Annotated in this window: 44 protein-coding genes, 6 tRNA genes and 1 pseudogene (1 of these 51 running past the window's edge); 31 read left to right on the forward strand and 20 right to left on the reverse strand. The window is 49.6% G+C overall.

The window, feature by feature from the left end; all coding sequences use genetic code 11:
• Window positions 1-159: 159 nt before the first annotated feature.
• Complete coding sequence (locus EII14_RS03495; RefSeq protein WP_233569357.1) at window positions 160-2268, reverse strand: hypothetical protein; 2109 nt, start codon at window positions 2266-2268, stop codon at window positions 160-162.
• Between the two features lie 535 nt (window positions 2269-2803).
• Window positions 2804-3598: a GLPGLI family protein gene (locus EII14_RS03500; RefSeq protein ID WP_124931185.1), complete on the reverse strand. Its 795-nt coding sequence runs from the start codon at window positions 3596-3598 to the stop codon at window positions 2804-2806.
• A gap of 102 nt (window positions 3599-3700) precedes the next feature.
• Here EII14_RS03500 and EII14_RS03505 point away from each other — a divergent pair, with 102 nt between their 5' ends.
• A complete protein-coding gene (locus tag EII14_RS03505) occupies window positions 3701-4750 on the forward strand; it encodes a hypothetical protein (RefSeq protein WP_124931186.1) in 1050 nt (349 codons plus the stop codon).
• A gap of 59 nt (window positions 4751-4809) precedes the next feature.
• Here the strand turns inward: EII14_RS03505 and EII14_RS03510 are convergent.
• Both EII14_RS03510 and EII14_RS09440 read right to left on the reverse strand, forming a co-directional pair.
• A tRNA-Ser gene (locus EII14_RS03510) sits at window positions 4810-4894 on the reverse strand.
• 130 nt (window positions 4895-5024) lie between these two features.
• Window positions 5025-5413 (reverse strand): annotated as a pseudogene (locus EII14_RS09440) (IS30 family transposase); the annotation flags it as partial.
• Window positions 5414-6230: 817 nt separating this feature from the next.
• Here EII14_RS09440 and EII14_RS09280 point away from each other — a divergent pair.
• The 11 genes from EII14_RS09280 (at window position 6231) to EII14_RS03565 (ending at window position 20486) form a co-directional block, all read left to right on the forward strand.
• On the forward strand, window positions 6231-6380 hold the full coding sequence (locus EII14_RS09280; RefSeq protein ID WP_158608308.1) for a hypothetical protein: 150 nt from the start codon (window positions 6231-6233) through the stop codon (window positions 6378-6380).
• A 296-nt stretch (window positions 6381-6676) separates the two neighbouring features.
• Window positions 6677-8905, forward strand: coding sequence for a TonB-dependent receptor domain-containing protein (locus EII14_RS03520; RefSeq protein ID WP_124931238.1), 2229 nt, complete (start codon window positions 6677-6679; stop codon window positions 8903-8905).
• Between the two features lie 35 nt (window positions 8906-8940).
• The gene (locus EII14_RS03525) at window positions 8941-12309 is read left to right on the forward strand and encodes a SusC/RagA family TonB-linked outer membrane protein (RefSeq protein WP_124931187.1); all 3369 of its coding nucleotides are present in this window, start codon (window positions 8941-8943) and stop codon (window positions 12307-12309) included.
• Window positions 12310-12319: 10 nt separating this feature from the next.
• Window positions 12320-13849: a RagB/SusD family nutrient uptake outer membrane protein gene (locus tag EII14_RS03530; protein WP_124931188.1), complete on the forward strand. Its 1530-nt coding sequence runs from the start codon at window positions 12320-12322 to the stop codon at window positions 13847-13849.
• A 126-nt stretch (window positions 13850-13975) separates the two neighbouring features.
• Window positions 13976-14944, forward strand: a complete 969-nt coding sequence (locus EII14_RS03535) for a putative zinc-binding metallopeptidase (RefSeq protein ID WP_124931189.1) — start codon at window positions 13976-13978, stop codon at window positions 14942-14944.
• A gap of 2 nt (window positions 14945-14946) precedes the next feature.
• Window positions 14947-15951 carry a DUF4302 domain-containing protein gene (locus EII14_RS03540; protein WP_124931190.1) on the forward strand — a complete coding sequence of 335 codons (1005 nt, stop codon included), beginning with the start codon at window positions 14947-14949 and terminating at the stop codon, window positions 15949-15951.
• A 28-nt stretch (window positions 15952-15979) separates the two neighbouring features.
• Complete coding sequence (locus EII14_RS03545) at window positions 15980-16624, forward strand: hypothetical protein (RefSeq protein WP_124931191.1); 645 nt, start codon at window positions 15980-15982, stop codon at window positions 16622-16624.
• Between the two features lie 11 nt (window positions 16625-16635).
• On the forward strand, window positions 16636-17817 hold the full coding sequence (locus tag EII14_RS03550; RefSeq protein ID WP_158608309.1) for a DUF4856 domain-containing protein: 1182 nt from the start codon (window positions 16636-16638) through the stop codon (window positions 17815-17817).
• Between the two features lie 12 nt (window positions 17818-17829).
• Window positions 17830-18420 (forward strand): hypothetical protein, encoded by a 591-nt coding sequence (locus EII14_RS03555; RefSeq protein ID WP_124931193.1) that lies wholly within the window; start codon window positions 17830-17832, stop codon window positions 18418-18420.
• A 13-nt stretch (window positions 18421-18433) separates the two neighbouring features.
• Window positions 18434-19363 (forward strand): hypothetical protein, encoded by a 930-nt coding sequence (locus EII14_RS03560; RefSeq protein ID WP_124931194.1) that lies wholly within the window; start codon window positions 18434-18436, stop codon window positions 19361-19363.
• 43 nt (window positions 19364-19406) lie between these two features.
• A complete protein-coding gene (locus EII14_RS03565; RefSeq protein WP_124931195.1) occupies window positions 19407-20486 on the forward strand; it encodes a leucine-rich repeat domain-containing protein in 1080 nt (359 codons plus the stop codon).
• Window positions 20487-20761: 275 nt separating this feature from the next.
• Here the strand turns inward: EII14_RS03565 and EII14_RS03570 are convergent.
• The 5 genes from EII14_RS03570 to EII14_RS03590 form a co-directional block, all read right to left on the reverse strand.
• Window positions 20762-20846 (reverse strand) — tRNA-Leu (locus EII14_RS03570).
• A 51-nt stretch (window positions 20847-20897) separates the two neighbouring features.
• A complete protein-coding gene (locus EII14_RS03575) occupies window positions 20898-21452 on the reverse strand; it encodes a hypothetical protein (RefSeq protein WP_124931196.1) in 555 nt (184 codons plus the stop codon).
• Between the two features lie 31 nt (window positions 21453-21483).
• The gene (locus EII14_RS03580) at window positions 21484-21972 is read right to left on the reverse strand and encodes a hypothetical protein (protein WP_124931197.1); all 489 of its coding nucleotides are present in this window, start codon (window positions 21970-21972) and stop codon (window positions 21484-21486) included.
• Window positions 21973-22025: 53 nt separating this feature from the next.
• On the reverse strand, window positions 22026-22658 hold the full coding sequence (gene pyrE / locus EII14_RS03585; protein WP_124931198.1) for an orotate phosphoribosyltransferase: 633 nt from the start codon (window positions 22656-22658) through the stop codon (window positions 22026-22028).
• 148 nt (window positions 22659-22806) lie between these two features.
• Window positions 22807-24651 carry an HAD-IC family P-type ATPase gene (locus tag EII14_RS03590; protein ID WP_158608310.1) on the reverse strand — a complete coding sequence of 615 codons (1845 nt, stop codon included), beginning with the start codon at window positions 24649-24651 and terminating at the stop codon, window positions 22807-22809.
• 1489 nt (window positions 24652-26140) lie between these two features.
• Here EII14_RS03590 and EII14_RS03595 point away from each other — a divergent pair.
• The 14 genes from EII14_RS03595 to EII14_RS03660 all read left to right on the forward strand — a co-directional run bounded on the left by EII14_RS03595 (window position 26141) and on the right by EII14_RS03660 (window position 40306).
• A tRNA-Tyr gene (locus tag EII14_RS03595) sits at window positions 26141-26223 on the forward strand.
• A gap of 19 nt (window positions 26224-26242) precedes the next feature.
• A tRNA-Gly gene (locus EII14_RS03600) sits at window positions 26243-26315 on the forward strand.
• A gap of 13 nt (window positions 26316-26328) precedes the next feature.
• Window positions 26329-26400 (forward strand) — tRNA-Thr (locus EII14_RS03605).
• Between the two features lie 163 nt (window positions 26401-26563).
• Window positions 26564-27745 (forward strand): elongation factor Tu, encoded by a 1182-nt coding sequence (tuf, locus tag EII14_RS03610; protein WP_124931200.1) that lies wholly within the window; start codon window positions 26564-26566, stop codon window positions 27743-27745.
• Between the two features lie 80 nt (window positions 27746-27825).
• Window positions 27826-27898, forward strand: a tRNA-Trp gene (locus EII14_RS03615).
• A gap of 16 nt (window positions 27899-27914) precedes the next feature.
• Entirely contained in the window at window positions 27915-28103 is a 189-nt protein-coding gene (gene secE, locus EII14_RS09660; protein ID WP_124931201.1) for a preprotein translocase subunit SecE, read from the forward strand.
• A gap of 13 nt (window positions 28104-28116) precedes the next feature.
• On the forward strand, window positions 28117-28659 hold the full coding sequence (gene nusG / locus EII14_RS03625) for a transcription termination/antitermination protein NusG (protein WP_124931202.1): 543 nt from the start codon (window positions 28117-28119) through the stop codon (window positions 28657-28659).
• 70 nt (window positions 28660-28729) lie between these two features.
• A complete protein-coding gene (gene rplK / locus EII14_RS03630) occupies window positions 28730-29167 on the forward strand; it encodes a 50S ribosomal protein L11 (protein ID WP_124931203.1) in 438 nt (145 codons plus the stop codon).
• A gap of 25 nt (window positions 29168-29192) precedes the next feature.
• The gene (gene rplA / locus EII14_RS03635) at window positions 29193-29891 is read left to right on the forward strand and encodes a 50S ribosomal protein L1 (protein WP_124931204.1); all 699 of its coding nucleotides are present in this window, start codon (window positions 29193-29195) and stop codon (window positions 29889-29891) included.
• A 14-nt stretch (window positions 29892-29905) separates the two neighbouring features.
• On the forward strand, window positions 29906-30427 hold the full coding sequence (rplJ, locus tag EII14_RS03640) for a 50S ribosomal protein L10 (RefSeq protein ID WP_124931205.1): 522 nt from the start codon (window positions 29906-29908) through the stop codon (window positions 30425-30427).
• A gap of 171 nt (window positions 30428-30598) precedes the next feature.
• On the forward strand, window positions 30599-30973 hold the full coding sequence (rplL, locus tag EII14_RS03645) for a 50S ribosomal protein L7/L12 (RefSeq protein WP_124931206.1): 375 nt from the start codon (window positions 30599-30601) through the stop codon (window positions 30971-30973).
• 227 nt (window positions 30974-31200) lie between these two features.
• On the forward strand, window positions 31201-35046 hold the full coding sequence (gene rpoB / locus EII14_RS03650) for a DNA-directed RNA polymerase subunit beta (RefSeq protein WP_124931207.1): 3846 nt from the start codon (window positions 31201-31203) through the stop codon (window positions 35044-35046).
• A gap of 171 nt (window positions 35047-35217) precedes the next feature.
• Window positions 35218-39492 carry a DNA-directed RNA polymerase subunit beta' gene (gene rpoC, locus EII14_RS03655; protein ID WP_124931208.1) on the forward strand — a complete coding sequence of 1425 codons (4275 nt, stop codon included), beginning with the start codon at window positions 35218-35220 and terminating at the stop codon, window positions 39490-39492.
• Window positions 39493-39583: 91 nt separating this feature from the next.
• Complete coding sequence (locus tag EII14_RS03660) at window positions 39584-40306, forward strand: bifunctional 2-polyprenyl-6-hydroxyphenol methylase/3-demethylubiquinol 3-O-methyltransferase UbiG (RefSeq protein ID WP_233569359.1); 723 nt, start codon at window positions 39584-39586, stop codon at window positions 40304-40306.
• Window positions 40307-40716: 410 nt separating this feature from the next.
• On the opposite strand, the gene EII14_RS03665 is transcribed toward EII14_RS03660, so the two are convergent.
• The 3 genes from EII14_RS03665 to EII14_RS09400 form a co-directional block, all read right to left on the reverse strand.
• A complete protein-coding gene (locus tag EII14_RS03665; RefSeq protein ID WP_124931209.1) occupies window positions 40717-41037 on the reverse strand; it encodes an HPF/RaiA family ribosome-associated protein in 321 nt (106 codons plus the stop codon).
• Window positions 41038-41276: 239 nt separating this feature from the next.
• Window positions 41277-41501 (reverse strand): hypothetical protein, encoded by a 225-nt coding sequence (locus EII14_RS03670; protein WP_124931210.1) that lies wholly within the window; start codon window positions 41499-41501, stop codon window positions 41277-41279.
• Window positions 41502-42223: 722 nt separating this feature from the next.
• The gene (locus tag EII14_RS09400; RefSeq protein ID WP_199733865.1) at window positions 42224-42397 is read right to left on the reverse strand and encodes a hypothetical protein; all 174 of its coding nucleotides are present in this window, start codon (window positions 42395-42397) and stop codon (window positions 42224-42226) included.
• A 308-nt stretch (window positions 42398-42705) separates the two neighbouring features.
• Here EII14_RS09400 and mtaB point away from each other — a divergent pair, with 308 nt between their 5' ends.
• The 5 genes from mtaB to groL all read left to right on the forward strand — a co-directional run bounded on the left by mtaB (window position 42706) and on the right by groL (window position 48354).
• Window positions 42706-44073, forward strand: coding sequence for a tRNA (N(6)-L-threonylcarbamoyladenosine(37)-C(2))-methylthiotransferase MtaB (mtaB, locus tag EII14_RS03675; RefSeq protein WP_124931211.1), 1368 nt, complete (start codon window positions 42706-42708; stop codon window positions 44071-44073).
• Window positions 44070-45125, forward strand: coding sequence for a glycosyltransferase family 2 protein (locus EII14_RS03680; protein WP_124931212.1), 1056 nt, complete (start codon window positions 44070-44072; stop codon window positions 45123-45125). Before mtaB ends, EII14_RS03680 begins: the two co-directional genes overlap by 4 nt.
• 7 nt (window positions 45126-45132) lie before the next feature.
• Window positions 45133-45834, forward strand: a complete 702-nt coding sequence (locus EII14_RS03685; RefSeq protein ID WP_124931213.1) for an SAM-dependent methyltransferase — start codon at window positions 45133-45135, stop codon at window positions 45832-45834.
• A 530-nt stretch (window positions 45835-46364) separates the two neighbouring features.
• Window positions 46365-46637 (forward strand): co-chaperone GroES, encoded by a 273-nt coding sequence (locus tag EII14_RS03690; protein WP_124931214.1) that lies wholly within the window; start codon window positions 46365-46367, stop codon window positions 46635-46637.
• Window positions 46638-46716: 79 nt separating this feature from the next.
• Window positions 46717-48354, forward strand: a complete 1638-nt coding sequence (gene groL, locus EII14_RS03695; RefSeq protein ID WP_124931215.1) for a chaperonin GroEL — start codon at window positions 46717-46719, stop codon at window positions 48352-48354.
• 129 nt (window positions 48355-48483) lie between these two features.
• Here the strand turns inward: groL and EII14_RS03700 are convergent, their stop codons facing one another.
• The 8 genes from EII14_RS03700 to EII14_RS03735 all read right to left on the reverse strand — a co-directional run.
• Window positions 48484-49386, reverse strand: a complete 903-nt coding sequence (locus EII14_RS03700) for a tyrosine-type recombinase/integrase (protein WP_124931216.1) — start codon at window positions 49384-49386, stop codon at window positions 48484-48486.
• A gap of 214 nt (window positions 49387-49600) precedes the next feature.
• Window positions 49601-49792, reverse strand: coding sequence for a 30S ribosomal protein S21 (rpsU, locus tag EII14_RS03705; RefSeq protein ID WP_124931217.1), 192 nt, complete (start codon window positions 49790-49792; stop codon window positions 49601-49603).
• Window positions 49793-50101: 309 nt separating this feature from the next.
• Window positions 50102-50767 (reverse strand): C40 family peptidase, encoded by a 666-nt coding sequence (locus EII14_RS03710; protein ID WP_233569360.1) that lies wholly within the window; start codon window positions 50765-50767, stop codon window positions 50102-50104.
• Window positions 50768-50899: 132 nt separating this feature from the next.
• Window positions 50900-52429: a sulfatase gene (locus EII14_RS03715; protein ID WP_124931218.1), complete on the reverse strand. Its 1530-nt coding sequence runs from the start codon at window positions 52427-52429 to the stop codon at window positions 50900-50902.
• A gap of 91 nt (window positions 52430-52520) precedes the next feature.
• Window positions 52521-53915, reverse strand: a complete 1395-nt coding sequence (glmM, locus tag EII14_RS03720; protein WP_124931219.1) for a phosphoglucosamine mutase — start codon at window positions 53913-53915, stop codon at window positions 52521-52523.
• 782 nt (window positions 53916-54697) lie between these two features.
• Window positions 54698-56221 carry a glycosyltransferase gene (locus EII14_RS03725; protein ID WP_124931220.1) on the reverse strand — a complete coding sequence of 508 codons (1524 nt, stop codon included), beginning with the start codon at window positions 56219-56221 and terminating at the stop codon, window positions 54698-54700.
• Complete coding sequence (locus EII14_RS03730) at window positions 56218-56934, reverse strand: glycosyltransferase family 2 protein (protein ID WP_124931221.1); 717 nt, start codon at window positions 56932-56934, stop codon at window positions 56218-56220. The genes EII14_RS03725 and EII14_RS03730 overlap by 4 nt, the downstream gene beginning before the upstream one ends.
• Before the next feature lie 22 nt (window positions 56935-56956).
• On the reverse strand, window positions 56957-57671 hold the 3' portion of the coding sequence (locus EII14_RS03735) for a metallophosphoesterase family protein (protein WP_124931222.1). It continues 641 nt past the right edge of the window; only the last 715 of its 1356 coding nucleotides appear in the window; the start codon falls outside the window, past its right edge — the gene reads right to left on this strand; the stop codon is at window positions 56957-56959.

Here is a 57671-nt window from a genome sequence, read left to right on the forward strand (position 1 = left end):
TTGATTGATTTGAGAAAAGAATACATCTTTTACTTTGCGATCGGAAACGATTTGGTCGGCAAAACTAAGTTGGGAGCAGGGGGAGATCTTTATAGGGTGAAGATGCAAAAAAAAGAAAGAATTGACAAAATAAAAAAGAAAATAGTTTTGCAGAGGTCTCTATATATGTGCTGTTAGGGTAATGGATAATGGGCGAAGATAATACTCTGAATAGAAGTTCTCCATATCTCCAATGGAGCGAGAACTGTAACTGCGGATATTCGTGAGATTATCACCGTTGAGGTTGAACTCCACCTTCTTTGATAGTTTAAATTGCAGGCTACTACCAATGAACAGATAATCTTTACGTTCTGAGGTCAAACTGTTGTTATGTGTATGGCTGGCGTGGAGATTCAAGAATAGACGCGAAGGCCACAAGCGGAGGCTCAATTCTGCACGCTGATTTAGTTCGTCGTGGGTGAATGTATGTTGAGGAGCCGTCGAACGTTGTCGCTGCCATGTAGATCTATAATCCAAGCGATATCCACTCACTATATCGAATGACAGTGTGCCTCGTAGGGCATAGCCTGTGGTCCGATAAGTGGTGAGTACCGATTGGCGCAACATTTCACTCTTCCCCCATGAGCGGGTAGCCGAGAGTTCTATTTGTAGTGTATGCCAATCAATGTCCTTGCGCCCATAAGCCGTCAATATGTAACGATTACTATGATTGGGCATATATGTCGCCTCGACAATCGTATGCGCCTGCGCATCAAGGGTAGTGCCGTAGGCGATGTCACTCCACGAACGCTGCCAACTGCCCTCCAAATGGGCAAACATACTCGTGAAGATGTCTTTGAACGCCACTTTGAAATGAGTGCCTGCACCGTAACTATTGTCGAGTGTCGCACGATAGCGCGAAAGGCTGCGATAGTTTTGCATCACGTTGGCTGTGAGAAGCATTCTCCAAGGAGTCTCGCTAGCTGAATAGTGAGCATTGGCGTTGAACGTAAGGTAATCAGTGGCTTTCCATTGTAAAGAAAACGAAGGTTGCAAGTATAAGCGCAGGCGGTGAGCATCCGTTTCCTCGCCCTCAACAACAGCGTTGTTGAGGGCGGTATAGGTCAAAGCAATGGGTACACTGAGCTTGGATTGGAAAGCACCACTGGTGTATTGTGCCACAGGTCCCAAATCTACACTGCTACGCAAGTGATTCATATCTCCATGAGGAGCCACAGGTATATTGGGATGAGCGAGTGCAGAAGTGAGTATAGTATAGCTGGTATTCAAATTTCCCGAGGTGGAAAGTGTCCATTTGCGAGTACGAAGGTTGCGCAACAAACTAAAACCATTGATCGTGGAAATGGATGTGATCTCTATGTCTTGATGAGCTCTCCTCTCGCCACCAATGATAAGAGTTTGTGGAGTCGTTGAAACTCGATTGGTAGATGTCCACTCAAAACCTCCTCCCTTTGCTGTGCGGTGCACCCAATGGGTGCGATTGCTCATTCCCAGCGAACGATAGTGCAAAGCTTGTGAAATGGAGGACTCTCCGCCGGTTCCGTTCAACATAGAGAGTTGGTTCTGATGAGCCGAACGAATATCTCCTCGCCCCTCATTCCACCGTCCCCAGAGCGAGAGCGCATTCTTGAGATAGCGATGCTGAAGGTTCTTTTCATAGATGAGTTGTACATTCGCCGAATGAGTGTGCGTGCGATCGGCTATATCTTCCATGAGCAACTGCTTCTCACCATTCGGCAAGAGGTAAGTGATTTGTGAGAAAGAGTGCCCACTCGCTAAGTTGTGGCTGTAATTGAAATTATAGTTTATCGTAATGCTGTCGGAGAGTTTTGCTAAATTGTTGAGATTGATGCTATGGCGATAGCCAAACAGACCATTGCCTATTGGCGGTGAGGAGTGTTCCACAAGTGAAACCATACGTGAGTTTCCCTCTGAGGAGAAACCATAATGGTCAGTACCCATCTCTTGGGAACGTCCCAGGTTGTCACCACTATAACGCAACATGTGCTGCTTGCTCTTACCGAAGTACATGGCTTGGAGCATAGCCTCCCACAATGATTCATCGAAATTGTGTCCAGCCCCTAAATTAGCCGATTTGCTCCATATCCCCTTGACTTTATCTTTGAGTTTTAGGTTGATGGCTGCACGCTCGGAGGGAGTTTGATCCTGTCGCGAACGAATGTGTTCGTGATTTTCTAATACCTGCACCGTGGCGACATCTTCGGCCTTGATACCCTGTGTGGCGAGATTGTAACGTCCCTGCAACATATCAAGGTTTTCAATGTAGAAATGGTTGATAGGGGTGCCTTGATATTTAATCACTCCATTGTTCTCAATGGTGATGCCAGGCAGTTTCTGCAGCACATCACCTATGGAACGGTCTTTTCCACGAGTGTAGGCCGAAACAAAATAGTTGAGCGTATCGCGATTCCCCCACAGTTTTTGCGACTTGATCACGACTTCACGCAATGTCTTGTTCTCTTCCTCGACATGGAAGTCAAATGTTTGCGAATGCGCTTTGATACGAGTCGTTTTCCGTTTGATATTAAATCCTGATATGCTAAGGAGTACTTCACTGAGTTGAATCGTAGCCTTTAGTGTGTAGAGACCTTGTTTGTCAGTTGTCGCATAGGCCACAATGCTGGAATCAGTCGGTTGAAGCATAGTAACAAGAGCCCCTACGACCTTTTCTGTACCGCAACGAGCCTGTCCACTCACGCTTATTATCTGTGTCTGAGCATTAACAGCACGGAGGGGGGCAACTAAGAGAAGTAAAATGAACCAAAAACGAGTCATTTAATGATCAGAAATCTAAGGGTTGAAATTTTGCAGGTTTCATATCAATAGGTGTCCCTCCTAATACCACCATTCCCTTTATCACTGCCATACTTTCTATTTCTGCAGGCTTGATGTAATACGATGGATTAGAAACGTAGTTCGGATTCCCAAAGATACGATTGCGTAACTTCACAAATTTGGCACGTGCAGACTTTACAATGCCTTCTGGCACAGTGTAAGTGATGGCCTCTTTTGTGGGTTCTACCTTACTACATTCAAAACGATGGATACTATCGGCTGACACCGCACGGACAATCAGACCAGGCAGGCCTCCCAATCGCCATGGACCAAAACGAGTGGGCAGTTTTTCGGTAAACCATGCCGTCCACGCTCTTCCACCATACGTTCCGGTTGCTTTTTGGCAAGGTAGTCCGCAAATGGTATCGCGTTCGATTAGTAACGTCCATTTTATCTCGGCCATCTTTTCTGTGGTCAAATAGCGATAAGGTGGGATGGTCTCGACTGAGGTTATCTTTCCCTCAGGATGGTTCTGCCAAGTAGTGGGAACATAGAGTAGTTGCTCATTCTTGTCATTTTCTCCATTGTGGCGCTTCTGCCCCATGGTGCACGCCATATCTTGAGCTACTTGCAGGGTGAGCCCATAGTTCACTATATGATTTTCTCCCTTATTGTCAGAAGTCCGGCAAGTATAATCATAATGGGCAACTAAAAAAGTAGAGGCGATACTATCTTTGACTTGTCCATAGAACATTACAGAGAAACTCCAAGATATTAAACAGAATGTAATTTTACGAAACATTATCAGGGTTGTTGTTGAGGTTAGACTTATTGTTGCACCATACTTATATATGTAGATGAGTATCAGGATTGCACATTAGACCGGCATAAAATCATCATGTTAATGTCTGAGGAGCTACCCGCCCATCTACTAGGAGACCCTTTACAAGGCATATTTGATTTTGCTCAACCCATTGTAGATTTTGAGAAAGACCTACTATCATTTAACCGCTATGATTTTCTTCAAACACCTTGGAGATGGAAGAGGCTTGGAAACGGCAAACTTGGTCAACTCATTCTTGGGATGAGGGAATCTTTACTTAATGAAAGAAGTATCAGTCTTGTTACAGACAAGGAGGCTGGTTGTTTCATACATAACACACAGGCACAACAGCGACAAGAGTTTTTCTTACAGAAGTTAGGTCCTTTTCTTAGAACTCTAAGCCAAAGAAGTGATAGTATACTCGTTATATTTCCTAGCTATATAGATAACAAGAGAATCCCTCGAGGAACAATCTCTGATCGATGTACTGCGAAATCTCAAATTGATATTAGAAATGATTTTGTCCTTATCGAGGCAATAGATGATTCTTCATACTATAAGTGCGCAAGAACGTTAGACGACTTTATAGAGAAGCTGCCTAGATCACGAAAGCCTTATAAGAAACTTTTAGATATACTGGATGATTTGTCTTTCAAGAAGTCTGATATCTCTGATTGGATTTCTGAGGATGGTGTCAAGAAAAAGCGTGATAGCACAAAGAAAGTTAAATCTGAAGCGCTATCGAATACCGTATGTTCGGTTATTAAATCTCCATCCTATAGCATTTTGTTAAGGTTATTCACTACGATAAAGTCTGATTTGAGATGGAGACCTAAGCGCCCCGATGTCTTCTCATCAGTATCTACATGCCTCAAATTAGCAAATGAGAATGCTACATCTGTTCTAGAAGAGATGAAGAAGCACAAGAATCGCATAAGACAGGTGGGAAGAAGAATAGAAGGCCAATGCATAGGGACAACCTTGCTAACAAAGGGCTTGGAGTTTGACACTGTCGTCTTAATTGAAGCTGACAAGATGAAATCATCAAAGGATTTTTATGTCGCTATATCTAGAGCGTGCAAGGATGTTCATATTTTTACCTCAAATACAACTCTACATTTTGAGAAGTAAGTTTTTGGGTGTAGAAAAGGGTGTAAATCGCTTAACTCGCTGATTTACACCCTCGTCTGCGGAGAGAGAGGGATTCGAACCCCCGGTGCCTCTCGGCACGGCAGTTTTCAAGACTGCTGTAATCGACCACTCTACCATCTCTCCAAGACCGATTGTTAGTTGAATTGACTGCAAAAGTAAAACTTTTTTCTGAAACAAACAAATTTATAATTCATTTTTTTACTTTGTACGTACGTAGAGTCAACCCGCGTAGAGTCAACCAGCAAGTGCAAAATTATGATATTCTTTTGTAGAACTCAGTTTTGGGTGTTTCAAAATTGAGTTTTTGTCTTGGTCTTCTGTTTATTTTCTTCTGTATTTGAGCAATTCTTTTATCAGTATAGTCATCAAAGTTTGCATACTTGGGTATATATTGCCTGATGAGTTTGTTTGTATTCTCAATAGCTCCTTTCTGCCATGATGAGTAGGGGCGGCACAGTAGACGACAGCTCCTAAGTATTTCGTTATCTGCTTATGCGCTGCAAATTCAGACCCATTATCTGCCGTTATGGTCTTGATGTGCTTCTTGTAGGGCAAGAGTAATCTGCATACCTCTTTGGCCAGTGGCTCAGACTTCTCATGACGTAGTTTAGTCATAAAAAGCATATTGGAAACCTCTGCAACATCCCCTTATAAACGTGCCAAAAAAAACTTGAAGGGGGTATTGTAGATGACAACCTCACATTCATCGTGCCTATAAATCGTTTAGGACAACATTGTATTCTTCTCTAAAATCAGCAAAAAAACAATATATCTTTCACTTTCAGGCCGAATATCATGTTTTGGGAGCTTCAATCACGAAACGCCCCATTTGTTCCGGATTCGTTTTTTCACTCCCCACTTCCCCTCCCGATCTCTCGCACGCTTCCGTCATTCCTTTTGCGGAAGTCCTACAAAGGAGTTAGATTTTTCTACAATGGAGTTACGAATTTCTACGCCTTAGGCCGTGCGCCCCATCGCCCAACCCCGCCAAACGGCAACAGCGAAAGGCGAAATGACCGGCGGCTTACGCGTACGCGCGCGCATCCCTCTGTTATCACATTTTGCCTCCGCTGCCTTTGCAAAACGAGATAACCGGCTGAAAGACAATATTATATTTGCGAAGGCAAGTGAAGGCAAAACGCATCGATCCGGCACAAGTTGCTGTTTGTCAATATTTTGAGAGCGATTTTTGCCTTCACAAACATCTCGAAAGGGTATTTTCGCGGCACAACAGCGGAAGCAAGTGAAGGCAAAGCCCCCTTTTGCCTTCACCGTATCCCCGCTGATTATCAATCTCTTGAAAAATCCTTTAAGGGGTTTGCCTTCACTTGCCTTCGCACATAACCATTTGATTTACAGTTGTTCGTGCGTTTTAGCGGAGGAAAAAACGGAAAAACAAAAAAACAGGGGTAAAAACGCCCTTTCGAGCGTTCGTTCAAACCGATTTGAAGGGCTCAACATGACTTTCGACATATTCCGCCCCACCGACGCAGAGAAATCCCTGCTTCCTCCCGCTCGAAAGTTTCACGCTCCGCTCCTCCTCCCTCTCCAAGCAAGGCGAGAGGGAGGAGAGAGCATGCCGCGCTCCAAAAATCACCAAAAGTGGTGATTGCCCGTTTTTCCTTTTTATCGTACTTTTGCACCGCAAAAACTATACGCACCTCATCGGAGCACCCCTCCTTCGACGCCTTTGCACCTTGGAACTCGCAGGCTTCCAAGGTTAAATTTTTGTCTTTACCTCTTTTCCCGCACAAAGACGACACGGGTCGTTTTGTCGGGCGCGCCCCTTCGTTTTTCAACGGAAGGACAGACGAGAGCGTGCAAAGGCGAAAGGAGGAAATTGGAGATGCCGATGAAAAAGACTTATTCGGCTCAGGAAACAGCCACAGCAAACCCAAGGATTTCATGCACAAATTCCACTTTTTTTCGCTCCTCGTGTTGCTGGGATATGCCCATGCTCATGCCCAAAAACCGGAAGGAGAGCTCGACAGCACGCTCAATTTGCAAGAGGCCGTCGTGTCTTCCCGCTACATTTTGGGCAGTAAGTTCAAAGCCCGAAACCGCACGGGGTCGGCCTACTACGTTTCGCCCGAAGAAATCAAGAAATACGGTTATTCCGACATCAACCGCATGCTGAAAGCCGTTCCCGGCGTGAACCTCTACGAAGAAGACGGTTTCGGCTTGCGCCCCAACATCAGTTTGCGCGGCACCAAAGCCGAACGCAGCGAGCGCATCACGCTGATGGAAGACGGCATTTTGGCGGCTCCGGCACCCTATGCGGCTCCGGCGGCTTACTATTTTCCCAACGCCGCACGCATGTATGCCATAGAGGTGCTGAAAGGCAGCAGCCAAGTGCAATACGGCCCGTTTACGACGGGAGGTGCAATCAACCTTGTGTCTACTCCCGTGCCTCGAAAATTCACCGGCAATGCCAAAGTGTCTTTCGGCAGCTACAACACGCTGAAAACCCACGCTATGGTGGGCGACATGAAGCGCAACTATGGCTATCTGGTGGAGTTTTTGCGCTATCAGTCGGACGGTTTCAAGAAGTATGACGACCGAAAGGGCGACGGCTTCTTGCGCCACGACGTGATCACCAAGTTTTTGGTCAAGACCGACAAGGCGGAGGGCGTCAATCACTCCTTGGAACTGAAATACGGCTTTGCCCACGAAAATTCCGACGAATCTTATTTGGGGCTGACGGAAAAGGATTTTGCCCAAACGCCTTATTTGCGTTATGCCGGTTCGCAAATGGACCACATACGCACTTTTCATCACCAATTTGCGAGCACCTATCTGCTGACGTTCAACCCTTACTTCAAAGTGACGACGAACGCCTACCACAATTACTTTTATCGAAATTGGTATAAGCTCAACGACGTGAAAGCCGGACACACCAAAGCCGAAAAGAGAAGTATCGGCCAAGTGTTGAACGATCCCGAAACCAACCGCGCCTACTATGACATCGTGACGGGCAAGACCGACTATGCGGGCGAAGCCTTGATTTTGCGCGCCAACCGCCGCTCTTATCGTTCGCGCGGCATTCAGAGCAAGGCGGAATACCGTTTGTGGGGCGATGGTTTCTTTTGGGATTTCGAACTCGGCCTGCGCTACCACGCCGACGAAGAAGATCGCTTTCAATGGGAAGATGCTTACAGTATGATCGACCGGCAGATGCACTTGTTTCACGCCGGCGTTCACGGTTCGCAGTCCAACCGCATCACATCGGCCACGGCCTTTGCGAGCTATCTGCTGGCCAAGCTGCGCTATCGGAACTGGACGTTCACGTCGGGGGTGCGCTATGAAGACGTGGAACTCTTGAAAAAAGACTACGGCAAGCAAGACCCCACACGGACGGGGAAAAGACGCATCGAAACGCCCAACCACGCACGCGCCCTCATTCCGGGGATAGGGGTGAACTATCAGATTGCGCCCTCGGCTTCGGTGTTTTTCGGCATTCACAAAGGATTTGCACCGCCGAGTGCCGAACTCTATCAAAAGGCGGAAAGCAGCGTAAACATGGAGTTGGGCACAAGGCTCCGCAAGGGCGGCCTGACCATGGAGCTGATCGGCTTCCACAACCGATATGACAACATGCTCGGCAGCGACCTGGCCGCGGCGGGAGGTTTGGGCACTTTGGAACAGTTCAACGTCGGAGAGGCCTTGGTGCAAGGCGCGGAGTTTCTGATGCAATACCGGCCGCTGCCCCGCCATTGGCAGGTGCAGCTTCCGCTGCAACTCTCTTACACTTACACGGACACGCAGATGCGCAACTCCTTCGAGAGCAACGCGTGGGGCGTGGTGCGAAAAGGCGACGAGATACCCTACATCTACAAACACGCGCTCAACGCACAAATCGGTCTGAGCTACAAAAGGTTTGAGGCCAATGTCGGCATGCGCTACAACGGCGACATGCGCACCATTCCCGGACAAGAGCGCATGGCGGAGAGAGAGAAAATTCCTTCGACCGTGATTTGGGACGCTTCGGTGAAAATGGACATCAACAAGAAAGTGTCCGTTGCGCTGAATGCCATCAACCTCACCAACAAGAAGTATCTCGCCTCGCGTCACCCCTCGGGCATGCGTGCCGGACACCCCTTCGGCATCTATGGGGCTGTCCATGTGCAGTTTTGATTGTAAACGAACAGATTAACCGGATATACAGACCCATGACCATATCATCATTGACAAAAACGACGCTCACGGCATTGCTCCTCTTTGTGGTGCAGATCGCTTGGTCGCAATCTCCGATCGAAATCACGGGCATTGTGAGCGAAGAGTCGGGCGAACCTTTGCTTTCGGCTTATGTGAGGGTGTTGGAAACGAAAAAAACGGTCGCCACCGACGCCACCGGCAAATACAAGATACAAGCCCGAAAGGGAGAAACCTTGCAGGTGAGCTACGTCGGGAAGAAGCCGCAACGCGTCAAAATCAAAGATAAGGTGATGAATTTCGTGTTGAAAGACAATACGCAAATCGAAGAGGCTGTGGTGACGGGCTATCAGAAGATCAAAAGCCGCGTGTTCACGGGAGCGGCTCACTCCGTCAAGATGGATGAAATCAAACTCGAAGGCGTGGCCGACTTATCGCGCATGCTCGAAGGACGCGTGGCCGGCCTTTCGATACAAAACATCACCGGAAGTTTCGGTGCCGCTCCGCGCATCAACATCCGTGGCGGTGCTTCGATCATGGGCAACGTTCAGCCGCTGTGGGTCATCGACGGTGCGGTCTGCGAAGACTTGGTGCCGCTGACCATCGACCAACTGTCTTCGGGCGACGCCGTGACGCTGATCAGTTCGGCCGTGGCGGGCTTGAACCCTTCGGACATCGAAGACATTCAAGTGTTGAAAGACGCCTCGGCCACTTCCATCTACGGCGCACGCGCCCTCAACGGCGTGATCGTCATATCTACACGTTCGGGCAAACGAAACATGCCCAACAAGGTGTCGTACACCATGGAATTGAGCGTGAGATCCATCCCCTCTTACACTAACTTCGACCTGCTCAATTCGCAAGAAACGATGTCCGTTTATCGCGAAATGTACAACAAAGGGTATTTCTCTCTGAAAAACACCCTCTACGGCCGCCGAAGCGGTGTGTATCACCAAATGTACAGAGATATTAGCACGCTCGATCCCGCCACCGGAAAATATCTGTTGCCCAACACAGAAGCGGCCAAAAACGCATTTCTACGCGAACGAGAATATGCCAACACCGACTGGTTCAAACACCTGTTCGGTCACCGCCCCACCCACAGCCACTCCGTCACCTTTTCGGGCGGCGGGAGCAACTCCTCGACCTATGCCTCGGTCGGTGTCTACGAAGATTTGGGCTGGACCCTTGCCGACAAGGTGCGGCGCATCACGGCCAACGTAAAAAACACTTATTTCTGGAACAGCAAATGGCGCACCACTTTCGCGGCACAAGGCAACTTTCGCACACAAAACGCACCGGGTACACTGCCGCAGCGAAAAAATCTCGTGATCGGCTCTTTCGAGCGCGATTTCGACATCAATCCCTTTGTCTACGCCTTGGGCACGAGCCGCACCTTGCGACCGTATGACGGAAAGGGCAACAGAGAGTATTATCGCAACAACTGGGCACCGTTCAACATCTTGAACGAGTATGACAATAACTACATCAAAACAGATGTGATCGACTTCAAGGTGCAGGGCGACTTGTCGTATTGGGTGAACAAGGAACTCGAAATCAAAGGTATGATTGCCATACGGCAGGCTTTCACCGGCACAAGACATGCCGTGCACGAAGGCTCGAACCTCATTCAAGCCTTTCGCGCCGCCGAAACACCCTATGTGGCCGAACAAAACATCTATCTCCTTAAAAATAGAGAAGACAACCTGCTGCAACCGAAAGTAGCCCTCACCCACGGAGGTATTTTCAACAAAACGACAACCTCACTCAAAAGTTACATGGGACGCTTGGCCGTCGATTACGACAAACGCGTCGGAATACACAACTTTCGCGCTTTCGGATTTACCGAATTGCGACAGATTGACCGCACATTCGATTCTTTCAGCGGATATGGTATTCAATACGATCGCGGAAATCAAGTGCATACCAATCCGTTGATTTTTGAGAAACTCGTCAGTGAGGGCAATCAGTATTTCAGTCTGAACAACCGCACCGAACGCGGAGTAACCTTCTCCGGAAATGCCACTTACGGTTATGCAGGGAAATATATTTTCAATACCGTGGTGAACTACGAGGGGTCAAATACGGCCGGAAAAAGTGCACGTTCAAGATGGCTCCCGACTTGGAACGTAGGTGCAAAATGGAATATGGATCAAGAGGAATTCATGAAAGACAACCTCTATTTCTCTCGTCTGTCCTTGCGCATGAGCTACGGATTGACTGCCAAAATGAACGAACACGCCATCAACTCCAACGCAGTATTCAAAAACATCATCATTAACCGCTTTAAACCGGAAGATCGGGAAAATGCCCTAAAAATCCTACATCTCGAAAATCGCGATCTAACATGGGAGAAGATGTATGAATTGAATTTCGGAATAGATTTGACACTGCTCGACAACCGCATCAGCAGTACCCTCGATGTATATCAACGTAACTCTTTTGACCTCATCGACTTGGTACGCACCTCCGGCGTGGGCGGACAATATTATAAATATGCCAATTTCGGCGATATGCGCACCCGAGGAATAGAATGGTCTTTACAAATGCAAAACGTGAAAACCGAGACATTCCGTTGGAACACAAGTGTCACGCTCAGCATGATGGAGCAGAAAATCACCCGTCTGCTGAACAGCCCCAACAGTTTCGACATGGTGAGCGGAACGGGGCGTGGCAACATCGTGGGCTATCCTCGCGGTTCATTGTTTTCGTTCAATTTTCAAGGATTGAACAACCAAGGGTTGCCGACGTTTGATTTCGGCTTATATCCTCTGAACGATGATCCTAAATCCCGGATTTCGGGAGCAGATTTTCTCGATGCACAATACTCCAAATCCTACTTGATTTTTCACGGTTCGATCGAACCTAAAATCATCGGCGGCGTATCGAACACGTTCAAATATAAGCAATTCGACTTTTCCTTCTTCGTGACGATGCAGGCAGGCAACAAAATACGCCTCAACCCCACGTTCGATCCTCGCTTCGGCGACCTGAACGTTTTCTCCAAAGACTACTACGACCGCTGGCTCAATCCCGGTGACGAATTGCGCACCCATGTGCCGGTACTTCCCTCACAGGACTTGATACGCCTATACGGAGAAGAAAACATAGAGCGGGCTTACAACACGTACAACTACTCCCAAATGAGAGTGGCCGACGGCAGCTTTGTACGTATGAAAAACATCTCCGTGGGCTACACCTTTGCTTCGGAACAACTCAAAACTCTGAATTTGAGCGGTGCAAATATCAAGTTTAATATAACCAATCCGTTTTTGATCTATGCCGACAGCAAATTGCAAGGACAAGATCCTGAGTTTTACAAGTCGGGCGGAGTTTCTCTACCCATTCCCCAGCAATACACCATGACACTCAGCCTCCAATTCTAAGTAAGACAACATGAAGAAGATCATATTTACGGGAGTCATTGCCGCTTTATTGGTTTCGTGCCAATCCTTTTTGGAAACCAACCCCGACTCCTCGCTCAAAGTAAACATTGACAGCGAGGCGCAAATAGCCGATTTGCTCACGGCGGCCTACCCAACTGCAAATTACGCAGCATTCTTGGAAACAAGAACGGACAACGTCGGCGAAAGAGCGAAAGGAAAACACACAAAACTGAACGAAGCGATGTATTTTTGGGAAGACTACGACCAAGAGGACTTAGACACACCGCTCAACTATTGGAATAACTGCTACGCCGGCATCGCCCAAGTGAACAAAGCACTCGAACTGCTGGCTCCATACCCCAAGACGGAACGAATAAAAGCACTTTATGGAGAGGCTTTTCTGTTGAGAGCATATCTGCACTTTATGCTGGTCAACATTTGGGCTGAGCCTTATGCTCCCGAAAAATCGCTTTCGGCACCGGGCATACCCTATTTGACCAAACCCGAAAAACATGCCATAGTCCATTATTCACGAGGAACGGTCAAAGAAGTGTACGACAAGATCGAAAGAGATTTGAGATTCGGCCTCTCTCTCGTTGATGACAAATACTACAAGAACAGTAAATTTCATTTCAACAAAAAAGCCGCACATGCCTTTGCCACACGTTTTTACCTGATGAAAGGCGAATGGGCAACCGTGGTGGAATATGCCGACTATGTTTTGGGAAACGAACCTCAAAAAGTGCTCAGAAATTGGCAAAAACTGACAGACGGAAATCACCTCATCAACTTGGCTCGAATATATGCAAGCGACACAGAACCTGCCAACCTGCTGCTGACAACGACGGAATCGAGAATGGCGCGACAAATGCCTATGGAAAGATATGGCACGACTTTGGGCACGATCAATCAAATTTTCGACAACAAAGGGATCGATGGCTGTTCAGAAGTGAAGAAGCTGAAAATGCGCACGTCTTTCCCTTTCCTCTATGCACAACACGACATTAAGGATGCGGTCTACATGGCTAAATTCGATGAGTTTTCACTCTCCGGAGATATGGGTACGAAGCCGCGCGATTTGTTTGTCACAAACATTCTCTTCACCACTGACGAAGTGATGCTGAACCGTATGGAGGCGTATGCCATGCTGAGCCAATATGACAAAGCCGTACAAGATCTGCAAGACTACATGCTTGCCAAATTCAGCATGGATTTGCCTTGTGATCGCAGTGCGTATCAATGGACAAGCAGTAAAAACTACACGGTCTACACTCCTTTCTACGGCATGACACTTAAACAACTGGCTTTGGTTAAAATTATTACCGATTTTCGCCAGAAAGAGTTTTTACACGAAGGGTTGCGTTGGTTTGATATTCGACGTTTTTACCTCTCTGTAAAACGCAGTTCCAAAAGTCCTTACTATCGTCCTTTGGAGAAAGAGGACCCTCGAAAACTTTTACAGATTCCCATACAAGCCATAAAGGCCGGTCTGGAACCCAATCCGAGATATGACGTGAATCAACAATTTTATGGCAATTAAGTTTTAATTCGATTGCAAGCAGACGATCTCTGCACCTTGCCAATAAAACCGACCACTACTTTACCTCAAAAAAAGACGTACACGAAATACCACGCTCTTTCATTATCAACCAGCCGCAAGATGATCATGAAAAAAATAAGCCGCTTCCTTCTTTCTCTTTTTTGCCTGATGTTCACCATGGGATGCAACGGCGAAGAAGAGTTGTCGCCTCATAGCGTGATAGACGAAGGAACGTTTCCCCAACAGGAAACGGAATTATCTAAATGGATTCAAGCCAATTATACGACTCCTTATGGTATTGATGTAAACTATCGCTGGAATAAGAATACCGCCCCACAGGGAAGCTATGCTTTTCCTCCGTCGATCGAAAAAGTACGTCCCGTGTTGGAAACGATCAAAACCCTTTGGATAGAATTATATGCCAATCCGGAATTCAAAGGTGGGCGTTTTCTGCAAGGAAGAACACCTATTACCATACATCTTTATGGAGGACGCAATACCGATATCAATGGGGTAGATCTTTTGAGCAATACTCAATCGACGCCCATTGAACTGCACGTTTATAATGTCAATGATTTTGACCCCAAAGACTCGAAAAAAGTATTTTTGCTCATGCGCAGTGTACACCATCAATATGCCAAACGTCTGCTGGAACTTTTCCCCTTCGACCGTGACGCTTTTTTATTCATCAGCCGCCATCGCTACACTTATTCTACGAAATTCATGGTACCGCTAATCGGAGAATTTAAGGACAGCTTTTATGGTTTGAGTGAATATGCGAACATGCGCGGTTTCTACACACTCCACTCTTTTCTTTCGCCCGAAGATGATGTCGCGGAAATCATCAGCAGTACGCTCCTCCACACGCCCAAAGAAATCAGACAAGCCGAGGAACGAGCAAAAACTCCGGATTTTGACACCGATCCCATCGTGCAAAATCAATACAACAAAGAGGCTGAAGCGGCTCATCGAGAATTTGTGACCAAACAAGACTTCGTCAATAAATATTTTGAGAAAGAGGTGAAAATTCCTTTGCGTCGACTACAATTCATCAGTATGAAGAAAATGAGAAATTATTTAGTACAGAACCAGTAATCATGCCCAAATTCCTCTCCATTTTATTCGCTTTTTCTCTCTTGATCGCTTCTTGCCAAGAAGAGAACATTTTCGAACAAACTCCGACGGAACGTGCAACAGAAAACGTGAAATCCCTACACCAACAATTGACCACCGCTCCTCATGGGTGGCTCATGACCTATTTTCCGAAAACAGATTCTTTGCTTTTCACCAACCCCAATGTGCACATCGGCGAATTTGAACATCGCGATCAAGATTATGGTTACGGAGGACACAATTTTTTGATGTCGTTCAAACCCGAAGGGTTGATAGAAATGCAAAGCGATGAAAGCCTGCAAACAATGGTCGAAAAAAAAACCGGGGAATTTGAAGTAAACCAGAACAGCTCGACACAAATCAGCTTCACGACTTTCAACTACATTCATCGTCTGATCAACGAACAGTGGAATGGCGTGTCCGACTTCTTATACGTGCGCACCGATCCCGAAGGACGCCTTTGGTTTAGGACATCTTCCTATCTCGAAGTGGCACGAGAGTATATCGTGCTCCGCAAAATAGCTTCGCAAGAGGAGCGTGACACGATTTTATCGAACGCCTATCGAAATCGGACGATGTTCGAGGAAATGAAAAACCCCATTCTCACCATTCGACAAGGAGACAAGATATTTTTTCGAAGCAACTACAAAATCAAACACGTCAGAGGAAAAATCTCACAAAGCAACAGATACTACCTCTTTCTCTTCAACAAAACCCCCAACCCCATCATCGAAAGATATCCTTTGGAAATGAATGGTTTGGGCTCCGGATATGTGGGAACGGAAAAGGGACTTACATTCATGACGGGTTTCAGATACAATAAAAACTATATCTTCCATGATTTTATCAGGCAAGAAAACAAGTTTGTTTGTGAATTGGTTCAAATCTACGACCCGATCGAAAGAGTCGAAAAATGGGTAAGTCGTCATCTGTATCCTCATGGTCGGATTACCGGCGTCATTGCCGAAATTACCGAGGGTGACCAATAAACGATATTAACAAAAAAAATGCCTCACAATGATCAAACCACTATACCTATTGATAAGCCTTTTTCTTTGTTTTTCCTGTAATGAAGTGGAGAAAGACGAAGCAGAGGAAGACTACGATCGTCTTTTCCCCTTAAAAAAAGAGATAGAGAAACACACGCCTATGCCCGGTGAGGCCATCGTGAAACAAGGTGATGTCAATGTCAATAGGAAATCTTTCAAATATGAAGGCAATGACACCATCCAAGACAAAAACACTTATACCATCACCTTGAAATACCGCTTAAAGGAGGATTATTCCGACATGGAGAAATCCCGATATTTCGTGCGTTTCGTGAATGAGGACAAAACACTGACAAGCATCTACTCCGACCCAAAAACGAAATTCATGCCCCACGACGAATTCGACGAAACTGCAGATGTCGAGATGGCGCACCCCGAAATGGAAAGTAACAAGGAATACACCATACGCTTCAAGGCGAAATCCGGTTTCCAATTATTTTTGTGCGTAAATGGAGCAGGTCCACGAAATTCAGGCATTCGCGCCAAGATCACGGCAGTTGCCGACGACGATGGACTGACTCCTCCTTTGGTTCTTCAAACCGAACAATATCAAACTCAGGAAGGACAAGCCATGCTGTCTCAACCCTACTGCAAATATGTCATCCTCCCCTAATGCCTCTCTCCATGCAAAAACGATATTTGTATTTCCTACTGCCTTTCTCTTTGGTATTGCTATCGGCCTGCCAACAGCAGGAAGAAACAGTGGAATCGGCCTATGAAGAAGCTCTTCTTCCGAAACCTGCATATAAGTTTTCACGCAATGGTTATAGCAGTGTCGATGCTTTGGAATGCACATTCTTAAAACAAATATTAGACTATTTATACAGTGGTTTCATGAAAGAAGCCCGCATCTCTTTGACGGAAGACTACAAAGACGCTTTCTTACGTTACAACGAAGGAGAGTTTGGATTAAAGCCGGTAGAAGAAGTTGCTCGTTCGCCACGCCACATTTCGCAACGTGCCACCGTTCTTCAAGATCTGCAAAATCTCCTCCAATCGTCTGCAACAATATCGGGCTATCCTCTGGATGATCCCTACAAACATCGCAACCGAAAGGCAAAAATGGGAGTTTCCGGATTTGTCGGCCATGACATCGGCGATGACAACAAATTCTTCATCGACGAAACGGGGAAGGCTCCGGCAGAGGTCTTCAAATACTACATCATGGGAGCAATCTATCTCGACAAAATACTCAACGAGCACCTTGACGAACGTCATTTCACAAACGCCGATTTAATCAGACATCATCAGAACGTGAACCTCGTCCGCGGGCGAAACTACACGGCGTTGGAACATCATCTGGATTTGGCCTATGGCTATTATCAATTTTGGCAACCTCTGTCCAGAGCCGAAGGGCTACCCATTCTGAAAAATAGCGATCACAAAATATTCATCGCATTTGTGGAGGCGCGAACCATGCTGCAATACTATCGTTACGACGAGGCTATGACGCAAATCGCCGTCATCAGAGAAGAATTGTCCAAAGTCATTCCCATTCGTGCCATGAATTTACTGATGGGCGTGAACACCTTGGCCAATATCAAAGAAAATCCGGAATATGCTTTCGATTTTTTATCTCAAGCCATCGGACTCATCCGCTGTCTGCCATTCACGCTGCGCCCTGACGGCAGCCCCTACTTCACCTACGAAGAAGCCGACAAACTTGTGACCGATCTATTGCAAGACAAAGGACTGTGGGAGACCGAACGATTACTCGAAACGGCCGAGCATGCAGGTTCTTTGCGCAATATCGCGACGCGCGTGGGGAAACCTTTCAACATCACGCTGCAAGACATCAAACGATAAAATTCAAATCTCATGAAGCGCAACTATTTATATATTCTATTTTGGGTTTGTACACTCTTCGGGGTATCCGTGTCTTCCGCACGCTCCGAAATCCTTCCACCCACAGGACTGGCAGCCAAGACTTTTCAACACGAAATTTTCTTGACTTGGAATGCCGATGAGGCCAACGCATGGGAGGTAGTCGTAGACGATCGTTCCCCGATACGCACTTCCACTCCTCAATACACGTTGGACAGTTTGGTACACAACCGCCAATATACCATCAAAGTGCGCACTATAAAGGGAGAAGATTTTTCCACATTCGCCGTTTTGCAAGCCACTACGCAGAACATTCAGAAAGCCATAGATGCTCCCGATCGCATCCCTTATCTGAGAACTATCCGCATCGACGGCATCACGCCCAAACGTCTACCGCTGTATTTTAATGATTTGGCCAATGAAAAAGCCTGTATCACCTATAAATTCAACGGCCACCCCATTACCCCCATAGACAATCATTTGCACCTTTCTTCTTCGGCCTACAAAGATAAGTTGGAGATAAACATCGACGAAGGCGAAGGCCGTCGATGGCACATCGTTTATTTGATTTCGTTAGAAAGATAAAAGCATCTCCCTCATGATAAAACCTCTGATTTCTTTCCTATGTCTGTTCACGTTGGTGGCTTGCAATCCGATCGAAACCGACTGGCTTTCTCCCCTCAAAGTGGGAACAGAAGACGTGCGCGAGATCACGCTTCATCGCCTGTCTACCCGACAAATCATCCTCGAAGGCGGCAACGGCAAGTACCACGCCAACATAGCCGACTCCAGAATTGCCGACATCAAGCTCCGGCAGGACACTCTCACTATAAAAGCTCTATTGGAGGGGGAAACTTTCGCCACCGTTCTCTCTCATGACCAACAAGCACGAATTGCCGTCAAAGTCACCTATCCCGAACTCTCTTTTAGTACAGACTCCATACGTCTCTATCCCAAAGATCAAAGTAAATTTGTGTCCTTATTCGGTGGCGACCCTTTCGTCAAGATCATCGAAAACGACCCTGACGACATTCTCGACGTGAAATGGAACGGAAACACCCATTTGCTCGAAATCAACGCACACTATGAAGGCGAAGCCGAAATCACCGCCCGAGCACAAAGTGGAGATGAGAAAAAGATAAAAGTACTTGTAAAAGCCGAAGACGAGCCACGGGAATGGGGCATTTACGGCACCGGATATCGTTCTTTCGGGCAAAGTCTCAGCATCACCAATCTCATGGTTGTACACCGCCCTTCGGTGGGTACTTGGATTTCGAGTGTGGCCAATCCCAACGGAGGTTTTGCTTTCACCTACACGGGCACCGTGCTCAAAATAGATCCCATCGCAGATCCTCGTGAAGGCACCTATATAGATCTTGTACTGACAAAACAAGCAGGCCCTAACGTGGAGATTTCTCCCGGAGTATATAGAGTCTATGTGGAAAAAGTCACAGATTCGGGTGTCATGCTGCGCAGTCGCCGCCACAAGTTCTATTTACCCTATGACAAAACTTCAATAAAGCCATAACACCTATGGTCTGTCTATCATTCAATTTTCAATCCACAACATTATGATCAAAAAAACTACTTTTTTCCTTTTGGCACTCCTGCCTATTTTTTCCCAAAACTCTTGGGCTGTATTCGATGAGGAAGACGAAATCGAAGAAAAGAACGAAATCGCCGACTTCAAAGAGGGTAATCTCTACTATCGCTTCATTGACGAATCACAAACCAGCGTAGCCGTCTCCCCCCGATATGAAGAGGAAGAAGAAGACGTACCCGGATACGATGCCGAAACTGCTCCCAAAGGAAAAATCACGATTCCTGCCACCGTGATCTACAAAGGCAAGACTTACCCCGTGACAGCAATTGACGATAAAACTTTCGAATACTGCAAAGAAATAACCGAAATCCTCTTGCCCCAAAGCATCACGAGCATCGGAACCTCCGCTTTTTCCCATACCGGTATCAGCACACTGCAACTTCCTCAACAGTTGAAAACCCTCGGTAGCTATGCTTTCTCCAAATGCCTTCAACTGTCTGAAATCAGCATTCCCAACAGCATCACCAATCTGAACAGTTCACTGTTCCACGGCTGTTCCAATTTGCATAAAGTAGAAGTTCCCAATGCTGTGACAACAATAGAATATGGGGTATTTGGCAACTGCTCCTCCTTAGAAGAAATCACACTGCCCGAAACGCTAACTCAAATAGACCGACACGTATTCAAGGGATGCGACAATTTACAACGTATCACATGCCTTTTCAGTAATCCCAATCAGTTGAAATATTTAGGCATTTATGGAGAAATCTTTGAAGGAACTCCCGTGAACAGCATGATCTTGTTCGTGCCCAAAGGCTGCAAAGCCGAGTTTGAAAAAGTATATCCTTGGAACAAAAAATTCAAGGAGATCCGCGAATCGGAAATAACCGGTGTTGCAACAGTCACCACAGAAGAGCTTCACATCCTCCGCACCGAAAAGGGCATCTCCTTCTCTCTTTCTCAGGCTACTCCCATTCGCGTTTATGACTTGACGGGACAGCTCCGTCTTCAAACCATTCACCCGGCCGGCCAACACACACTTGCCCTCCCCGGCGGCACATACATCGTTAAACTCGGTACGAAAAGCACCAAATTGACGGTGAACTGATTTTTCGCACCTCTCATTTCCGGCGAAGCCGGTAAGTTCCCAAGCTCTGCAATTCGCGGCGTCACCCGTCCGGCCCAAGCGCCTTGGAACTTACCGGCTTTGTTGATAATGTCCGAAACAGTTTTGTCTTATCACAAATAAGGTTGAAACCCTCTTGCAGGACACGACCATGCAAGGTAATAGAATATTGACTCTCCACATGGATCTTACGCTGATCCTTTTTCCCGACGAAAGAAATAAAAAATCCTCTTCACACGTGGGGTGCAAAGAGGAGGTGCTCGAAGCGGGACTCGAACCCGCACAGCCGAAAATGGCCAAGGGATTTTAAGTCCCTCGTGTCTACCATTCCACCATTCGAGCGGAAAGCGGTGCAAATTTAAGTAGAAAAACGCGATCGACCAAACAAAACGTTTAGTTTTGAATGATAAAGACATCGCCGGCGATATTACTGACAAGGCGATAGCGATAGAGGCGTGCGTTGTGTTGTCCGTCGTTCGGGGCATTGGTGGGTGATCCTATGGCAAGGTCATAGGTGCGCCGGCATCTGAGGCAGTGTGCTTCATCCGGACGATCGGGAGCGAGATGAAGTGGCCGCTCAATGTAAGCACTTTCGTAGCAAGAGGGGCAAGCACGATCATAGGCCAAAGGTTCGAAGTTTCCGCTCACATCGGGCAGCCGGGGGGTGCCGACAATGAAGCCTGCGATCGAATGAGGGCGGCCGTAGGCATCGAGTGCAGTGCGCGGATAGGGCACAATGTTACCCGAAGCATTGGAGAAGAGGTAATGATGGGCATCGTAGTCCACGGTGCACCAAAGTCCCGGATTCCCCAAGGCGGCATGGAGGGGCTGAACGGCCGTGACGGGAGAAAAACGAAAAAATGCCTGATGAGGAGCATAGCGTCGTTCCGCTTCGTCGGAGCAGGCGGCAAAGACGAGCAACAATAGTGCGAAAAGCTGTATTCGCATGGGGCAGAAAATGAAACGGGAACGGTGGACTTCAACCGGCGGCAAGGAGTTGGCTCAAAAAGGTGGCGATGCCGTCGGGAGCTTGTTTGAGATGCTTTTCCACCATTTTTCGGATGAAGAAATTGAGTTCGGCACCCACGGTGACTTTAAGAGCCGATTGGTCGGCTCCTTTGGGGAGGAGTTGCACCCACAAGTTGGCGGAAACGGGTGCTCCTTGTGTTTCAAACTTGACAAGTTTCGGAGCGTCGCGCTCAATGATGACCAAAGCTATGCGTCCCATTGTGGAATCGAGCGTAAGTGTGTCGTCGGTAAATTCCATTTTCTCGATTTGTTCGCGCAGGGTTTGCAGTTTTTCGGGCGACATTTGGTCGGATGGCACTCCGGCGACTATGCGTTCGATCATGGCCGGATCGGAAAAGGCAGTTTTGATGGTTTCGAAATGCCTGAGGTTGGAGAGACGGGCGAATGCCAACTCCTGAGGAGTATTGACGGTGTAGATTTGAGATTCGTATTTGGTCATGAACGGGAGTTGTATTTATATAAAACAAGAGGAGATGAAGAAAAAGATGAACTTTATTTACCCCATTGAGACGGGCAGGAACGCCATTCGGCCAAGAGAGGGAGATGTCGTTGCTCGATGTAGCCGATGCGAAGTGCAGTTTCGACCATGGCGTCGTAGTCGGTAAGTGTTGTCAGTTCGACGCCGACGTCGCGGAAAGCTTCTTCGGCCACGGGGAAGCCATAGGTGAAAGCGGCTACCATACCGAGGATTTCAAATCCGGCGGCACGCAGTGCTTCGACGGCTTTCAGGCTCGAACCGCCCGTCGAGATGAGGTCTTCGACCACCACTACTTTGGCGCCTTCGGGCAGGGTGCCCTCAATGAGATTACCCATGCCGTGGTCTTTGGCCTTGGAGCGCACGTAGCACATGGGGAGATCGAGCACATCGGCCACGAGTGCCCCTTGGGCAATGGCGCCGGTGGCCACGCCGGCAATGGCCGTGGCGTCGGGGTAGCGGTTGCGAATGATGTCGGCCAAATGTGTTTTCACAAAGGTGCGCACATGAGGGTAGGCCAGTGTCTTGCGGTTGTCGCAATAGAAAGGACTGAGCCATCCGCTTGCCCATGTGAAGGGCTGTTCGGGTTGAAGTTTGATGCACTGCACACTGAGGAGTTGCTCGGCAAATTGGGTGGCGATGGTAGACATGAGGCGTTGTGATTTGTGGGTTACGGTGCAAAGATACAAAAAAACAAGGGAGTTGGGGAAGTTTGCCGTTTTTTTCGTCCGCCTGTCACTTCCTCATCTCCCCACATGCCTCGCTCGCAACGTCGAGGTTCTTTTTGCAAAACAAGGTCTATTTTCTCGGCCGCAACACGTTGACCACGCAGAGCAACACCACTCCCGTGTCGGCAAACACTGCCGCCCACATGCCGGCCAGTCCGAGTGCGCCCAATAGCAAAACACCGATTTTGATGCCGAGGGCAAGCACGATGTTTTCCATGACGAGGCGATGCGTGGAGTGGCCCATTTCGATAGCCTCGGCCACGGCTGCGGGGTCGTCTGTGGAGAGCACCACGTCGGCCGTTTCTACGGCGGCATCGGTGCCCTTCATGCCCATGGCAAAACCCACGTGCGAACGCGCCAGCACGGGTGCGTCATTAACGCCGTCGCCCACGAAAGCCACCTGTCGGCCGGAGGCCGTCAGCCGCTCCATCCATGCAAGTTTGTCGGTCGGCAGGAGCTGCGAGTGCCACTCGTCAAGATGCAGATCTTCGGCCAGCGCATCGACGGCCGAAGCATAGTCGCCCGACAGCATGACGGTATGTATGCCCTTGGCGCGCAAAGCCGCCACGGCCGCAGCCGCAGAGGGTTTGACACGATCGCCCTCAACCGAGAATGCCCCCGGCGTGCCGGAATCTTCACCGTCGGCCACGCAAACCACGCCCTCGGTGAGTGTTCCCGTTTTGTCGAACACCACGGTGTCAATCCGCCGCACGGCATCAAGATAGTTGCTCCCCTTGAAGAGTATGCCGCGACGGGAGGCCAGACCGATACCGCGGAAATAGCTCAACGGAATGCTCAGCACAAGGGCACAAGGACAGCTCACGACCAAAAACACCAAACTGCGATAGAACCACGTTTTGACGTCGAGCGAGGGAACGACGCCGCTCAATTGCAGCAACGCCGGAACACCTGCGAGCAATACGGCCGCCGCCACCACCAAGGGGGTATAGATGCGCGAGAAGCGAGTGATGAATTGTTCGGCCGGAGCTTTTCGGGATGTTGCCTCTTCCACAAGGCGGAGTATGCGCGAAAGGGCATCTTCTCCATAAGGGCGCACCACTTCCAAGCGAACGGAACGGTCGAGGGCGATCATGCCGGCCGAAACCTCGTCGCCGCGACGGAGCACCCGCGCCGCCGACTCGCCCGTCAGTGCCGATGTGTCGAAACGCGCCTCCTCCGTTAGCAACAGACCATCGAGAGGAACTCGACCGCCACGCTCCACGGCCAACATTCGGCCGCGGCTCACTTCGTGCGGCTCCACCTCTCGGCTACTGCCATCGGCCTCAATCAGCGTGCAGCGGTCGGGGCGCAGAGCCACGAGTGCCGTGATGCTTCTCCGCGCCTTACCCACGGCCATGGTTTGAAAGTTTTCGCCCAACAGATAGAACAACATCACAGCCACGGCTTCGGGATATTCGCCAATAGCGAAAGCTCCGAGCGTGGCAATCGTCATCAGCATAAACTCATTGAACCACGAGCCTTTTCGCAGGCTGCGCCACGTTTCGGCCAACACCTCGTGGGCGGCCACGACATAGGCCGCCACATAAAGCGCGGCCGTTCCCAATGGAAAAACGGAAAAACAGGTGGCAACCCATGCTGCGGCGAGCAGCAATGCGCTCGCCCCGAAGCTCAACCAGCCGCCGACGGCATGGGAATGTCCGTGGTGATCGTGATGGTCGTGGGATGCGGCTGCAACATGACACGCGCTGCATTCTTTCGAGGCAGAGGCGTTTTTCGGAGCATGCCCATCCGAAGTCTTATGGTGATGATGATGATGACACTGACACATAATGGCGGAGATGATAAGGTTTGCTGCAAAAATACGGATAAAAAGTTGCAAGTTGGTTGCAAAGAGCACCTCCTCCCCATCGGAGCAGCCACTGCGTTGACTTTCGGAAACAATGGGTTGGCTCACAGAAAAAAACGAAGAATGAGCAACTTGACGTGAAAACGCTGCACAGGATGCGGACAAGAATACTAAAATGACCGAAATCCAAGACACCTTCCGTATGCCCCAATGTTGCCCCAAGTATTTTGAGGCGCATAAAAAAAGAAGTGGTTTCGAGTAACCAACCGTTGCCTTGGTCAAAAGAGCCTCCGTCTCTTCCACTTTTTTGTCCGGAGCTTTTGCGAAGCTCTCCTCAAATGGCATGACGAATCATCTCCCTGCGTTGGTTCGGAGCGGAATTAGGTCAGAGGTAGACAAATCTACTCGGCACTTCGTAGCACCGCCCTCCCATGTAGTGACGCCTCGACGCGCCGCCGTTTTTTCAGAAAAAGAAGCCACTCTCGCGCACGCGCGCGTTACCTTATTATTAAATTTTGCTTTCACTGCCTTCGCATTTTCTTGTAAAGTTTTGAATTTCATCTGTTTATGAGCGAAGGCAAATGAAGGCAAAACAAAAATGGAAATTGCAACCCCTTGACAGTCTTCGGTTTATGCCGATTTTTTGCTTTCACCACCTCGAAAATGGCATTTCAAGCCGCCGTTGCGGCGGAGGCAGGTGAAAGGAACAGGGAGTTTTGCCTTCACCGTTAAATTCTGATTTTCAGTGTTCTGTGATTTTTGATTTTGCTTTGCCTTCACTTGCCTTCGCAAGGAATACACAGAAAATCAATTGAATAGCCGGTTTTGCGAAGGCAAAACGGCAAAAACAAAAAAAAAGGGTAGAAAAATGCCTTTCTGCCACTTGGAAGAGCACCAAACCACCGTTTGAGGATAGAGCCGAACATGGAGATCAGCCTTATTTTCTCTTTCATGCAGTCTTTTTGAGAAGAAATTCTTTTTTGGTTTGGTAATCTGAAAACAATGGGGTAATTTTGGCCATAAGAAAGAGTGTTAGGTGTTTGATTTTTAGAACCTTTGAAAAACGAACAATTGCAGAAACAGCAAAAGACCTTCTCTTTTTTATGACTTTATCTCATTGGGCTTGCATTATCCGCTGCCCCCATACATGCCGACATTACCCATAAACCGATAATCATAAAATCGACATCACAAATATCCTCTCCGGCTTGAGACGCCCCAAGCCGGGGAGGTGGAGGAGACTCTTACACTCTTTTTCGGATATTACAAGACAAAACATGATTACCCGCTCAAAACGTTATAGAGCCAAAGTTGTGAGGCGTGCGGCCTGAAAGTCTGTGTCTTGTCGAAAGAAGCCTTTTTTCGTTTACGCCCTTTCGCTCCCGTCTTGTCGTCCGCTTCTGGTCGTGAGCCTGCTGCGAAACGATTAGGCGTACTTCGGCCATAGGGCGTGCGGTAAAACAAGAAAAAAGTACCCGAAACGAAAAAAAACGACGAAATAATTTGTAGGTTTGAAAAATATGTCTACCTTTGCATCCGAATTGAGGGACACGCTACTCCTCGGCTGAAAGGTCAGGATGTAGAACCCACAATGGCAGGGTAGTTACCAGAGTGGCCAAATGGGGCAGACTGTAAATCTGCTGGCTTACGCCTTCGGTGGTTCGAATCCATCACTACCCACCTCCCTGAAAGGGATTTCGCGGGAATAGCTCAGTTGATAGAGCACTAGCCTTCCAAGCTGGGGGTCGCGGGTTTGAGCCCCGTTTCCCGCTCAATACTTAGATTGCTGTTATAGCTCAGCGGTAGAGCACTTCCTTGGTAAGGAAGAGGTCGTGAGTTCAAGTCTCACTAACAGCTCTCATAAGGAGATTGGGGAGATGTGAAAAACTAATTTCTCCGATCTTTTTTTTTCTTTTTGAGTGTTTTGCCGAAAGCGGTGCGAGTTCTCGTCGTGAGAGTCGCGGCGGAAGTGAGACACTGTTTGAGGAATGAATATTAATAATCATAAATAACCACTACAATGGCAAAAGAACAATTTCAGCGTACCAAGCCGCACGTGAACATTGGTACCATCGGTCACGTAGACCACGGTAAGACTACTCTTACTGCCGCTATTACCGCCGTGCTTTCTCGTAACGGCTTCTGTGAAGCTCGCTCTTTCGATCAGATCGACAACGCTCCCGAAGAAAAAGAACGTGGTATCACGATCAACTCTTCGCACGTTGAATATGAAACTGCCAATCGTCACTATGCTCACGTAGACTGCCCGGGTCACGCCGACTACGTTAAGAACATGGTTACCGGTGCTGCGCAAATGGACGGTGCTATCATCGTGGTTGCCGCTACTGACGGCCCCATGCCTCAAACTCGTGAGCACATCCTTCTCGCTCGTCAGGTAAACGTTCCCCGTCTCGTTGTGTTCCTCAACAAGTGCGACATGGTTGAAGACGAAGAAATGCTCGAGCTCGTAGAAATGGATATGCAAGACCTTCTTTCTCAATATGAGTTCGAAGAAGATACTCCCATCATCCGCGGTTCTGCTCTCGGTGGTTTGAATGGTGTACCCGAATGGGAACAAAGCATTCTCAAACTTATGGAGGCTTGCGATACTTGGATTCAAGAACCCCCTCGTGATCGCGACAAACCCTTCTTGATGCCCGTTGAAGACGTGTTCTCTATCACCGGTCGTGGTACTGTTGCTACCGGTCGTGTTGAAACCGGTGTCGTTAAGGTGGGTGACGAAGTTCAGATCCTCGGTCTCGGTGAAGACAAGAAGTCTGTTGTAACCGGTGTGGAAATGTTCCGCAAGCTTCTCGATCAAGGTGAAGCCGGTGACAACGTAGGTCTTCTCCTCCGCGGTATCGACAAGCAAGAAATCAAGCGCGGTATGGTGATCACTCACCCCGGCGTGATCAAACCCCACACTTCTTTCAAGGCTTCTATCTATGTCCTCAAAAAAGAAGAAGGTGGTCGTCACACTCCCTTCGGTAACAAATATCGTCCTCAGTTCTATCTCCGCACGATGGACTGCACCGGAGAAATCACTCTCCCCGAAGGCGTAGAAATGGTAATGCCCGGTGACAACGTGGAAATCACTGTGACTTTGATTTACGCTGTTGCTCTCAACGAAGGTCTTCGTTTTGCTATCCGCGAAGGTGGACGCACCGTTGGTTCCGGTCAAATCACTGCCATCCTCGACTAATCTTGTCGAACCCGTAGCTGCGTAAGCACTGCGAAAATATATGGAGTAGGCTCTGTTCTCGGAGTGGAGCCTACTTTTCTACGGGAATAGCTCAGTTGGTAGAGCACTGGTCTCCAAAACCAGGTGTCGGGAGTTCGAGCCTCTCTTCCCGTGCTTAAACGGAAACGAAATGAATCGCATTTTTCAATATTGCAAAGATTCGTACTCAGAATTAGCGCATAATATCACCTGGCCATCACGCCAAGAGTTGATGCACAGTGCACTTGTTGTACTTATTGCTTCCATACTCATAGCACTTGTGGTCTTTGCGGAGGATACGCTTTTTGAGACGATCATGGATTTTATCTACCGCAACTAAACAACATTCATCAATGGCTGAAGTAGAAATGAACTGGTACGTATTGCGTGCCGTCAGTGGAAAAGAAGCCAAGGTGAAGGAGTACATCGACGCCGAAATTAGAAATGGTCGCCTCGGTGGATTCGTATCGCAAGTTCTCATCCCGACAGAAAAGGTGCTTCAAATGCAAGGCGGAAAACGCGTTGTTAAGGAGCGTAATTATCTGCCGGGTTACGTTCTTGTAGAGGCGAAGTTGGTGGGAGAGATCGCTCATGAACTCAGAAGTACTCCTAACTGCCTTGGATTTTTGGGAGGGTTGGAACATCCCACTCCTCTCCGTCCGAGTGAAGTGAACCGCATATTGGGTAAAGTCGATGAACTCGAAAATGAGCCTGTCGACATTGTGATACCCTTTACTGTTGGCGAAAATGTTAAGGTCAAGGATGGCCCTTTCAGCGGTTTCTCCGGTGTCATCGAAGATGTCAACGACGAGAAGAAAACCGTTACGGTGGCCGTGAAAGTGTTTGGGCGCTCGCAGCCCCTCACTCTCGGATTTATGCAAGTCGAGAAGGAATAGGCATAAGGTAGGTTACGCATCCGAATGTCTGTGTGCTTCTCAAAATTTTTCAAAACAATAATCGTAAACAATGGCAAAAGAAGTTGCTGGATTAATCAAATTACAGATTAAAGGTGGCGCTGCAAATCCAAGCCCTCCCGTAGGTCCCGCCCTCGGTTCAAAGGGTATCAATATCATGGATTTCTGCAAGCAGTTCAACGCCAGAACTCAGGAGAAAGCCGGTAAAGTACTTCCTGTTGTAATTACCTATTACAATGACAAGTCTTTCACCTTTGTCGTAAAGACTCCTCCTGTTGCAATTCAGTTGCTCGAGGCCGCCAAGAAGAAAAGCGGATCTGCTCAGCCTAACCGTAGCAAGATTGCAGAAATTACCTGGGATCAAGTGAAGGCTATCGCTGAAGATAAGATGCCTGACCTCAACTGCTTCACAGTAGAGGCTGCTATGCGCTTGGTTGCCGGTACAGCTCGCAGTATGGGTATCACCGTCAAGGGAGACTTCCCCGCTTAATTAATAACACTTCAATTTTTGAACAATGAGTAAACTTACTAAGAATCAAAAGTTGGTAGCCGGTAAGATTGAAGCAGGTAAGGCTTATTCTCTTACAGAAGCTTGCAGCTTGGTGAAGGAAATCACCACCACCAAGTTCGACGCTTCCCTTGACATCGACGTGCGTCTCGGAGTAGACCCTCGTAAAGCTAACCAAATGGTACGTGGCGTGGTTTCTCTTCCCCACGGAACCGGTAAGCAAGTACGAGTGCTCTGCCTCTGCACTCCCGATCAGGAAGCTGCTGCGACTGAAGCTGGTGCTGACTATGTAGGTCTCGATGAATATATCGAGAAAATCAAAGGTGGTTGGACTGATATTGATGTTATCATCACTATGCCTGCCATCATGGGTAAGATAGGTGCCCTCGGCCGTGTGCTCGGTCCTCGCGGATTGATGCCCAACCCCAAGAGCGGTACTGTAACTATGGATGTTGCCAAAGCTGTCCGTGAGGTGAAGCAAGGTAAGATCGACTTCAAGGTTGACAAAGCCGGTATCGTACACGCGTCGATCGGTAAGGTGTCTTTCGACACTGCCAAGATGATTGGCAATGCCAAGGAGTTTATCGCTACCATCAATAAACTCAAACCCACAGCAGCCAAGGGTACTTATATCAAGAGTATTTATCTTTCTTCTACCATGAGCCGGGGCATCAAAATTGATCCCAAGACCATTGACGAAGCTTAATTTTTTAATGAATCATGAGAAAGGAAGATAAAGCTATTATCATCGAGCGACTCGGTGGACAACTCAAAGAATACGGTCACTTCTACCTCGTTGATGTGACGGGGCTCAATGCCGGGCAAACCAGCGACCTCCGTCGTAAGTGCTTCGCTCAGCAAGTGAAGATGGTAGTTGTGAAGAACACGCTTCTCGAAAAAGCTTTCGACGCTGCTGAGGTGGATTTCTCTCCCCTCTATCCCGTCCTCAAAGGCTCTACGGCTGTGATGTTCTGCAATACTGCAAATGTTCCCGCGAAGCTCATCAAAGAAGCCGGTAAGGCTACGGGTATTCCCTCTTTGAAAGCTGCGTATGCAGAAGAAAGTTTCTATGTCGGTGCCGAACAGCTTGATGCTCTCTGCTCCATCAAGAGCAAGAACGAAGTTATCGCCGACGTTGTGGCTCTGCTGCAAAGTCCTGCCAAGAATGTTATTTCTGCGCTTTCCGGAGCCGGACAGACCATTCACGGAGTGCTCAAAACTTTGGGTGAACGCCCTGAGTAATGATTGCGACTGCGACGAAGTTCAGTCTCCTATAAATAGAGGCGAAGAGCTATTTCGCGGTACAATAAACTCTGTTGCATCATAACCATATAGGTAGCCGCAACAAACGTCAGGGTGATAGACCCGACGATCCATAAACAAGAATAAAAAACAAAATTAATACTTACTACAATGGCAGATATCAAAGCTATCGCTGAAACCCTCGTTAACCTCACGGTTAAAGAAGTAAACGAACTCGCAACTGTCCTCAAAGAGGAATATGGTATTGAACCCGCTGCTGCAGCTGTTGCTGTTGCCGCTCCTGCTGCCGGTGGCGCTGCTGCCGCCGAAGAGAAGACTTCTTTCGACGTTGTTCTCAAAAGCGCAGGTGCTGCCAAGCTCCAAGTCGTTAAGGCTGTGAAGGAAGCTTGCGGTCTCGGTTTGAAGGAAGCCAAAGACCTCGTTGACGGTGCTCCCAGCAAGCTCAAAGAAGGCGTAGGCAAGGAAGAAGCCGAAGCTCTCAAAAAGGCTCTCGAAGAAGCCGGTGCAGAAGTAGAGCTCGCTTAATCTGACTCCAACTATCCCTGAAAACAGGGTGCGGTTAAGAATCCTCTGGTAGGGGGTTCTTAACCTTTTTGTGTCTTATAAGCCGTAATCTGTCATGGATGCTGCTCTCGGATGGGTCGGACCGGTATCGGCTGTTTCCGAGATCGAATGTCGGCGCGCACAGGTCGGAAGCGGCTGATACCCGCTTTCGGTCACTAAAATCAAATAACGTATTAATCGACAATCGAATGTCCCAAGTAATCAACAATCGCGTCAACTTTGCGTCTGTCAATAATCCGATGCCTTATCCGGATTTTCTCGACGTTCAGTTGAAATCTTTTCGGGAGTTTCTACAATTGGATACCCCCTTTGAGCTGCGCAAAAACGATGGTTTGTACAAGGTCTTTGCCGAAAACTTTCCTATCGCTGATACGCGTAACAACTTTGTGCTCGAATTTCTCGACTACTACATTGATGCACCACGTTACAGCATCAACGAGTGTTTGGAGCGTGGTTTGACGTACAGTGTGCCTCTCAAAGCCAAACTCAAACTCTTCTGCACCGACCCCGATCATGAGGAATTTGAAACCGTGGAACAAAGTGTTTTCCTCGGCCCGATTCCTTATATGACCGACAACGGCACTTTCATCATCAACGGTGCCGAACGTGTGGTGGTTTCACAATTGCACAGATCGCCCGGTGTGTTCTTCGGATCGAGCGTACACGCCAATGGGTCTCAGCTGTATAGTGCGCGTATCATTCCGTTCAAGGGTAGTTGGATCGAGTTTGCCACGGACATCAACAACGTGATGTATGCCTACATTGATCGCAAGAAGAAGTTGCCCGTGACCACTCTCTTGCGTGCTATCGGTTACGAAACCGACAAGGACATTCTCCAACTTTTTAACTTGGCAGAAGAGATAAAGGTTAATCGTACCAGTCTTAAAAAAGCCATCGGTCGCCGATTGGCTGCCCGTGTGCTCAAAAGTTGGGTGGAAGACTTTGTGGACGAAGATACCGGAGAAGTGGTTTCTCTCGAACGTAACGATATTCTTTTCGAACGCGAAACGGTGCTCGATGCCGAAAATATCGAAGCGATCATCGAAAGCGGTACGTCCACTATTTTGTTGCACCACGAAGAAAGTAGTTCGAGCGACTACTCGATCATCTTCAATACGTTCCAAAAAGACGTTTCCAACTCCGAGCGCGAAGCGGTGCTCTATATTTATCGCCAGCTCCGCAACGCCGATCCCGCCGACGACGCCAGTGCGCGCGAAGTCATCAACAACCTTTTCTTCTCTGAAAAGCGTTACGACTTGGGCGAGGTGGGACGTTACCGCATCAATAAGAAGTTGGGACTCGATACGTCTTATGACGTGCGTGTGTTGACTCGTGAAGACATTATTGAGATTATCAAATATCTCGTCGAGCTGATCAACTCCAAAGCCTCGGTAGATGACATCGACCACCTTTCCAATCGCCGTGTGCGTACCGTGGGCGAGCAACTTTCCAATCAGTTCTCCATAGGTCTTGCACGCATGAGCCGCACTATCCGCGAGCGTATGAATGTGCGCGACAACGAGGTGTTTACGCCTACCGACCTGATCAATGCCAAGACCATTTCGAGCGTGATCAATTCGTTCTTCGGTACGAATGCGCTATCTCAATTTATGGACCAGACGAACCCCCTCGCCGAGGTGACACACAAACGTCGTCTTTCGGCCTTGGGACCCGGCGGTCTTTCTCGTGAGCGCGCAGGTTTCGAGGTGCGCGACGTGCACTATACACACTACGGACGTTTGTGTCCCATCGAGTCGCCCGAAGGCCCGAACATCGGTCTTATCTCCTCACTTTGCGTATATGCAAAGATCAACGACCTCGGCTTTATCGAAACACCTTATCGCGTGGTGAAAAACAGCGGCGAAAAGGATGAAGAAGGTAACGACATCTACAAGGCCGATCTGAATAACGATAATGTTGTGTTCCTCAGTGCCGAAGAGGAAGAAGAAAAGGTGATCGGACAGGGTAATGCTCCCCTCCGTCCCGACGGTTCGTTTATTCGTAAGGTGGTGAAGAGCCGCCAAGATGCGGACTATCCCGTCGTTCCTCCCTCGGAAGTGTCTTTGATGGACGTTGCACCGCAACAGATCGCTTCTATCGCAGCCGCACTCATTCCTTTCTTGGAACACGACGACGCCCACCGCGCACTCATGGGATCGAACATGATGCGTCAGGCCGTGCCCCTCATTCGTTCCGAAGCTCCTATTGTGGGAACCGGTATCGAAAAACAGGTTTGCGAAAACAGCCGCACCATGATTACGGCAGAAAGCGACGGCGTTGTCAACTATGTGGATGCCAATAAGATCGTTATCACTTACGATCGCACGCCTGACGAAGAGTTTGTGTCGTTTGAATCGGCCACAGTGGAATATGAAATTCCCAAATTCCGCCGTACCAACCAGAACATGACCATTGACCTCCGCCCCATTTGCGATAAGGGACAACGGGTGAAAGCCGGCGATATTCTGACCGAAGGCTATGCCACCGAAAACGGAGAGTTGGCACTCGGACGCAACCTTCTTGTGGCTTACATGCCTTGGAAAGGCTACAACTACGAAGACGCCATCGTGCTCAACGAACGTATGGTGCGCGAAGATATTTTGACGTCGGTACACGTAGACGAATTTTCGCTCGAAGTGCGCGAAACGAAACGCGGAATGGAAGTGCTCACCAATGACATTCCCAACGTTTCGGAAGACGCAACGAAAGACTTGGACGAAAATGGTATCGTGCGTATTGGAGCACGTATCGTGCCCGGCGATATTCTCATCGGTAAGATCACGCCGAAAGGAGAGAGTGACCCCACGCCCGAAGAAAAATTGCTTCGTGCCATCTTCGGCGAAAAAGCCGGTGATGTGAAAGATGCTTCTCTGAAAGCCAACCCCTCTTTGTCGGGTGTTGTCATCAACAAGCGTTTGTTTAGCCGCGTACACAAAATTTCGCGTGCAGAAAAGAATGCAGATAAAATTCAACTTCAAAAACTCGATGACATTTTTGCGAAAGAGGCAGAGGAGTTGAAGAACGTCATGCTCGACAAACTTGTGGCTTTGACCAAAGATTTCACTTCACTCGGAGTGAAAGACAATATCGGAGCTGAGGTGATAGCAAAAGGAGCCAAATTCTCCAAATCGCTGTTCCAAACTCTCGACTTCACCGCTCTCGAACTCTGCAACTGGACAGGCGACGAGCGTACAGACCGAATGGTGCACCAATTGGTGATCAACTATCTCCGCAAGCACAATGAAATGGATGCTGTGCTCAAACGCAAGAAGTTTGCCATTACCATTGGCGACGAACTGCCCAGCGGAATCATTCAGATGGCTAAGGTGTATATTGCCAAGAAGCGTAAGATCGGTGTCGGCGATAAAATGGCCGGTCGCCACGGAAACAAAGGTATCGTTTCCAAAATCGTGCGTCAGGAAGACATGCCATTCTTGGCCGATGGTACTCCCGTTGACATCGTACTTAATCCGCTCGGTGTGCCCTCGCGTATGAATATTGGTCAGGTGTTTGAAGCCGTGCTTGGCTATGCCGGTCAGAAACTCGGCGTGAAGTTTGCCACCCCTATCTTCGACGGAGCTACGCTCGACGATCTTTGTGAGTGGACAGACAAAGCCGGTTTGCCGCGTTACTGCGCCACGCAGCTCTACGACGGTGCAACCGGTGATCAATTCGACCAAAAGGCGACCGTGGGTGTGACTTACATGCTCAAACTCGGTCACATGGTGGAAGACAAAATGCACGCTCGCTCCATCGGCCCTTACTCTCTCATCACGCAACAGCCGCTCGGCGGTAAAGCTCAGTTTGGCGGACAGCGTTTCGGAGAGATGGAGGTGTGGGCTATCGAAGCCTTTGGCGCCAGCCATGTGTTGCAAGAAATCCTCACGATCAAATCAGACGACGTTACGGGTCGCTCGAAGGCATACGAAGCCATCGTCAAGGGTGATCCGATGCCAACTCCCGGTATTCCCGAATCCCTCAACGTGTTGTTGCACGAACTCCGCGGATTGGGTCTCAGCATCTCTCTCGACTAAAAAGTCGATGGCGTTGGGAGGAAGAAAGCAATTTCCCTTCACTGCCTACTATCAAAAGGGCATTTCGATTTGATGACTTTGTCGTTGTTCTTTGCAGAGCATGACGGTTGTCGAAATCGAAAAATGCCCGATGAAATCAAATCTTTCTTACACACAATATACAAGTAAGTTATGGCTTTCAAAACAGACAGAAAGATCAAAAACAACTTCACGAAAATCACTATCGGTTTGGCCTCTCCCGAAGAGATACAGGCCAACTCCTATGGTGAGGTGCTGAAGCCCGAAACCATCAACTATCGAACCTATAAACCTGAGCGCGACGGCCTTTTCTGCGAACGCATCTTCGGCCCCACGAAAGACTACGAATGCCACTGTGGAAAGTATAAGCGCATACGCTATAAAGGCATCGTTTGCGACCGCTGCGGTGTTGAGGTGACAGAGAAAAAAGTACGTCGTGAGCGTGCCGGTCACATCCAACTCGTGGTGCCCGTAGCCCATATTTGGTATTTCCGCTCTTTGCCCAATAAAATGGGATATTTGCTCGGAATTCCCACCAAACAGCTCGACATGATTATCTATTACGAGCGATATGTGGTGGTGCAAGCCGGTGTGCTGGCCGACGAACTCACCGTAAACACGCTTCTCACAGAAGACGAATACTACGAACATCTGAGAAAGCTGCCCAAAGAAAATCAATATTTGGAAGACAGCGACCCCAATAAGTTTATCGCAAAAATGGGAGCGGAAGCTATTCTCGACTTGCTTCAACGCATAGATCTTGACAGCCTTTCCTATGAGCTTCGCGATCGTGCCAATAGCGACACGTCTGTGGCACGTAAGAGCGAGGCTTTGAAGCGTCTGCAAGTCGTAGAGTCTTTCCGTGCATCGAAAGATCGCAACAAACCGGAATGGATGATCATGAAAATCATCCCCGTGACGCCTCCCGAACTGCGTCCGCTCGTTCCTCTCGACGGTGGTCGTTTCGCCACCTCCGACCTCAACGACCTCTATCGCCGTGTGCTCATTCGCAACAACCGCTTGAAGCGTTTGCTTGAAATCAAAGCACCCGATGTCATCTTGCGCAACGAAAAACGTATGCTCCAAGAGGCCGTCGACAGTCTTTTCGACAACAGCCGAAAATCCAGTGCCGTCAAAAGCGAAAGCAACCGTCCTTTGAAATCGCTTTCCGATTCGCTCAAAGGTAAGCAAGGTCGTTTCCGTCAGAACCTCCTCGGTAAGCGCGTCGATTATTCCGGCCGTTCCGTGATTGTAGTCGGTCCCGAGTTGAAAATGGGCGAATGCGGTTTGCCCAAACTCATGGCCGCCGAGTTATACAAGCCTTTTGTGATCCGCAAGCTCATCGAGCGCGGCATCGTAAAGACAGTGAAGAGTGCGAAGAAAATCGTAGATCGTCGCGAGCCCATTATTTGGGACATTCTCGAACTCGTGATGAAAGGACACCCTGTGTTCCTCAATCGTGCTCCGTCGCTTCACCGCCTTTCTATTCAGGCTTTCCAGCCCAAGATGATTGAAGGAAAAGCCATTCAGCTTCACCCTCTTGCTTGTACGGCCTTCAACGCCGACTTCGACGGTGACCAAATGGCTGTCCACCTTCCCCTCTCCAATGAGGCCATTTTGGAGTCGCAAATGCTCATGCTGCAAAGCCACAACATCCTCAACCCGGCCAATGGTGCCCCCATCACCGTGCCTTCTCAAGACATGGTGCTCGGTCTTTATTACATCACCAAACTCCGTCCCGGTGCTAAGGGTTCAGGCCTCACTTTCTACGGGCCCGAAGAGGCCATCATCGCTTACAATGAAAAGCGTGTGGCCATTCATGCTCCGGTCAAAGTCCTTGTTGAAGACATCAACGAAAACGGCCTCCCCATTCGCCATTTGGTGGAAACCTCCGTTGGTCGTGTCATCGTCAATGAGATCATTCCCGTCGAAGTGGGATATGTGAACACGATTATTTCCAAAAAGTCTCTTCGCGACATCATCACGCGCGTCATCAAAGCCGTGGGTATGGCTCGTGCCTGCGAATTCCTCGATGGTATCAAAAACCTCGGTTATCGCAAGGCTTACGAAGGCGGACTTTCCTTCAACCTCGACGACATCATCATTCCCGAAGAGAAAGCCACCATTGTTCAAGTCGGCCACGACCGCATCGAGCAAATCATGAGCGACTATGGGATGGGATTCATCACCGACAACGAGCGCTACAACCAAGTGATCGACACTTGGACGAAGGTGAATAGCGACATCAAGTCCACCCTCATGAAGCAGATGACCGAAGCCGATCAAGGCTTCAACTCCGTCTTCATGATGCTCGACTCCGGAGCTCGTGGTAGTGCCGATCAGATTGCTCAGCTTGCCGGTATGCGTGGTCTTATGGCCAAACCTCAAAAAGCCGGTGCCGACACTCGTTCCACTATCGAAAATCCCATTCTCTCCAACTTTAAGGAGGGTATGTCGGTTCTCGAATACTTCATCTCTACTCACGGTGCCCGTAAGGGTCTTGCCGACACCGCTCTGAAAACGGCCGACGCAGGATACCTCACTCGTCGTTTGGTCGACGTTTCTCACGACGTCATCATCAATGAGGAAGATTGCGGAACGCTCCGCGGTTTGGTATGCACCGCTCTCAAAAACGGCGACGAAATCGTATCCTCTCTTGCCGAGCGCATCCTCGGTCGTGTTTCCGTACACGACATCACTCATCCCGAAGATGGGCACATACTCGTGCATTCGGGAGAAGAAATCACCGAACCTATCGCCAAGACCATCGAAAACGCAGGTATCGAAGAAGTTGAAATTCGCTCCGTACTCACCTGCGAGTCGAAACACGGTGTCTGCATGAAGTGCTATGGTCGCAACCTCGCCACCTCCAAAATGGTGCAAAAGGGTGAGGCTGTGGGTGTGATTGCCGCTCAGTCCATCGGTGAACCCGGTACGCAGCTCACACTCCGTACTTTCCACGCCGGTGGTATCGCCGGCGGTGCGACCGCCAATGCCACGATCGTAGCCAAGAGTGAATGCCGCGTCGAGTTCGACGAACTCCGCACCGTCGATGTTATGGGCGATGACGGAACTCCCGGAAAAATCGTGGTTTCTCGTCTGGCAGAAGTTCGTTTTGTGAACGAAAACACAGGCATCGTTCTTTCTTCTCAAAACGTGCCTTACGGTTCCCAACTCTTCGTCGGAGAAGGAGAACTCGTTACCAAAGGCACGCTCGTGGCCAAATGGGACCCCTTCAACGCCGTTATCGTCACAGAGGCCGCCGGTCGCATCGTGTTTGAAAATCTCAAAGAAGGTGTCACCTTCCGTGTCGAGGAAGACGAAGCCACAGGTCTTCGCGAGCGCATCGTCATCGAATCGAAAGAGCGCGGACTTGTTCCCACGGCTCACATCGTAGACGAAAATGGTCAGACACTCCGCACCTACAACTTCCCCATCAACGGACACATCGTCGTTGAAGACAACCAAGTCCTCAAAATCGGCGATACCATTATTAAAATTCCTCGCGTGGTCGGTTCTGCCGGCGACATCACCGGAGGTCTTCCCCGTGTCACCGAACTCTTCGAAGCCCGCAACCCCTCCAATCCCGCCGTGGTTTCCGAAATCGACGGAGAAATCTCGATGGGTGCAGTTAAGCGCGGACACCGTGAAATCACCGTCACCTCCAAGCTCGGAGAAATCAAGAAATATCTTGTACCCCTCTCCAAGCAAATCCTCGTGCAGGAGAACGACTTCGTTCGTGCCGGAACGCCCCTCTCGGACGGTTCGGTGACCCCCGGCGACATTCTTGCCATTCAAGGCCCCACTGCCGTGCAGGAATACATCGTCAACGAAGTGCAAGACGTTTATCGTCTTCAAGGCGTGAAAATCAACGACAAACACTTTGAAGTCATCGTACGCCAGATGATGCGCAAGGTGCAAATCAACGAACCCGGCGACACCCGTTTCCTCGAACAGCAAATCGTCGACAAAAACGACTTTGCCGAAGAAAACGATCGCATTTGGGGCAAGAAAGTCGTAATCGACGCCGGTGATTCCGAAACGATGAAGAAGGGAATGATCGTAACGGCGCGCAAACTCCGCGAAGAAATCTCCCAGCTCAAACGTCGTGACCTCAAACCGGTTGTCGTGCGCGATGCCGTTCCGGCCACGTCCACGCAGATTTTGCAAGGTATCACCCGTGCCGCTCTGCAAACCAAGTCGTTCATGTCGGCTGCCTCGTTCCAAGAAACCACAAAGGTGCTCAACGAAGCTGCCATTTCCGGAAAGACCGACCACCTCGAAGGTATGAAGGAAAACGTGATTTGCGGACACCTCATTCCCGCCGGTACCGGTCTGCGTGAATTCAACCGCATCGTTGTCGGCGACATTGAAGATTATAACGATCGTGATCGCGAACGCGATGATCGTTTTGGCCGAATCAGCTGATCTTGATTCGCCGAACAACTTGAAATCTCCATTCGGTTTTGTGCCGAATGGAGATTTTCTTTTGTACCTTTGCAAACATAACCTTGCTTTTATGATTTTTCCCACTGACCGCGATCCCATGGGCATGGCCATACGCGACTATTTCCGCCACGGCCACGCCGATCGCCTGCGCATCTTCTCTTCCATGTTCGACGAAGATGAAATGCCCGTTTCTCATCTTTTCCGCACCCCTGCCGAGATGAATTCCCTCGAACGCACCGCCCTTGCCCTTTCCTCCGGGAAAGTGCTCGATGTCGGAGCCGGCAGCGGTTGTCATGCACTCCCTTTGCAAACGGCCGGCGCATCCGTGACGGCCATAGATGTCAGTCCTCTCAGTGTCGAAATTATGCGTGAACGCGGTGTGCGAGATGTTCGACTGGCCGACTTCTTTACCGATGATTTCGGAACGGGCTACGACACCATACTCATGCTAATGAACGGCATTGGCATTTGCGGAGCCCTCATCGAACTTCCTTCTTTCTTCCGTCGCCTCGATTTGCTTCTTGCTCCCGAAGGTTGTGCCCTGGTCGATTCTTGTGACTTGGCCTATGTTTATGAAGACGACGAAGGCAATACCGATTTTTCCGACGTGGAAGATTACTATGGAGAGGTAGACTATCAAATGCAATACGGTGCCGTCAAAGGTCTTGTTTTCAATTGGCTGTATGTAGATTTCGACACCCTCTCCTCTGCGGCCTCCGATTGTGGTTTTTGTGCCGAATTGCTTCGCCGGGGCGATGCCTTCGACTTTTTGGTACGTCTTTCCCGCGCTTGATGCTCCTCGTCCGGCGATCATCGCATGTCGGCTTTGAATTCATCTTCTGCGACTGCCGACAAAAAGAGAAAGGAAAAACACTTTCTTCATAGATGCAAGTATAGTTTAGAATGTAACGGATAAGCAGAAAGACAAACCTCCATCATCCTTCGTCTGACCGGGAATTGCCTCTGCCGCCTTCGAGCGTCCGATGTTCCCGGAAAAGCCAAGGAGAAGTTTGTTTGTCTTTCTCGGAAAGAAGAATTGCGCTTCTCTCCCAAAGTCGGCAATCAGACATGTGGCTACATCAGATTACCCCATATTGGGGAGCCCCCTTTTTGAGGACTCCCCTTTTTTGCGTTGCCAATGCCCGTCTTTGAAACCCTGCAAGTTTCGACGGCAAGGCCAACCTGCGATATTTCGTTGTTCTATCACATGGAAAAATCCACAGGAGTTTTGCTCTTCGTTTTAGAATCCGAATTTTGTGTCAATTCCCGACGAACGACGTCTACACAAAGATCAATGGCCTCTTCAAAAGTGTCGGCCACTTTCTCCGCATGGATTTTCCGGCCGGGCAAAGAGACATGAAGATTAGCCTCTTTATTGTTGGCCGTTTCGGGCTTCACCACTTTCAGCGTCAGTTCTACATTTAGAATATTATCATGCTTTTCGAGTTTGGACATTTTCTTGTCGATGTATGCCACAAGTTTTTCGGCCGCATTGAAATGGATGGTCTGAAGTTTGAAATTCATGGTGTCCTCCTTTTCTTTAAGGTTAGTAATCTTTGAAAAATTCGCGGCAACAAATCTTTGTTCGTTGTCCGCTGAACCTATGGCGAAAATAACCTTTTATTTTGATGCCACCAAATTTTCTTTACTTTTTTATGCTGTCCGATAAAAAAGGGAAGTGGGAGATTGGAAGCAAAAAGCCTTTGTATTTAGCAAAAACTACCCTCCCACCTCATCTGATTTCATCCCGGCAATTTGACCACTCAAACAAGTTGCACCGATGACCTTCCATAAAGTTCGTTCCAAAACGGCAACAGCGTAAAACCAAAGCTCCATTTCGGCCGAAGATTGAAGGCGTCTGACAAAATGCCCCGAAGCGCAAGAACAAAGTTATTCACGATCAAACCGCAAACAACCATGATGATCGAAAAACTTTCGGGCAAGTCCGCAGGGTAGGTAGGACAGCTCGCCATACGAGCTTCTCCCATGATCATTTCGCAAAATTGTCGAAAAACCTACACTTCGACTTGTAGTTTGCTGAAATTCAGGAATATATGAATGTAGACAGATGGCTTAATGTTATACACGGAAAGAAGGTAAGTCATTGATAAACAGGCGGGAAATGAATGTAGACAGTTTTCCTGAAACCTACACTGCCTACACCGACGACTTCGGATGTCTGCATGCCTTTCCGAAACAAAGTGTAGACAGTAACGACAAATGTAGTTTGTTTTTCGCATTGTCTACATTCGCAACTATCTGTATGTCTACGGTTTAACAACGATAGTGTAGACAATGTAGATAAAAAGAAGAAAAAATCCCGGTAGGGAGTGAAAGTTGCTTCTTTCACGAAGAGTTGTTTCGGTTGCTCTTCGGCTGTCCCGATCTTCATTTAATACATCGAAACGCATCTTACCTAAGGAGTAGAATAAACGGAGTAACGAGTAGAAAAATCTGTCACAGACCTAAATTTCGCAAGTCCTCCATTGGTTAGTTTTCGGAAACTCGGATTTTCGATCTTTATATGAGAATACCTTTCGCCTCTCCGGGTTGGGCAGCCGCACGTTTGCGTTCCTCTCCCGAACCTCAAAAAGAAAAACCGGTGGGAATATCCCAACCGGTTTCAATTCTCTCAGGTGCTCTTATTGAAAAGAGCCTGTTCGTAGTCTTCGCTTAAAGAGCTACGTTGTTTGTGTGCTTTGACCGATGATTAAGCCTTAACGCTGTCAGTCATTACGCTGTCGGTAGCAGTAGTGTCCATCATGGTGGTGTCTGTGCTGTCGGTAGCGAGACTGTCGGTAGCAGCAGCAGTTTCAGTTTTAGAACCGCAAGAAGCGAAAGAGATAGCTGCGAAAGCTACGAACATGAAAACCAATTTTTTCATTTTGTTTTTGAGTTTAAAAGTAGAACAATTAATTGCTTTATTAAAACATTGCAAAGGTACAGACTTTTTCTGCACTTGCAAGCACAACCCGGCTTATTTTATAAAAGCCCTACGCTCTTTAACATTTAATATGCAATAGTGACACGTTTTGGCAGTCGCGCTTAACGAATAAGGGTGTATTGTTCGATTTCACAATAGGCCGATCGGGCAAAACGTTCCTTTTCTCCGTTGGGAGGGCGGCGGTTCTGTTTGAAATGGGGGAGCGAAATTTGGCGTTTCTCTCACTTCACCGTAAATTTGCAATCGATATGGACAAGAACACATCTATTATATATAATAAAAAAGCCGCCTTCGTCACACTGGGCTGCAAACTCAACTACGCTGAAACCTCCACGCTGCGCGATCGTCTTGCCGCAAGAGGGTGCGTGGCGGTCGAAGAAGACGAACGTGCCGACATCTGCATTGTCAATACTTGCAGCGTCACGGGCGAAGCCGACGCCAAATGCCGACACGCCATACACCGCCTGCACCGCCTGCACCCCGATGCCTTCATTGCCGTAATGGGATGCTACGCCCAACTGTCGGGACAGCACATTGCCCAAATGGAGGGCGTGGATCTTGTGGTCGGACAGGAGTCGAAAGGGCGCATCATCGAGCTGATCGAAGAACACATGGAGGCCAAGCACTTGGGCGTTCGTCCCGATTCGGAGTCGCACGGCGGCGTGTTCTACACCACGCCGCTCAAAGACATCCGCACCTTCGTGCCCTCTTGCTCGCGCGGCGATCGCACACGCTACTTTCTGAAAGTGCAAGACGGCTGCAATTACTTTTGCACCTATTGCACGATCCCGGCCGCAAGAGGACGCTCGCGCAATGCCACCGTCGCCGACATCGTGCGACAGGCAGAAGAGGCGGCGGCCAATGGGGGGAAAGAGATCGTGCTGACGGGCGTGAACATCGGAGATTTCGGTCGGTCTACGGGAGAAAACTTCTTTCAGCTCATTCGCGCGCTCGACGAGGTGAAGGGCATCGACCGCTACCGCATTTCGAGCATCGAACCCAATCTGCTGACCGATGAGATTATCGAGTTTTGCGCCGACAGCCGGGCCTTCATGCCCCACTTCCACCTGCCGCTGCAAAGCGGAAGCGACGCCGTGTTGAAACTGATGCGCCGCCACTACGACACCGCACTCTTCCGCGCGAAAATCGAAAAAATCAAACAAGTCACCCCCGATGCCTTCATCGGCGTGGACGTCATTGTGGGCACTCGCGGCGAGCGCGACGAATATTTCGAGGAAGCCTACGAGTTCATCCGTTCGCTCGACATCTCGCAGCTGCATGTGTTCAGCTATTCCGAACGCCCCGGCACCAAAGCCCTCGAAATCCCCTACGTCGTGACACCCGCCGCCAAGCGCGAACGCAGCCGTCGTTTGCTCGAACTCTCGGAAGAGAAGCGCAAGGCGCACTACCGCGCTTTCATCGGGGAGCAACGCCCTGTTCTTTGGGAGCACGCACGAGAGGGAAAACCCTTGCTCGGCTGGACGGATAACTACATTCGCGTCGAAGCCCACGCCGACACCCGCTTCACTCCCGACGCCATAGAAACGGGCGTATTGAGCGGATTTGCCGAACACCAAGACGCCCTCATTGCCACAGGTCTCAATCCGCCTCTATGATAGCCGTAGTTATTCTCAACTGGAACGGAGCCGATATGCTCCGCCGTTTCCTCCCCTCCGTGGTGGCACACACTGCCCCCTTGGGCGAAGTGATCGTGGCCGACAATGGTTCGACCGACAGCTCGATCGATCTGCTCCAAACCCACTTTCCCGACGTCCGCATTGTGCGTTGGAAAGAAAATCTCGGATTTGCCGAAGGCTACAACGAGGCCTTTCGACGTATCGAGAGCGAAACGCCTCATCGCCATGACCTCTATCTCCTGCTCAACAGCGACGTGCGCGTAACCCCCGACTGGCTCTCGCCCCTGCGTAACTACATGGACACCCACCCCGACGTAGCCGCGGCGCAGCCCAAACTCTTGGCCGAGTGGGCGCACGACACTTTTGAATATGCCGGGGCGGCAGGAGGCTTTCTCGACCGCGACGGCTACCCCTTCTGCCGCGGACGGCTTTTCAACGTCGTCGAACCCGACAACGGCCAATACGACAGCGCGACATCACTCTTTTGGGCTACCGGTGCCGCCTTGCTCATTCGCGCCGACGACTGGCATGCCGTGGGAGGTTTGGACGGACGCTTCTTTGCCCACAACGAAGAAATTGATCTCTGTTGGCGACTGCGTGCACGTGGTCGGAAAATCGTTTGCGTTCCCCAAAGCGTCGTCTTTCACGTTGGGGGGGGGACATTGCCCAAAGACAACCCGCGAAAAACCTACCTCAACTTCCGCAATAACCTCACGATGCTCCACAAAAACCTGCCCGAAACGGAATATCGCAGCGTGATGTTTCGCCGCGCCCTGCTCGATGCCGTTGCCCTGCTCAAATTTGCGCTGAGCGGCGATTTCGCCAATGCCCGTGCCGTTTGGCGCGGCGTGCGCGATTTCAGAAAATGTCGACACAACTTCGACGCCGACCGCCGACACAATCTTGCCCAAACCGTGCTCCTACACATTCCCGAACGCACCGACAAGAGCTTGTTGTGGGCGTTTTTCTTTCGCCGGCAGAAAACGTTCTCTCAATTTCTCTCGTCGCCCTCCTCTTCCTCCTCTTTCTAATCTCTATATGGCCGCTCTCTATCTCATCCCCGTCACCCTCGGCGACACCCCGATCGACAAGGTGCTCCCTTCACACAATCGCGACATCATTCTCTCTATTCGCCACTTCATCGTCGAAGAAATTCGCACCGCGCGACGCTTCCTCAAAGCCGTAGAACGGAGCATAGACATCAACGCCCTCACCTTCTATGAAATGGGCAAACATGCCGATGCGGCGCGATTTTCGCAGTTTCTTGCCCCCTTGCGGCGCGGTGAGAGCGTGGGAGTGATCAGCGAAGCCGGCTGTCCGGCCGTGGCCGACCCCGGTGCCGACATCGTCGCCATTGCCCAGCGCGAGGGTTTGTCGGTGGTGCCGCTCGTCGGCCCGTCGAGCATCTTGCTTTCGGTGATGGCATCGGGGCTCAACGGACAAAGCTTTGCCTTTCACGGCTATCTGCCCATCGACGCCGCTGAGCGCGTCAAACGTCTCCGACAACTTGAAGCGCGCGCCATGACCGAAAAGCAGACGCAGCTTTTCATCGAAACACCCTATCGCAACGCACGTCTTTTTGCCGACATCCTCTCCGCTTGTGCGCCCAAAACACGCTTGTGCGTAGCGGCAGGACTGACGACCGAAGCGGAATTCATCCGCACCCGAACACTCAAAGAATGGAAACAGTGCGGACTGCCCGACCTGGGAAAAACACCGGCTATCTTTCTCATCGGCTGACGCCTCACCTCTCTACATTGCTTTGCCACAAATTTAATATAATGGCCAAGACTGATCGCTACCCAAGGTTTCAAGACTAATTTGTTGGATTTTGGACTTGTTCGACAATTTTATGACTTTACTATAAACCGACTATCCGGTAAAAATGTGTACTTTTGCTCATGTTACCGGCGTTTTTTATTACACAAGCAAAGTGGCAATAAGATTCTGCAAGAGGGTTTCAGCCTTATTTGTGATAATATAAAACTTTACCGGACAGCAATATTTTCTTTTATAGCTGTTCGGTAATCTCTGCGTTTTGTGGACTTCTGAATCTTCTCGAAGAAACTTTGAATGGACAAAGAAAAATATTGTCTGACAAAATGACAGAATATGCTTGTCCTAATAGAGTTGGCAAAGACTTTGCATCGAAAATAAACAGAACTTCCGAACGTGTCATTGCCTGAGAAAATACTGCGTATGTTTTTTAGACAACTGGCATAGGGGAAAACTCGGATAAATATAATCACAACAGATAAACACATTACATTATGAACATCAAACCTCTTGCTGATCGCGTGCTGATTCAGCCCGCAGCTGCCGAAGAAAAGACCGTTGGCGGTATTATTATTCCTGATACCGCAAAGGAGAAGCCTTTGCAAGGCCTTGTTGTTGCAGTGGGAAATGGCACCAAAGATGAAGAAATGGTACTTAAAGTTTCAGACAAGGTGCTCTATGGAAAGTATTCCGGTACGGAAGTAGAGCTTGATGGTGAAAAATATCTCATCATGCGTCAAAGTGACGTCTTGGCGATACTGGCTTAATAAAGCTCCGCTTATTTTCTCCTTATATAATATTGAAACAAAGGCATGAAGATATGCCGCAATCATAATAATAGCAATCATGGCAAAAGAAATTAAATATGATGTAGATGCTCGCGAACTCCTTCGTAAAGGAGCCGATGCATTGGCAAATGCAGTGAAAGTGACACTCGGCCCCAAAGGTCGCAATGTGGTTATCGAAAAGAAATTCGGTGCTCCCCGTATTACCAAAGACGGTGTGAGCGTAGCCAAAGAAATTGAACTTGAAAATGCTTTTGAAAATGCCGGAGCACAGCTCGTGAAGAGTGTGGCTTCCAAAACGGGCGACGATGCCGGTGACGGTACGACAACCGCCACGGTTCTCACGCAGGCCATTCTGACCGAAGGAATGAAAAACGTGGCCGCAGGTGCAAATCCTCTCGATTTGAAGCGCGGTATCGACAAGGCCGTATCTGCCGTGGTTGATAGCATCAAGGCACAGGCCGAGCAGGTGGGAGATAATTATGACAAAATCGAACAAGTGGCCACCATCTCTGCCAATAACGACAGTGAAATCGGTAAACTGATTGCAGATGGAATGCGTGCCGTTTCCGTAAATGGCGTAATTACCATTGAAGATGCCAAAGGCCGCGACACGGTCTTGAAGACTGTTGAAGGTATGCAGTTTGATCGTGGTTATCTTTCGGCTTATTTCGTGACGGATGCGGAGAAGATGCAGTGTGAAATGGAGAATCCTTACATTCTCATTTACGACAAGAAAATCTCCAATCTGAAAGATTTCCTCCCTATTCTCGAACCTGCCGTGCAAAGCGGCCATCCGCTTCTCGTGATTGCGGAAGATGTGGATAGTGAAGCACTCACGACGCTTGTGGTCAATCGTCTGCGTACGCAACTCAAAATCTGCGCAGTCAAAGCTCCCGGATTTGGTGACCGCCGTAAAGCCATGCTCGAAGACATTGCCGTGCTTACCGGTGGTGTTGTGATCAGCGAAGAAAAAGGTTTGAAACTTGAACAAGCCACACTCGAAATGCTTGGATCTGCCGAAAAAGTTAGTGTGTCGAAAGACAATACCACTATCGTGAATGGTGCAGGAGAAAGCCAAACCATTGCCGAACGCGTACAGCAAATCAAAAACGAAATCGCGCTTTCTACTTCCGACTATGATAAAGAAAAGCTCCAAGAGCGTTTGGGCAAACTTTCCGGCGGAGTTTGCGTGCTTCAAGTCGGTGCTGCCAGCGAAACGGAACAGAAAGAGAAAAAGGATCGTTGCGACGACGCTCTCTGTGCCACTCGTGCTGCCGTTGAAGAAGGTATCGTGACGGGTGGTGGCGTGGCCTACATTCGCGCACAAGAAGCACTTGAAGGACTCGCAGGTGAAAATGCCGATGAAACGACGGGTATTCAAATCATTCGTCGCGCCATCGAAGAGCCTCTGCGTCAGATCTGTAAGAACGCAGGAGTGGAAGGTGCTGTGATTGTCAATAAGGTACGCGAAGGGAAAGGTAACTTCGGTTATAACGCCAAGAATGAAACTTTTGCGGATCTCCGCGAAGTCGGTGTTGTCGATCCTGCCAAAGTGACACGTGTCGCTCTTGAAAATGCGGCTTCTGTGGCCGGAATGTTCCTTACGACGGAATGTGTCATTTGCGATAAGAAAGAAGACACGCCCGAAATGCCGATGGGTGCTCCCGGAATGGGAGGAATGGGCGGTATGATGTAAGATTTCTTTCTGCGTACTACCGTAGACATTGTTTTAGCTAAAAAGGTGCTTCCTCAAAATTTGGGGATGCACCTTTTTTTGATGAAATGGTATCGCTACTATCTCCTGAAAGTGGGTAAGCTCCATGTTTTACTCCTCGTCGTGAGGATGCGAGCGTGCGTATTGCTCTTTGAGCTCGGCGAGTGTCGTGTGTGTGTAGATAGCGGTGGTGGTCACGCTTTCGTGTCCGAGCAGTTGTCGGATGGCTTCGAGTTGTGCCCCTCCCGATAGCATGGCGGTGGCGAAGCTGTGGCGCAAGACGTGTGGCGACCGTTTCTGTTGTGTCGTCACAGCCGAAAGAGTGGCATTTACCATTTTGCGCAGAGAGGTGTAAGACAGGCGTTGTCCTCTTTTGTTGAGAAACAAGGCCACCTCATCATGAGGGAGGGAGGAATATGTCGCCGCCCGTAGGGAGAGATAGCGATTAAGGGCTTCCGCCAATTCTTTTCCATAGGGAATGATGCGTTGTTTGTTTCCTTTTCCCGTTACCCTTATTGTGTTACTGCTTTCGCGGATGTCTTGCAGATTGAGGGCGAGTAGTTCGGCAGCTCTGATGCCGGTGTGATAGAGCAGCAGCAGGAGTGTTCGATCCCGACAGCCTATATAATCGTCGGAGAAAGGGTAATGTGAAAAAAGAAGATCCATTTCGCTTTCTTTGATGAAAGTCGGCAGTCGTTTGGGCGTTTTGGGATTGCTGACTAAACGTGCCGGATCGACGGAAACTCGCCCTTCGCGCAGTAAGAATTTATAGAACGAACGCAGCGCAGACAAAGATTTATTGACAGTGTTGGGGGCATATCCGTTTTCCATCATCCATGCCACCCAACGTCTTACGCAAAGCGTGTCTACCTCTGTCCATGAGATGTTCGGATTTCGTGCTCTCATGTAGTCTGCGCAGTCGTTGAGGGCGATGCGGTAGGTTTCGTGGGTACGAGGAGAGCATCCGCGTTGCGCGAGCATGTAGTGCAGAAAGTCGTTGATCCAAATGAGCATGGCGTTTTATTGAGGGAAGACGGAAGATAGGGGGGGATGCAGAAAAGAGAGAGAAGGGCGAGAAGGTGAAGAGCGATGACGGTTTTTCTTGATGCGTCAATCTTATTGCGTCGTCGAATGCCTGTACGGGGTGATGATCGGAGGGAGAAGAGATAAAATAATACGCCGCTCTCGAAGAGTTTCGGAGCGGCGTTTTTGGGGTGCAACCGTAGGGTCAGTCTTCGTTGCGGTGAAGAGCCTGAACGTAGATGGCGTGCTCTTTGGCAAGGCGTTTGAGTACGCTGGGCTTGTCGAATTGTTGGCGACGACGGAGCTCTTTTACTACACCGGTCTTTTCAAATTTTCTCTTGAATTTTTTGAGGGCGCGTTCAATGTTTTCGCCTTCCTTAACGGGTACTACAATCATTTTTGTGTGTTGAATTTATTTTTGTTGATTTTTTCTTGCTTTGCAATGTACAAAGGTAAATATTATTTCTCACGCGCAAGGCTTTTGAGAAATAAATTTGATGTAAAAGTGCGTCAATGCACGATTTTTGTCATCTTGATGACAAAAGAACAAGTGTTTGTAGTGTTAAGAATGTTCTAAGTTGGAATGAACCCTCCTTTCTATTGTTTTTGGGGCTTTTCGCCTTATGATTTTCGCTTTTGAGCGATGTTGGTGTCAGAAAAACGGACTCTAAAATTGCGAGATACAACAATTTGGAGTGGGCTGTGTTTATTGCACGATGCGGCGTGCTCCGATGTAGCGGCTGCTGTAATAGGCCTGTTTCGAATCGTCCACTCTGATGCCGGAGGATCGGCTGGCGTGTATGAATTTGAAACTTTGGGTGTGGGGATTGACTTCGGTGACGATGCCCACATGTCCGACGTTTCGGCTTCTTCTCGATCCTCCGAAAAAGACGAGGTCGCCTTTGCGAAGTTGTTTGACGTCGGCCACGGGTTTTCCCTCGTTGAATTGGCTTCTCGACGACCGGGTGAGTTGAATGTTTTGTTGTTTGAACACGTAGCTCGTGAAGCCGCTGCAATCAAAGCCGTTGGGATTGCTCTGCCCGCTGCGGTAGCGTACGCCGATGTATCTGAACGCGGTGGTGAGCAGTTTGTCTATGAGTCGATTGTTCTCCTCAAAGTCAAGTGAGTTTTCGTTTTCTTTTTCTGTTTCCGATGCTTGGATTTTTTCGAAGGCTTTTTTCAGTTGCAGTTCTTCGAGTCGCGGTCGTGTGCGTTCGATGCGTGCTTGCAGCGGAAGTGTGTCCCCCAACAGCGTGGCGTGGTAGTCGGTCACATCTTCCTCATATTTTGCGTGTACGCCATTGTTGTACGATGCAGCCAACCAGCCGGCAAAAGCAAATGTGGCAATGACGAAGATGTGTTTGGGTTTCACGGCAAAGGCTTTAAAGGAAATGAATAAAGATTTCAGAAAACGAAGCAAAGATACATTTTTTTGCCGAATAGGCCAAGTTTCTTGCTCGATTTTCTGAAATCTTCACGATGGTATGTCGTTTTGCTTTTCGTTTTATTGTCGACGGAAGCGAATCGAGTCGTCGTATTGCTCTTGAAGACGCAGCAGTTCTTTTTTCAAGTTTCGGGTGAGTCGCTCGGTGCCGGGTTTTCCGTAGAGGTTGTTCATTTCCTGCGGATCCTCTTTGAGATCATAAAGTTCCCAACTGTCGATGTCGTTGTAGAAGTGGATGAGTTTGTATCTCTCCGTTCTCACGCCATAGTGTCGTTTCACGCTGTGTTCGGCGGGATATTCGTAGAAGTGGTAGTACAGACTTTTTCGCCATTTCTTGGGTTTTTCCCCTTTGAGCAGCGGCAGGAGGGACACTCCCTGAATGTCGGGCGGTATGGGGGTGCCGGCCAGTTCGAGGAAAGTGGGTGCGTAGTCGATGTTTTGCACCATTTGGTTGATGTCGCCTCGTGTTTTGAAGCCTTTGGGCAGCCGCATGAGCAAGGGGGTGGAGAAAGACTCCTCATACATAAATCGTTTGTCGAACCATCCGTGTTCGCCCATATAAAATCCTTGGTCGGAGGTATATACCACGAGGGTGTTGTCGAGCAATCCTTGTTCTTTCAGGTGATCAAGCAGTCGTCCCACGTTGTCGTCGAGCGATTTGAGAACTTTGGCGTAGTCACGCATGTAGCGTTGGAACTTATATTCCGTGAGGGCTCGTCCGCTGAGGTTTTGGCGATAGAAGTCCACGGTGAGCGAGTCGTGGAAGAAATCGTAGACGGCGCGATCTTTCGAGTCGAGTCGTCCGATCATGTTCATGTATCCCTGATTGATGCGTCGTGTGCGGTTGGGGTCATAAATTTTGCAGTCGTAGTCGAGTATCAGATCCTTTCCCACTTCCATGGTTGTGGCTCCTGCTGCCTGCCTTCCTTCGTAGTTGTCATAGAAGTTGGCCGGCAGGGGGAAAGTGGTGTCTTCGTATTCGTGCAGATATTTGAGTTCGGGCAGCCAGTTGCGGTGGCAGGCTTTGTGGTGTACGAAGAGGGCGAAAGGTTTGCTTTTGTCTCTTTGTTCGTCGAGCCATTTAATGGCTTTGTCGGTAACGATGTTGGTGAGGTATCCTTGCACGCGGTAGCGTCCTTTTTCGTTGATGAAGTCGGGGTTGTAGTAATCTCCCTGTCCGGGTAGCACGTCCCAGTGGTCGAAGCCGGTGGGTGTGCTGTGCAGGTGCCATTTCCCGATGATAGACGTTTGGTATCCTGCTTTTTGGAGGAGTTTGGGCATGGTTTGCTGACTGCCGTCAAATATGCCGTGTTCGTTGTTGGTGAACCCGTTTTTGTGAGAGTGTTTTCCCGTGAGCATGCAGGCGCGCGAAGGTCCGCTCAGCGAGTTGGCCACGAACGAACGCGTGAATTTCACTCCATCTGCCGCGATGCGGTCGAGGTTGGGTGTTTTTACGTTTCGAGTGTCGTAGGCCGATAGCATTTGTGCCGTGTGGTCATCGGTCATGATGTAGACGATGTTGTAGCGTTGTTGCGCTGCGGCCAATGCGGGCAGCAGGCAGGCTGCCACGGGGAGTATTTGTTTTCTCATGATGAAGTGTAGGTGTAAAGAAGAGGATTGGCCTTCTTCTCTCCGATCCGTAGAGAGACGAACGGCCAATCCGTTGTGTTTGTCCGATGTTTTATTGTTGCGTCATGGTGTAGACCATATCTACAATCTGTTGTGCCAGAGCGTCGGCTTCTTCCCGCGTGTGTGCTTCGGCATATACGCGGATGATGGGTTCGGTGTTGGATTTGCGCAGATGCACCCATTTGTCGGGAAAGTCGATTTTCACGCCGTCGATGTCGGTCACCTGTTGTTCCTTGTAAATCTCTTTCACCTTTTGAAGAAGCATGAATATGTCGGTTGTGGGATCGAGATCCACGCGGTTTTTCGAGATGAAATATTGGGGCAGGCTGTCGCGCAGTTCGGAAGCTTTGTGTCCGGTTTTGGCGAGGTGTGTCAGAATGAGGGCAATGCCCACGAGGGCGTCGCGGCCGGAGTGGGCGGCCGGATAGATGACCCCTCCGTTGCCTTCTCCGCCGATTACGGCTCCGGTTTCTTTCATCTTCGTGACCACGTTCACTTCGCCCACGGCGGCCGGAGTGTAGTTGCAACCGTATTTTTCGGTCACATCTCTCAGTCCTCTTGTCGAAGAGAGGTTGCTCACGGTGTTGCCGGGGGTGTTTTGCAACACGTAGTCGGCCACGGCCACGAGTGTGTTTTCTTCGCCAAACATGGTGCCGTCTTCACAGACCAAGGCGAGGCGGTCGGCATCGGGATCGACCACAAAACCGATGTCGTGGCGTCCTTTGCGCATGAGGTTGCGTATTTCGGTGAGGTGTTCTTTGAGCGGTTCGGGGTTGTGGGCAAAGTCGCCGGTGGGTTCGCTGTTGAGCATTGTCACTTGCGTTACTCCGAGCTGTCCGAGCAGTTTGGGAATGATGATGCCTCCCACGGAGTTTACCGCATCGACGGCCACGGAGAAGTGTGCGCGACGAATGGCTTCGATGTCCACGAGTTCGAGCTGTTTGACCATTTCGATGTGGCGTTGGTCATAGCTGTAATTTTGAATGTAGCAGCCCAAATTGTCTACGTCGGCAAATTCATATCCGTCGGAATTGGCGCGGCGCACCACTTCGCTGGCTTCCGCGGGGGGAAGAAACTCTCCTTGTTCGTTGAGAAATTTCAGTGCGTTCCACTGCCGCGGGTTGTGGCTTGCGGTGATGATGATGCCTCCGCAGGCATTTTCCCATTTCACGGCCAGTTCGGTCGTCGGGGTCGATGCCAAACCGATGTTGATCACGTCGAAACCCATGCTCATGAGAGTTCCGCAGACCACTTGGCAGACCATTTCGCCCGAAATGCGGGCATCTCTACCCACCACGATTTTGCGGCGATATTTGCGGCTCACCACATTTTCGCGCAAGCTTGCATAAGCTGCCACAGACTTGGCGATGTCCACAGGGTTGAGGGTGTCGCCGATGCGGCCGCCAATGGTGCCGCGAAAACCGGAAATAGATTTGATAAGGGTCATATTCGGTAAATCGTTAGAAGTTTTTCGGAAAGCTTAAAATGTGGAAAGCAGATAGGCTTGACAGACGACCGATTTCCAGCAACAAAAGTACGAAATTTTCGGTATATCTTCCATTTTTCTTGTTGCTTTTTTGAAAAAGAAGTTGAAATCAAGATCGGGCAGAAGCGGTAGGCGACCGAACCGACGGAGGAAGGGCATCGCCGTTTGGCAGATTGTGCTTCCTCGCGGCTCCTGCGTTTGGCTTGCCCGACGGTGTTGATTTCCCCCTGTTTTTTTGTTTTTTCCGTTTTGCTTCCGCTAAATCTTCTATCTTGCTGATATACTGTGTTTTGTTTGCGAAGGCAAAGTGAAGGTAAACTGGTTGTGGAATTTTTAATTATCTGAAAATCAGATTGCTGATAGCGGAGGCAAAAACTCTTTTTCCTTTCACTTGCTTCCGCCAAGCGGCGCGTGAAATCTCCTTCTTATGGCGAAGTGAAGGCAAAAAAACGAGTTAAAAGGGTGTATTTCAGTGTTTTGGAAATCCTTTTTTCATTTTGCCTTCACTTGCCTTCGCTAAAAACGGACTGATATTCAGGTGTTTGTCTCGTTTGGTGAAGGCAGTGAAAGCAAAATGCAATGATAAGGGAAACGCGCGCGTGCGCGCGTAAAAGAGATCAGAGGGAGTTTCTGCGGCGGAAAGATTTCACTACCTCCCATGTAGAACGAACGGGCTCTGAGGTAGAATTTTCCGCCTCAGAGGTAGTTGCGGCCGGTTGTGCGTCAAAGAGCGGTGCTGCCCCTTACGACTGCGGCGGCAGGCTTTTGAGGGCTTCGACCATGCAGGCCTGCACGTCGAAGCCCCGCTCGGCGGCATAGGCTTCAATGATGACGGCGAGCATGTCGGGGGTGAGGGGCAGCCGCTCGAAATTGCGGCTGCCGGTGGCGAGATCCACCGTTCGGCGGCGGAGGCGGTTGAGATCCACCAAATCGACCGTGATGCGGCCGTCGGCATCGCGTCCGAGGAGTATGTTGCCGCGCGAGTAGTCGGTGTGGATCCAACCGTTTTCGTGGAGTCGGGCGGTGATGCGACCGATGGCGCGGAGATAGTCGTCGCGGTCGGGCAGGTTGCCTTCGTAGAGCTGCATGTAGGAAATGGGGCAGGCGGAGCGCAGGGAGGCGTAGTAGCTGAGCGAAAAGAGGAGGCCGCGGCGCAGCGTAACGAAACCGATCGGGGCAGGGCTATCGATGCCGATGGCGCGAAGCATTTCGGCGTAGCGATAGGAGCGTTCGGCTTTCGAGGAACGGAGGAGTCCGTAGGCGATGCGGTTGATGAGATTGGGCAGTTTGAACTCTTTGACGACGATGTCGAGTCCGTGGGTGTGAAAAGCTCTGATTTCGTTTCGGTTTTTGAAAATGACCGTGCCGTCTTTGGCGGCGAAACGTGTGGGGAGGGTTTTCACGAAGTCGGAAAGTTCCGCGTGGTCGGGGTGTACGACGACGCGGCGTGGCGACAAGATGCGCGAGAGGCGGTTGATGAGTTTCGACCACGACCGCTGCATGCGCAACTTTCCGCCCAATTCGCGCTCGAAAAATTCGGGGTGGCGGCGGTTGAGCGTAGCGATGACGTGGCGTTTGAGCCGGCGGTCGGCGATGCGTTTGGAACGCTGCCGAACGCGGTAGTGGAGCAGGATGTCGGGCAAACGAACGACTTCGCCGCCGTCTTTGAGCATCGAAATCCAAAATTCCCAATCCTCGCGGGCGATGATCGTTTCGCAGTAGCCGCCGATGCGCTCCCATTCTTCGCGGCGATACATGGCGCAGGTGTCCATGATGTTGCGGCGGGCAAGGCGACGGAGCGAGAAAGGGGGGAGTTTCCACTCGCCGGTGCGTTCGCCGAAGAAATCGGCTCTCGGTGCAACGACTTTCACCTCGGGGCTGGCGTCTAATATGGCGACGGCCTGCTCCACGAATTGAGGTTCGATGAGGTTGTCGGCATCCACGGGCAGTATGTATCGTCCGGCGGCGTGAGCGATGGCATGGTTTCGCGCCCGGCAAACGCCTTGGTTTTCTTGGTGCAACACCTTGACGCGAGGGTCGCGCTCTGCAAAGTCGAGGGCGATGTGGCGCGAGCGATCGGTCGATCCGTCGTCGATGACGATCACTTCGAGTGGGGCGTAGGTCGTGGCGAGGACGGAGTTCAAGGTTTCGGCCAAAAAGGCTTCGGCGTTGTAGACGGGAATGACGACCGAAACCGGCGTGTTCGTCGAGTTGTTCGTCGTGGGGGGCGTGGTGTTCGTCGTGGCGGAGTCGGGATCGGAAATCATATTTTGTCGAAGCCTTTTGTCCATTTCCGCCAATAGTATTTCAGCGGATGGGTGTATTTGAGTTGTTTCCACGGACGGCTGCCGTGCGGTCGGTGGTACACGGTGAGATTGGCAAAGAGGTAGTTGTGCAGTCCTGCGGCGAGGCTCTCGTGCGAAATGGTGACGTCAAACCAGTTTTTGTCGTCGTCGAGCTGCTCGAAGTCGAAGGCCTTCAAAAGGGTGGGGGTGAGGAGGGAGCAGCAGAAAGAGCAGTGTTTGCGGGTGTCGACGATGTGACCGCCCCACCGTTTGGCGTAGAGGTAGGGATAGTTGATGCGCTCGTCGGCATCGACGGTGACGGCGGCGGCAATACCGCAGTCGGGGCGCGAGAGGGCACCGTCGAAGAGAGATTGGAGCGTGTCGGGCTTGACGGTGACGTCGCTTTCCACGATGAGCAAGCCGGCGTCGGCGGCCAATGCCTCTTTTTGGCATCGGCGAAGCACGAGCAGGTAGTTGGGCGAGGGGTGGTCGGTGAGGTCGGCAAGATCGATAACTTTCACGCCCAACGCTTCGGCTTCACGATGGAGTCGTTCGGTGTTTTCCGGTGTGGAGAAGTCATTGTAGGCGGTGTAGACGAAAGGGACGTCGAGGCGTGAGGCGACAACGGCTTTCATCGTTTCGACAGTGCTGTCGATGCTGTCTTTTACGGGGGTGATGATGTGCAGGCTTTTCATGGGCGGAACGAAAGATAGGGGGTTATCGAATGCCTTTTTGCGATTTGTATTCACGCAGGCGTTCCATGAATTTGGCATCTTTCTTGTTGCCGGGACGAGGGGTGAAGTTGAGCTTTTCGGGCATTCGGACGGCTCGGTCGATGAGGTGCGGAATGTCGTGCTCGCCCTTGACGATGTCGATGCCGTCGTAGAGGGCGTGAGTGTTGGCGTCGTAGGTGTTCATGCGCAGGGTGTCGCCGCTGATGTCGATGCGCTGGTAGTATTGCGAGCCGCAGCCGTAGCGGTCGAAACGCGGATTGAACTCAAAGCGGTAGTGCTTCGGCGAGCAGTGGCTGACGGTGTAGATCGGGGGCACGGGGCGACGGCCGTCGTGTGCGGTCTTTCGAGCATAGGCGTGTTCGTGTCCTTGCAATACGAGGTCGACGTTGTCGCGAATGAGATCGCCGAAAACGAGCCGTTGCATGAGGTTGTTGGACGACGACTTGACGGAGTGGATGGGGTGGTGGAGCACGACGATGTTCCAACGTGCCGTGCTGCGTGCCAACTCTTGTTTGAGCCACTGCTGCTGGGTGATGAGAAAGGGAAGTTCGCGGTTGGAGTCGAGGAGGTAGAACTGCGCGTCGCGATAGGTGAGGGTGTAGACTTGGTTTTCGCCCACCATAGCGTCGAGAAAGTAGGAGAAAACCAACGAGAAGCGGCGTTCGAGCTTGCGGATGGGATATTTCAGATATTCGTGA

Origin of the sequence: Alloprevotella sp. OH1205_COT-284, assembly GCF_003859795.1 — a bacterium.
In the GTDB taxonomy this organism is placed as follows: domain Bacteria; phylum Bacteroidota; class Bacteroidia; order Bacteroidales; family Bacteroidaceae; genus Alloprevotella.

Coding starts and splice junctions, on each gene's coding strand:
- EII14_RS03495 (WP_233569357.1), bottom strand. CDS start 2,268: ATGTTGCAGGGACGTTACAATCTCGCCACACAGGGTATCAAGGCCGAA.
- EII14_RS03555 (WP_124931193.1), top strand. CDS start 17,830: ATGAAGCGCAACTATTTATATATTCTATTTTGGGTTTGTACACTCTTC.
- EII14_RS03690 (WP_124931214.1), top strand. CDS start 46,365: ATGAACATCAAACCTCTTGCTGATCGCGTGCTGATTCAGCCCGCAGCT.
- EII14_RS03535 (WP_124931189.1), top strand. CDS start 13,976: ATGAAAAAAATAAGCCGCTTCCTTCTTTCTCTTTTTTGCCTGATGTTC.
- mtaB (WP_124931211.1), top strand. CDS start 42,706: ATGGACAAGAACACATCTATTATATATAATAAAAAAGCCGCCTTCGTC.
- EII14_RS03700 (WP_124931216.1), bottom strand. CDS start 49,386: ATGCTCATTTGGATCAACGACTTTCTGCACTACATGCTCGCGCAACGC.
- EII14_RS03540 (WP_124931190.1), top strand. CDS start 14,947: ATGCCCAAATTCCTCTCCATTTTATTCGCTTTTTCTCTCTTGATCGCT.
- EII14_RS03670 (WP_124931210.1), bottom strand. CDS start 41,501: ATGGGAGAAGCTCGTATGGCGAGCTGTCCTACCTACCCTGCGGACTTG.
- EII14_RS03580 (WP_124931197.1), bottom strand. CDS start 21,972: ATGACCAAATACGAATCTCAAATCTACACCGTCAATACTCCTCAGGAG.
- EII14_RS09280 (WP_158608308.1), top strand. CDS start 6,231: ATGACTTTCGACATATTCCGCCCCACCGACGCAGAGAAATCCCTGCTT.
- rpoC (WP_124931208.1), top strand. CDS start 35,218: ATGGCTTTCAAAACAGACAGAAAGATCAAAAACAACTTCACGAAAATC.
- EII14_RS03660 (WP_233569359.1), top strand. CDS start 39,584: ATGATTTTTCCCACTGACCGCGATCCCATGGGCATGGCCATACGCGAC.
- EII14_RS03680 (WP_124931212.1), top strand. CDS start 44,070: ATGATAGCCGTAGTTATTCTCAACTGGAACGGAGCCGATATGCTCCGC.
- rpsU (WP_124931217.1), bottom strand. CDS start 49,792: ATGATTGTAGTACCCGTTAAGGAAGGCGAAAACATTGAACGCGCCCTC.
- EII14_RS09400 (WP_199733865.1), bottom strand. CDS start 42,397: ATGAAAAAATTGGTTTTCATGTTCGTAGCTTTCGCAGCTATCTCTTTC.
- EII14_RS03545 (WP_124931191.1), top strand. CDS start 15,980: ATGATCAAACCACTATACCTATTGATAAGCCTTTTTCTTTGTTTTTCC.
- EII14_RS03725 (WP_124931220.1), bottom strand. CDS start 56,221: ATGATTTCCGATCCCGACTCCGCCACGACGAACACCACGCCCCCCACG.
- EII14_RS03525 (WP_124931187.1), top strand. CDS start 8,941: ATGACCATATCATCATTGACAAAAACGACGCTCACGGCATTGCTCCTC.
- secE (WP_124931201.1), top strand. CDS start 27,915: ATGAATCGCATTTTTCAATATTGCAAAGATTCGTACTCAGAATTAGCG.
- EII14_RS03530 (WP_124931188.1), top strand. CDS start 12,320: ATGAAGAAGATCATATTTACGGGAGTCATTGCCGCTTTATTGGTTTCG.
- EII14_RS03730 (WP_124931221.1), bottom strand. CDS start 56,934: ATGAAAAGCCTGCACATCATCACCCCCGTAAAAGACAGCATCGACAGC.
- rplL (WP_124931206.1), top strand. CDS start 30,599: ATGGCAGATATCAAAGCTATCGCTGAAACCCTCGTTAACCTCACGGTT.
- nusG (WP_124931202.1), top strand. CDS start 28,117: ATGGCTGAAGTAGAAATGAACTGGTACGTATTGCGTGCCGTCAGTGGA.
- rpoB (WP_124931207.1), top strand. CDS start 31,201: ATGTCCCAAGTAATCAACAATCGCGTCAACTTTGCGTCTGTCAATAAT.
- EII14_RS03550 (WP_158608309.1), top strand. CDS start 16,636: ATGCAAAAACGATATTTGTATTTCCTACTGCCTTTCTCTTTGGTATTG.
- EII14_RS03575 (WP_124931196.1), bottom strand. CDS start 21,452: ATGCGAATACAGCTTTTCGCACTATTGTTGCTCGTCTTTGCCGCCTGC.
- EII14_RS03685 (WP_124931213.1), top strand. CDS start 45,133: ATGGCCGCTCTCTATCTCATCCCCGTCACCCTCGGCGACACCCCGATC.
- glmM (WP_124931219.1), bottom strand. CDS start 53,915: ATGACCCTTATCAAATCTATTTCCGGTTTTCGCGGCACCATTGGCGGC.
- EII14_RS03715 (WP_124931218.1), bottom strand. CDS start 52,429: ATGAGAAAACAAATACTCCCCGTGGCAGCCTGCCTGCTGCCCGCATTG.
- EII14_RS03560 (WP_124931194.1), top strand. CDS start 18,434: ATGATAAAACCTCTGATTTCTTTCCTATGTCTGTTCACGTTGGTGGCT.
- tuf (WP_124931200.1), top strand. CDS start 26,564: ATGGCAAAAGAACAATTTCAGCGTACCAAGCCGCACGTGAACATTGGT.
- EII14_RS03665 (WP_124931209.1), bottom strand. CDS start 41,037: ATGAATTTCAAACTTCAGACCATCCATTTCAATGCGGCCGAAAAACTT.
- groL (WP_124931215.1), top strand. CDS start 46,717: ATGGCAAAAGAAATTAAATATGATGTAGATGCTCGCGAACTCCTTCGT.
- EII14_RS03505 (WP_124931186.1), top strand. CDS start 3,701: ATGTCTGAGGAGCTACCCGCCCATCTACTAGGAGACCCTTTACAAGGC.
- rplA (WP_124931204.1), top strand. CDS start 29,193: ATGAGTAAACTTACTAAGAATCAAAAGTTGGTAGCCGGTAAGATTGAA.
- EII14_RS03565 (WP_124931195.1), top strand. CDS start 19,407: ATGATCAAAAAAACTACTTTTTTCCTTTTGGCACTCCTGCCTATTTTT.
- pyrE (WP_124931198.1), bottom strand. CDS start 22,658: ATGTCTACCATCGCCACCCAATTTGCCGAGCAACTCCTCAGTGTGCAG.
- EII14_RS03520 (WP_124931238.1), top strand. CDS start 6,677: ATGCACAAATTCCACTTTTTTTCGCTCCTCGTGTTGCTGGGATATGCC.
- rplJ (WP_124931205.1), top strand. CDS start 29,906: ATGAGAAAGGAAGATAAAGCTATTATCATCGAGCGACTCGGTGGACAA.
- rplK (WP_124931203.1), top strand. CDS start 28,730: ATGGCAAAAGAAGTTGCTGGATTAATCAAATTACAGATTAAAGGTGGC.
- EII14_RS03500 (WP_124931185.1), bottom strand. CDS start 3,598: ATGTTTCGTAAAATTACATTCTGTTTAATATCTTGGAGTTTCTCTGTA.